This is a genomic window from Amycolatopsis marina, assembly GCF_900111885.1.
GTDB lineage: Bacteria > Actinomycetota > Actinomycetes > Mycobacteriales > Pseudonocardiaceae > Amycolatopsis > Amycolatopsis marina.
In genome coordinates, this window is record NZ_FOKG01000001.1 from 620,173 (window position 1) to 677,196 (window position 57,024).

A 57,024-nucleotide genomic window follows, 5' to 3' on the forward strand; every position below is an offset into this window, starting at 1 on the left:
TCAGGACACGACGGGTCAACATAGCGCCTCCGAACCATTACTGACTGTGTTGTTCCCAGAGTGCTCAGGATGCCTTAACCGCAACAACCGTCCTTCGTCGGGAAGGTTCGGCCTTACTTTCGTCGGGTCGGACTGGCGGCCGGCGTTGCCGTCGGTCTGGATACTGTGCGCGGTATGCGACGACTGGTTCTCATCACCGTGGTCACGGCAGGCCTGCTGGTCGCCTGTGGCCAGTCCGACGACGCGGCGCAGGACAACGCCGCGGCGTCCACAAAGGTCACTCCTTCGAGTGATATGCAGGCTCCTGCACTGCCTCCTTCGCCCGAGCCTGCCGTGGAGGAGCCCTGTCCGTACCTCACCGAGCAGTTCGTGGAGGAGGCGAACGGGCAGCGCGTCGCGAAGGTCAGCACTTCCACGGACAAGCCCCATCCGGCCTGCTTCTTCTACCGAGCCGACGGCTCGGAGCAACTGTCCGTGCACGTCTACGCCGGTGACCCCGAGGTGGCGACCGGGCTCGTGGACGAGGCGGCTCCGGTCGGCACGTCCAACCCGGCGAGCGACCCGACCGGCTGGAACGGTGGTTATCAGAAGCTGGAGGACGGTGCCGTGTACGCGGTCGCGAAGGAAGGAGCGGCGGTGATCGTCCGAACCAATCAGTTACAGAGCGTGAAGGCTCGAACCGTTGCCGAGGAGGTTATCTCCGAACTCCAGATCTGATCTGACAGGCTGAAGGAGTAGCTGCGTGAGGGGTAAGTTGATCTTGTACTACCCTGTCCCGCACGCGCAGGCGTCGAGGACCAGCGCGACGTTCGGTGGCCGCCCCAGTGGGCCACACGGATCAGCGCACGACCCCCTGCCGACACACCGCACCGTCGATCTCTACGTAAGAAGGATACGAATCCGTGGCTGAAACCCTCAAGGAAATCCTGCTCGACTCCAGCAGGCGTCCGGCCGTCGTGACCGACCTGCAGACCCTGGTCGACGAAGAGGTCTCGGACAAGAGCGGCGTCTCCGGCGCCGTCGTCAAGACCGGCTACGCCGGCGTCAAGAAGATCAAGCCCGGCATCATCGGCTCTGCCGTCGACAGCCTGCTGGACGACTTCACCGCCGCCCTCGAGCCGTTCTACGCCGACTTCAAGGCCTCCGGTGGCGCCGACTTCGGCGACTACCTGGCCGGCCGTTCGGACGAGGCCGCCGACGCCCTGCTGAACGTCACTGACTCCCGCTCGGAGCAGAGCAGCAGGGACAGCATCAAGAAGGTTTACAGCAAGCTGCGTCCGCAGGGTAAGAAGAACGTCGAGGAGGCGCTGCCCCGCCTCGGCAAGCTGATCGACAAGCACGCCGCGACCGCGTAACGCATCGCAACACGACTGAGGGCCGGGGCGAACGTTCGCCCCGGCCCTCAGTCGTCAACAGATCAGTTCTTCTTCTCGCTGGTCGTCGAGCTGGCAGCCTGCTGGCCGTTGCCCTTGTTCTGCGGGGGTGTCGGCTTGGCCACCGGCTTCGTCGGAGCCGGCTTCGCCGTCCCGGACTTGTCCGAGTTCGGGGCAGCGGCCGGCTTCGACTCCGCCTGCTTGTTCTGTGCCGGGGTCGCTGTGCGCGGGGGTGCGGGCGCGACCGGTGGCGCCGGCTTCGGCCGGGCGGCGTAGGCCACCGCGGCCGCGAGCGCGCCGAGACCGAGCAGCCACGGCCACTTGCGACGGCTCTTCTTCTCGCCCTTGGCCGCCACCTTGGCCTCGGACATGGCGGTCTTGAAGTCCTTCTTCGCGTGCTTGAAGTCCTTCTTCGCCCTGCGCTTGGAGTGCCCGGCGGACTTCGCGGCCTGAATGGCGGCCTTCTTCGCCTTCCGTCCCGGCTTGCGCAGTTCCTCGCGGCGCTCGGCAGCGACCTGCTGGGCCTGCTTCGCACTGCGAGCGAGTTCCTTGCGGGTCTGCTTGGACTTCTTCGCGAGCTTCTTCCGCGTGCGGCGACTGGACTTGCGCGCGACGTCGGCGCTCTCCGCGAACTTGTGCTCGGCGATCTGTGCGGCGTGCGCGGTCACCTCGGCTCCCGCCTTACCGACCTCGGCAGCGCGCTTACGCAGACCGAGCAGGCCGGACTTGGCAGGCTCGTTCACCTGCTCAGGGGCCCGAGTCATGGCCTTCACCTCGTCAATCGTTTCACTTCAGCTTGTCTGCTCGTTACCTATCCTGCCCCTTTCCGGAAGATTTCGCTGCGGATGGCACGATGAACCTCGTGACTGAAAGCAATGGATCCCTCGTTGGGGCGACAGTGACGGCGACCCTGCACACCAATCAGGGCGATATCCACGTCAACCTCTTCCCCGACCACGCCCCCAAGACGGTGGCGAACTTCGTCGGTCTCGCCGAAGGCACCAAGGACTACACCCAGCCGAACGCCAGGGGTGAGAAGGACGGTCCGTTCTACGACGGCTCGATCTTCCACCGTGTCATTGACGGCTTCATGGTCCAGGGCGGCGACCCGACCGGCACCGGTCGCGGCGGACCCGGCTACAAGTTCGACGACGAGTTCCATCCCGAACTGCAGTTCAACAAGCCGTACCTGCTGGCCATGGCGAACGCGGGTCCGGCGACCAACGGCTCGCAGTTCTTCATCACCCTCGGCCCGACTACACACCTGAACTTCAAGCACACGATTTTCGGTGAGGTCGCGGACCAGGACTCCCGCAACGTCGTCGACACGATCGGCCACACCGCGACCGGTCCCGCGGACAAGCCGCTGGACGACGTCGTCATCGAGCGCGTCACGGTCTCCCGCGAGGGTTGATCCACACCCCATGGGTCGCGGACGGGTAAGTTGGGGGACACCGTGAGGGTTATGCACAATCCTGCCGACGGGAGGTAGCTGGAGCTTGCGGAAGCTGCCTCGAGGCGGCCGGATGCAGGTGACACTCGCACGGAAGCAGTACCTGGGAGTGTGCATCACCCGAACATTGCATAGGACACCGTGAGCCAACCTCCGTACCCCCCGCATCAGGACCCACCTCAGCAGCAGGCGGCCTTGCCGACCTGCTGGTGGCATCCGAACAGGCAGACCGGCCTGCGCTGCACCAGGTGTGAGCGGCCGGCCTGCCCGGATTGCCTGCGCGAGGCGTCCGTCGGTTACCAGTGCATCGACTGCGTGCAGTCGGGCCAGCGGCAGCAACGCGCGCAGCAGGGGCAGTACCGCCGCGCCGGTTTCGGTGCGCGAACGGCCGCGGGCGCGCGCCCGATCGAGCGGCCGATCGTCACACCGGTGCTGATAGCGATCAACGTGCTGGTCTTCATCCTGACCGCCGCGCAGGCGCAGGACCCGATGAACAACGGCGCCGCCCAGCTGCATCAGGACGGCGTGCTCTGGCCGATCGCCATCGTCAGCGGCGACGAGTGGTGGCGGCTGATCACCTCTGGGTTCCTGCACTACGGGCTGCTGCACGTGGCGATGAACATGTTCGCTTTGTGGATTCTGGGCCGGGACCTGGAGATGCTCCTCGGCCGGCTCCGGTTCACCGGCCTGTATTTCGTCTCACTGCTCGGCGGCTCCGCGGCGGTGTTCCTGTTCGACGACATCGGCAAGGCCACCGCGGGCGCGTCCGGAGCGATCTACGGCCTGCTCGGCGGCATCCTCGTCGCGGTGCTGAAGCTTCGGCTCAAGGCGACCCCGGTGCTCCTCGTGATCGGGCTGAACGCCGTGCTCACGCTCTCGATCCCGAACATCTCCTGGCTGGGCCACCTCGGTGGCTTCGTCATCGGTGCGCTGATCATGCTGGCCATGCTCTACGCGCCGGAGAAGAAACGCGGTGCCTGGCAGGGCGGGGCGGTCGCGCTGCTCGCCGTCGCGCTGATCGGGCTGGTGTTGCTGCGCGATGTCCAACTCGCCAACGCGACCTGCACCGTGATCGGCAACCAGCTGGTCTGCACCAGCTGAACCGCGCGCGCTTCTGCAACACAGCCTCGGGTCAGTACGCAGGGCGCAACGCGTTGAGCTCGTCGAGCACGTCCCTGGGATCGGCTCCCAGTTCGAGGGCGCCAAGAATCAGCAGCTCGTCAGCCTCGATCTCGAGCACGCTGACATCGCGGCCGAGACGGCGGGTGGTGGTCGACCGCACCCGGACCTCCGGCCACGACCACTGCCGGGTACTGGTGAGGGTGCGAACCCGGATGCCGTCGTGGTCGGCGGCCAGGCGGGGCCGGACGAGGGCGCCGTGCGCGGCGGCTGCGGCGAGCGCCACCGCTGCGACGCCGAAGAGCAGGGCCCCCGTGCGATCGGCGACGAGAGCCAGGTAGGCGGATCCCGAGGCCGCCGCAGCCGCGCCGAGCCACCCGACCACGACGAGCGCCGGCTTCGGTGAATAACTAGATATGGGGTTATCCACAGGGCTTATCCACAATGGGGATGAGTCACAGTGATGTAATTAGCTGTCAAGCGGCCATTCGGCGCAATCATGGCTGTGAGTGACCTACCGCCAGCGCATGGTCATCAGCAGGCCGGAAATCATCAGGGCGAACCCGACGGCGAAGTTCCAGTTACCCAGTTCGAGCATGAACGGGATTTTGTCGCCTGCGATGTAGTTCACCACGAGCCAGAGCAGGCCGAGCAGCATGAGCCCGAACATCACGCCCTTGTAGAGCGGGTGCGACGGCCCGGCCGCGCGCACCTTGACAGGTGTGCGGCGATCGGTCGGCGGCGTGTAGGCCGTCTTCTTGCGGACCTTGGACTTGGGCATCGGAGTCCTCGCGTGCTGGTCGGTCTCTGTCAGGAACAATTCGTTGCAACCTCGTTGTCACGCATCCAGGCGCAACCACGACTATCTGAACACGTTAACGTAATCGAGGGCGCGCAAGTACCGGGGAGAGCCGTCCTCGCAGCCCGAATGTGACTTCGGGGCCCACCTGACGCTCGAAGGGAGCTTGCGTGGCATCGCGCGACCAGCCGAGACCGCGGAGGTATGTCGGACCCCACTCGGTCGATCCCGACACTGTCGTGACTCGCCCTGTGGATCCCAACGCCGACACGACCGTGATGCGCCCGGTACGCCAGGAGCGGCCCGAACGGCCCGAGCGGCCCGTGCGCCGGAAGGAGCCGGGCGGGGCGGACCGGCCGCCTCCCCGGCGCAATCGCACCGCCCCGCCCGCACAGGGCGGTGGTGGCGGTGGCAAGGGACGCATCATCGTCCGCAGCTTCGGCGAGCTGCTGATCACGGCAGGACTGGTGGTGTTGCTGTTCGTGGTCTACGAGCTCTACGTCACCAACCTCATGTCTGCGGAACTGCAGCGCGAGGCAAGTGCACAGCTCGACGACGACTGGTCCCAGCAGCGTCAGTTGCAGAGCGACCTTCTCGAAGGGGAGGCCTTCGCGCGGATCTACATCCCCTCGTTCGGTGCCGACTACCAGTTCACCGTCCAGGAGGGGGTCGGCTCCGACTCGCTGGAGATCGGACCTGGGCACTATCCCGACACCGCCATGCCGGGCGAACCGGGCAACGTCGGTATCGCGGGCCACCGCGTGGGCAAGGGTGCTCCGTTCAACGACCTCGACCTGCTCAAGTCCTGTGACGCCGTGGTCGTCGAGACCGTCCAGAGCTTCTACGTCTACCGGGTACTGCCGATGCAGGACGAGATCCAGGGCTGGGAGAGCGGTAAGGGCATCGAGCCCAAGTGCGCGGGCGTTCCCTCGTTGTTCGACGCCGCCGCGCCGGAGGGCGGGGATTACGGCGAGACCTACGGCCGCCGCATCGTGCTGCCGGGCCGGGGTGACGCCGTGGCTCCGGTGCCGTACAAGCCGGACAGCGACCGGGCGAAGGCCGATCAGGCCGCGTTGATGACGCTGACCACCTGTCACCCGCAGTTCTCGGACAAGGAACGGCTGATCATCCACTCGGTGCTGACCAACGAGTTCCAGAAGCAGCCGGGTGCCACCTACGCCGGTCTGCTCGAGAAGATCGGGGAGGCCTGATGTACGGCTGGATCTGGCGGCATCTTCCCGGACCGGTACCGGTCCGCATCGTGCAGGCGATGCTGCTCGTCGCCGGGGTGGCCGCGCTGCTGATGTTCGTGGTCTTCCCGTGGGTCGAGCCGATGCTGCCGTTCAACGACGTCGCGGTGGAGTGAGCGGCGCCGGGACGCGGTTCGGCGTCTTCCTGGTCAGCGGCCGGTTTCCCGGTCAGCAGGATGCGCAAGTGCTGCGCCGGTCCGTCCGGCTCGCGCTCGCCGCCGAACACGCGGGTTTCGACGACGTCTGGTTCGCCGAACACCACTTCATGTCCTATGGGGTGTGCCCCTCGGCGCTGACGCTGGCCGGGCACGTGCTCGGCCGAACCAGGACGATCGAGGTCGGCACAGCGGTCAGCGTGCTCTCGACGACGCATCCGGTCGCGCTGGCCGAACAGTGGTCGATGCTGGACGCGGTCTCCGACGGCCGGGTCCGGCTCGGTGTCGGCCGCGGCGGGCCATGGGTGGATCTCGAGGTGTTCGGCACCGGGCTCGACCGGTATGACACCGGGTTCGCGGAGTCACTCGACCTGTTGCTGGCCGCGACCCGCGGGCCCACGGTCAGCGCCGCGGGGAGTCAGTTCGCGTTCCGCCAGGTCGAACTCGTACCGCGCGCACAGCAGCCGGTCGCACCTGTGGTGGCGTGCGGGTCGCCAAACTCGGATTCGGTCCTGCTGGCCGCGCGGCGCGGGCTGCCGATGCTGCTGGGCATGCACGCCGACGCGGAGGAGAAGGCCTGCACCGTGCAGGCCTACCGGGATGCGGCAGGTGCGCACGCTGTCCCGCACATCTCCACCGTGCTCTGCCAGGTCGGCGACGATCGCCGGGACGCCGAGCGGGCGGTACTGAGATCGCTGCCCGGCTGGCTGGGTCCCGGCCTGGCGGCGCACCGGCCGGTGGACGGGCGGGCCCGCGCGAGGAAGGACCCCGCTGCCTACGCCGAGCGGCTGTGTGCGATCCATCCCGTCGGCGGCGCCGCCGAATGCGCGGACCGGCTGGCCGGGGACATCCGGCGTACCGGCGTCTCCCACGTGATCATGATGGTGGAAGCCACCGGTACGCCGGAACGCACCCTGGAGAACCTCGAGCGCATCGGCGCCGAGGTGCTGCCCGCGGTGCGGGCGAATACCGTCAGCAGTCCCGCAGTTCGGGGCTCTGGTTGAGCAGCTGACCACGCGGAGAGATGAAGGCCCGGTAGCGGTCGGTGTCGACGGTGCCGTCGGCAGCAGGCCGGAACGCGCCCACCCGATGGCAGTTCTGGAAGGCCAGTTTCACGCCGAAGTGCCGTTCGAGACCACCGCGGATCGCGTCCGAGGCCAGCGCGCGCAGCAGCTGGCCACGCTCGGCCTCGCTCGGCGGTGGCGTCTCGTGGTCGGCGAACCCGTCCTTGGTGACCTCCAGGTCGGCGATCACCGTGGTGATCACTTCCCAGGCGTACGGCAGCGATTCTCGCACGCAGGCGACGAACTCGGCGTCGTCGACTTCGCCGCGCTCGGCTTTCTCGAGCAGGGTTGGCGAAACATCGAGAGACATCGAACCTCCTGTAGTGGCCGGTGCGGCCGCGCTGGCGGCCGCCATCCCTGGCTACTGGACTCGAGAGGTCACCGACAAGTGGAAATGAAGATCTTTACCGATATGGATGCAGGTGATGTCGCTGCGTGATCAACGAAGTCACCCGGTGGGTCAGGCCTGGTGTTCCCTCGAGACCCGAACCATCTCCGTGCGCTCGACCACCTTGACCCGCTCACGGCCCTGCGGCTCGCCGAGTGCGCGCTCGTGGGCGTCCAGCCTGCCCCAGCCTTCCCAGGTGGTGAACGGCACGCCGCGCTCGTCGAGGAATTCGAGAATGGCGTCCGGGTCCGGCTGCTTGGCCTCGGCCAGCTCCTCGACGTCCGCGAGCAGGCTGTCGATCGTTTCGGCCGCGTCGCCCTTGGTGTGCCCGATCAGTCCGACGGGCCCGCGCTTGATCCAGCCGGTGACGTAGATGCCGGGCATCTGCTCCTCGTCCAGGTCGAGCACGCGGCCCGCCTGGTTCGGGACGGTGCCGGTGGTGTTGTCGAAGGGGATCTCGGCGAGATTCGAGGACAGGTAGCCGACCGCTCGGTAGACCGCCTGCACGTTCCAGTCGTGGAACTCGCCGGTGCCGCGCACGTTGCCGTCCCCGGTGAGCTCGGTCCGCTCGGTCCGCAGGCCGGTCACTCCGCTCTCGTGGTCGCCGAGGACCTCCGACGGGGAGTGGAAGAAGTGCAGGTGCAAGCGTTTGCGCCCGGCGTTGGCGCTGTCGGCGGGGTCGCTGTGGTCGCGAATCGCCCATTCCTGGAGCGTCTTGACGACCATGTCGACCTGCTTCGAACCGCGGATGGCGGTCATCGAGCCCTCGTCGAACTCGATGTCCTCCGGGTGGACGATCACCTCGACGTTCGGCGAGTGGTCCAGCTCCCGCAGTTCCATCGGCGTGAACTTGGCCTGCGCGGGTCCGCGCCTGCCGAAGACGTGCACGTCGGTGACCGGGCTGGCCTTCAGGCCCTCGTAGACGTTCGGCGGGATCTCGGTGGTGAGCAGTTCGTCGGCGGTCTTGGCCAGGATGCGCGCCACGTCCAAAGCGACGTTGCCGACGCCGAGTACGGCGACGCTTGTCGCGGTCAGCGGCCAGGTCCTCGACACGTCCGGGTGGCCGTCGTACCAGGAGACAAAGTCCGCGGCGCCGTGGCTGCCGGGCAGTTCGATACCCGGGATGTCCAGCGGCCGGTCGGCGCTGGCGCCGGTGGAGAAGATGATCGCGTCGTAGAACTCGCGCAGATCGTCGAGCTTGATGTCGCTGCCGTAGTCGACGTTGCCGAGCAGCCGGATGCCCGGGCGGTCGAGCACCTTGTGCAGGGCGTTCACGATGCCCTTGATACGTGGATGGTCGGGTGCGACGCCGTAGCGGATCAGGCCGAAGGGGGCAGGCATCCGCTCGAACAGGTCGATATTCACCTCGACCCCGGCCTTCTCGGCCTTGTCCAGGATGTCGGCGGCGTAGATGCCGGCCGGACCGGCCCCGACGATGGCCACACGCAGTCGACGGCTCATGCCCTACCTCTTCACAGTCACGGATCAGGTCCCAACTGTCCACGGTAAAGTAAGGTTGCCCTAAGTTTCACTGTGATCTGACGTACCGTCCAATATCTGGGCTTCCCATTGACCTCCACCTAGGTTGAGGTTGTATGGACGGGCTCCAGTGGTGGCACACGCTAAGGTGAGGGCATGCGCGTGCTCGTCGTCGACAACTACGACAGTTTTGTCTACAACCTGGTCCAGTACCTGGCCCAGCTCGGTGCCGACTGCACCGTCTGGCGCAACGACGTCGTCGACCTCGACCGCGTGCCGGAGTTCGACGGGGTGCTCGTGTCCCCAGGGCCTGGCACACCGGAACGCGCAGGTCAGAGCATGGACGTGATCCGCACGTGTGCCGAGTCCAGCACCCCGATGCTCGGTGTGTGCCTCGGCCACCAGGCGCTCGGTTCGGTCTTCGGGGCCACCGTCGACCGGGCGCACGAACTACTGCACGGCAAGACCAGTCAGGTGCACCACTCGGGAGCGGGAGTGCTCGCCGGACTGCCGGATCCGTTCACCGCGACCCGTTATCACTCGCTGACCGTGCTCCCCGACACGATCCCGGGGGAGTTCGAGATCACCGCGCACACCGAGTCCGGCGTCGTGATGGGTATCCGGCATCGCGAACTGGCGCTGGAAGGCGTGCAGTTCCACCCCGAGTCCGTCCTCACCCAGGGCGGGCACCGAATGCTGGCCAACTGGATGGCATCGGCGGGCCATGTCGTCGCGCCCACCACGGTGAACTCGCTGGAAGCCGCGACGAAGGCGCTGCAGGCCGCTGCCTGACCGTGCTGCGGCTGCGGGGAGTCAGCAAGCGCTACGGCCGTGGCGCGGTCGTGCTCGACAGGGTCGACCTCACACTGGCCGAGGGCCAGGTCGTGGGTCTGCTCGGAGGCAACGGTTCCGGGAAATCGACATTGCTGCGGATACTCGCCGGGCTGTCGGCACCCACCTCCGGCGCCATCACCGGACCGGTGCTGCGCGGTGCCGTCGGGTACCTTCCCGATCGCTTTCCCGCCGCGACGAGGATGACCGTGCGGTCCTATCTGCGGCACCTCGCGCGGATCAGCGGTGTGCCCGCTTCCGTCGCGGACCGACGCGGCGAGAAGTTGCTGGACCGGCTCGCCCTGGTCGGTGGACCCTCGACGCCGCTGCGCGAACTGTCCAAGGGCAACGCGCAGAAGGTCGGTCTCGTCCAGGCCGTGTTGCACGAGCCGAGACTGGTCCTGCTGGACGAGCCGTTCTCCGGCCTCGATGTCTCCGCTCATCACGTGGTCGGGGAGCTCATCGCCGCGACAGCGGGCCGAGGTGGTTGCGTCGTGTTCACCGAGCACCGGTCGGCTGTCGCCGCGGAGTACGCCGACGTCCTGTACCAGGTCAGCGGGAGGACACTGGCACCGTTCACGGCACCGGAGCCCGCCTGTCCACGGGTTCGGATCGTGCTGGCCACCGCCCTTGCCGACGAGTGGACCGCTGAGCCGGGGGTGCTCGATGTGACCGAGCGCGAAGGGCTCGTGGAACTCGTCGTCGACTCGGCACGCTGTGACGAGACTTTGCTGCTGGCGTTGCGCAGGGGGAACTCGGTGCGCGTGGTCGAGCCGCTGGAGGTGGGCGAGTCTTGCTCGCGCTGACCCGCTACCAGCTCGCCGTGCTCGGGCACTCCCAGCGCTACCTGCCACCGACTCTGGTCTACCTGGCGTCCGTCGGCATCGTGTTCAACCATGGGTCGGCCCCGGTCGTTCCGGAGTTCGCCGTCACCGCGGGTGCGCTCTGTGCCGTCGCCTGCTGGCTGACAGTCGCGCTGGTGGACGCGGAGGACCCGATTCAGCGACTGGTCACCAAGAGCCACACGCGCCGCCGCGGCGCGGTCCCGCTGGCCGTCGCCTGCTCCGTGCTGATCTGCTGTGCGGCACTCACGACAGCCGTGGTGCTCTGGGTGCTGTGGCGGCGTGAGTCGGTCGAGGCCGGGTCGCTGGGCTTCGGCGTGCTGGCCCAGTCGGCCTGCTCCTGTCTCGGAGTGGCGATCGGGCTGGCATGCTCGCGGCTGCTCGTTCCCCGGATCGGCTACAGCGTGCTGATCGCGGTGTTCGCCCTGCTGGCCGTGCTGTTCGTCCGACCGATACCGCTGGTCAACCCGATGCTCCGGGCGATGGGTTCGAACGAGAACCTCAGCACCGCCGTCCCGCTCGGCGCGGCCGCGAGTGCTCTGGCACTGGCCCTCACGATCCTGCTGGTCACCGCGGTCTCCGCCCGTCGCAGCTGAACACATCCCCCCGCCGAGAATTCGTCGATGAATTCCCGGCGGGAGCTGGTGCGATCAGTTGTTGCCGCCTCCGCCCGGGAGACCGGGCAGGCCGTTCTCCGAGGACTCCGTGGAGCCGTCCTGCTCGCCGATGACGAACGTGATGTCCTGATCCTTGGTGATCTTGCTGCCTGCCGACGGGTTGGTGCTCGTCACCCGGCCGACCTGGTCGGAGTCGGAGACTTCCTCGGTCTCGACGGTCTTGTTGCCGGACCAGCCCAGCTCCTGCAGCTCGGTCGTCGCCTGGTCCTCGGTCATCCCGGTCAGGTCCGGCATGTCGATCTGCTGCTGGGAGCCGTTGGAGACATCCAGGGTGATGGTGCTGCCCGGGGCGGCCTTGGCGCCGTTGGGCTGCTGGCGCACCACGATGCCCTCGGGCTGTTCGTCGTCGACGTCGTTGCGCTTCACGTCGAAGCCCGCGTTCTTCAGCGCGGCACTGGCTTCCTCGAAGGTCTTGCCCTCGTAGTTCGGGACGTCCACCAGGTCCTGGGACTTGCCAACGGTGATGGTGACGCTGCCGCCCTGCTCGATCTTGGAGTTCGCCTCCGGGGTCTGCCCGATCACCTTGCCGATCAGGTTCTCGTCCGTGACCTCTTCCTCGTTGACCGTGGGGTCCAGCAGCAGTCCCTGCTCGTTGAGCAGCGTCTCCGCCTCCTCGCGGGTCTTGCCGTCGAGGAGCGGCACGGCCACCTCCTTCGGCTCCGCGCCGATGGACAGGGTGATCTCCGTGGATGTCGGTACGGTCGTACCGACCTTGGGATCGACCGCGAACACCTTGCCGATGTCATCGGGATCGCAGGGTGGTGTCTCGCCCTCGGGCACCGCGTGGCACGGGACCATTTTCGGGTCTCCGAAGGCGGTGAAGCCCTCGTTGCGCAGCCGATCCTCGGCCTGCGTCTGCGGCTGGCCGAGAACATTGGGAATCGGGGCCTCTTCGGCCGGGCCCTTGAACAAGCCGCTGAGCCACATCACGAACGCGATCAGGGCGACCGCGAGGACCACCAGCGCCGCGATGAGCCAGTTGCGCTTCCTGCGCCTGCGCCGTTCCGCTTCCTCGTCGTACTCCGCCCCGTCGTAGTCGTCGTAGGCGTCCGGCTGCCTGCGGCCGGCGTTCATCACCTGGGTGCGCTCGTCGTCGCTCATCACCATCGGCGCGGAGGGCCGCTGGCCGGACAGGGTCCGCACCAGGTCGGACCGCATCTCGGCGGACGACTGATACCGGTTCGCCGGTCCCTTCGCCAGTGCCTTGAGCACCACGGCGTCCAACTCGGGGGACACGGCGGGGTTCGCGACGGAAGGAGCCTGCGGGTCCTCCCGCACATGCTGGTAAGCGACGGCGACGGGTGAGTCGCCGGTGAACGGCGGCTCACCGGTGACGAGTTCGTACAGCACACAGCCCGCGGCGTAGACGTCACTGCGGGCGTCCACCGACTCGCCCCTGGCCTGCTCGGGCGAGAGGTACTGCGCGGTGCCGATCACGGCCGCGGTCTGCGTCATCGCCGACTGGCCGTCATGGATGGCGCGGGCGATGCCGAAGTCCATCACCTTGACGGCGCCGTTCTTCGTGATCATCACGTTGGCCGGCTTGACATCCCGGTGCACGATGCCGTGCCGGTGGGAGAAGTCCAGCGCCGCGCAGACGTCCGCCATGACCTCCATGGCGCGCTTCTGCGTCATCGGACCCTCGGTCTTGACGATGTCGCGCAGGGTCCGGCCCTCGACGAACTCCATCACGATGTAGGGGAGCGGACCGTACTCGGTCTCCGTCTCGCCCGTGTCGTACACCGCGACGATCGCCGGGTGGTTCAGGGCCGCCGCGTTCTGCGCCTCGCGCCGGAACCGCTCCTGGAACTGGGGATCCCGCGCCAGGTCGGCGCGCAGGATCTTGATGGCCACCTCGCGGCCCAACCGGACGTCGTGTCCGTGGTGCACCTCGGACATGCCGCCGTAGCCGAGCGTGTCGCCCAGCTCGTAGCGATTTGAGAGCAATCGGGGTGCGCTCATCGATCCGTGCCGTCCTGTCCCGTCCACAGTGTGCCCATCATGCCTTGTGTGCCGTCGTTATCCGGTGAATGCCGCCCGTGTCCCGGCCGGTCGTTCCCATAGGAAGAGGTGCCCTTCGCGTCTCCGAGGGGCAGACGATCGGGTGAGTTCGCGGCTGGGCGCGCCGACGTCCGCAGTAACCCTGCGGGCACCTGCTGTTCCGTCGGATCACCCTGCTCCCGCGTTACGGAGTCACGGAGGTCGCGCCCGGTGCCCGGCCCGCTGTCGTCATCGGGTCGCATCAGGCGGGGCAGCAACAACGCGAGCCCCACGATCAGCACCACCATGACGAGCGCGAGCAGGACCCACAGCGCTGTGTGGTTGCGCTGGCGCGCCTGCGGTACCGGACCGACGCCGGTGACCAGGTGCGGATGCGGTGCGGCGCCTGCGGGCGGGGACACCGGGTGCATGGCCGGGTGGGAGCCCGGCCCGACCGGCGTCTGGCCGGTCATCGGTCCCTGCGCCCCGGTCTGCGCCGACCCCGCGTACCCGGCGTTCACGAGTCCTGCGGGCGCGGGCAACGGATGTCCGGCGCGAACCATGGCGACGGCGTGCGCGAACTCACCGCCGCTGGCGTAGCGCCTGCGCGGGTCTTTCACCATCGTCGCCTCGATAACCGCCCGTGCGTACGGCGGCACGTCCGGCGGTAGCGGCGGCGGAAGGTCGCGGATGTGCATCATCGCCACGGTCACCGCGTTCTCGGACAGAAAGGGGCGGTGACCCATCAGGCACTCGTACCCGCAGACGGCCAGCGAGTAGACATCGCTCGCGGGCTCGGCGTCGTGGCCGAGTGCCTGCTCCGGCGCGATGTAGTGCGCCGTGCCCATCACCATGCCGGAGCGTGTGACGGGGGCGGCGTCGGCGGCCTTGGCGATGCCGAAGTCGGTCAGCTTCACCTGACCGGCCGGGGTGACCAGGATGTTGCCCGGTTTCACGTCCCGGTGCACCAGCCCACGTTCGTGCGCCGCCTGCAGCGCGTGGCCTGCCTGTTCGAGGATGTCGAGTGTGCGCTCCGCCGAGATGCGCCGCTCCCGGGCCAGGATGCCGGCCAGCGGCTCGCCCTCGACCAGCTCCATCACCAGGTAGGCGATGTGCTGCGGCTCGGTCTTGCTCTCGGCGCTGTGGGTGCCCGGCTCCACGGTCTCGCCGTAGTCGTGCACCGCCGCGATCCCGTGATGGTTCAGCGAGGCGGTGGTCCGCGCCTCGGTACGGAAGCGGTGCAGGAACTCGGCGTCGCCGGACAGTTCGGCCTTGAGGATCTTGACGGCCACCGTGCGGTCGAGCCGGGTGTCGTTGGATTCCCAGACCTCGCCCATACCGCCGACGGCTATCCGGCTGGTCAACCGGTAGCGATCGGCGAGCAGCTGTCCGGACGCGAGCATCTGCCTACCCACCCCCGAGCGCGGCATTGATCGTGGACCGGCCGATCGAGGCCGCGACGGAGCCGCCGGTGGCGGCGAGACCGCGGTTGCCGCCGGATTCCACGATCACCGCGACGGCGACCTTCGGGTCCTTGGCCGGGGCGAAAGCCGTGTACCAGGCATGCGGCGGCGTCTCCTTCGGAGCGGTGCCGTGTTCGGCGGTACCGGTCTTGGACGCGATCTCCAGGCCCTCGCGTTTGCCGCCACCCTTGGTGTTGTTCTCCGAGGCGATCATCATGTCGCGGAGGATGGTGGCGTGCTCCTGCGACATCGCGGCTTCGCCGGTCAGCTCCTCCGGGTCGAAGGACTCGATGTCGGACAGATCCGCGGCGATGTAGGAGTCCACCAGATTGGGTTTCATCGGCACGCCGCCGTTGGCGACGGTCGAGGACAGCAGCGCGACCTGCATCGGCGTCAGCCGGACGTCGCGCTGGCCGATCCCGCTCTGGTAGAGCTCCGGATCGCCGGGCAGGTCACCGAGCGCGGAGGGGGCGACGCGCAGCGGTACCCGGAGATCGGTCATCCCGATGCCGAACTTGGCCGCGGCCGCACGCAGCTTCTCGGCGCCGAGGTCGGCCGCTATCTCGGCGAACGCCGTGTTGCAGGAGTAGGCGAGCGCGTCCGCGAGGGTGTCACCGGGGCACGGCTGGTGCCCGAAGTTCTCCAGGTCGCCCACCCCGCCGGGCAGGTCGACCTCGGCGGCTTTGGTGACCTTGCTGTCCGCGGTCATCCCGTTTTCCAGCGCGGCAGCGGTGACCACCAGCTTGAAGGTCGAACCGGGCGGGTAGGTCTCGGAGATTGACTGGTTGAGGATCGGATTCGCCTCGTCCTCGGTGTACTTGGTCCAGGCTTCTTCCTGCACCTCCGAATCGTGGGAGGCGAGCTCGCTCGGGTCGTAGGACGGGGTGGAGACCATGCCGAGGATGTCGCCGGTCTTCGGATCCAGCGCCACAACGGCACCCTGGTAGCCGTTGTCCACCATGGCCTTGTACGCCGCTTCCTGCACCTTGGGCAGCACGGTGACCCGCACGTTCCCGCCGCGCAGATCGCGCCCGGTGATCATGTCCGAGAGCCTGCGGACGAACAGCCGCGGGTCGGAACCGTTGAGAATCTCGTCGGAGACGCGTTCGAGCCCGTACGCGCCGTACCGGATCGAGTAGTACCCCGTCACCGGCGCGTACACCGGTCCGTTCGGGTAGGTCCTGATGAAGTTGTACTTGTCGTCCGAGGGCTTGACCCCCGCGAGGATCTGGCCGCTCTCCGCGGAGACGATCTGGCCCCGCTGGCGCGAGTACTCATCCAGCAGCACTCGCTGGTTGCGGCTGTCCGCGCGGTAGTCGTCCGCCTTCACCACCTGGATGTAGGTCGCGTTGACGAGCAACAGCGTGACCATGACCAGCATGGCGACGCCGACCTTGCGAAGTGGTGTGTTCACTGTGCCCCCTCGTACCCGCCACCAGCACCGCCCGCACCCTGCGGCCGTTGCACCATCACGGTGTGCGCCTCCGCCAGCGGCGCCTGCTGCTGCGGGCGTGGCTTGGGCGGGGCCTGCGGGCGTCTCGCGGCATCGGAGATACGCAGCAGGAGGGCGACCAGAATGTAGTTCGCCAGCAGCGAGGAGCCGCCGTAGGACAGGAAAGGCGTGGTGACACCGGTCATCGGGATCAGCTTCGTGACCCCGCCGACGATGACGAAAACCTGCATGATGATCGTGAACGAAAGGCCGCCGCCGAGCAGCTTGCCGAAGGTGTCGCGCACCGCGAGGGCACTGCGCATTCCCCGCATCGCCAGCAGCAGGTAGATCATCAGGATCGCGCTGAGCCCGACGAAGCCCAGTTCCTCACCGAGCGCCGAGGTGATGAAGTCCGTGTTGGCCGCGGGCACGATGTCCGGCCTGCCCGCGCCGAGGCCGGTGCCACCCAGTCCGCCGGTACCGAGTCCGAACAGGCCCTGCGCGATCTGGTAGCCGCCACCCGCGTCGTAGTAGGTCTCCAGCGGATCGAGCCAGTTCGCGACGCGCTGCTGCACGTGCGTGAACAGGTTGTAGGCGATGATGCAGCCCGCGAAGAACAGGCCCAGCCCGACGACCACCCAGATGATCCGCTCGGTCGCGACGTACAGCATCACCAGCACGACGCCGAAGAACAGCAGCGACGTGCCGAGGTCCTTCTCGAACACGAGGATGCCGAGGCAGGCAACCGCCGCGATCAGAATCGGGCCGAGGTCCCGCGCACGTGGAAGCTCGACGCCGAGCACCCGCTTGCCCGCCGCCATGAACAGATCCCGCTTCGAAACCAGGAACGAGGCGAAGAAGATCATCAGCAGGATCTTCGCGAACTCGGAGGGCTGAATGGAGAAGCCGGGCAGTTTCAGCCAGACCTTGGCGCCGTTCACCTCGGACAACGAGCTCGGCAGCAGCGCGGGCAGCGCGAGTGCGATGATCCCGATCAGGCCGAACGTGTAGGCGTACCGGGTCAGCGTCCGGTGGTCGGAGACCACGATCAGCACCCCGAGGAACAGGGCGAGCGCGACGACGGTGAACAGCACCTGCCGCGGTGCGCTTGCCGTGTAGTCCGGGTCGTTCACGGCCTCCGCGAGATCGATCCGATAGATCATCACCAGGCCGAGACCGTTGAGCAGCGCCACGCACGGCAGGATCAGCGGGTCGGCGTAGGGCGCCCACCGCCGGACGGCGAGGTGCGCGACCGCGAAGATCGTCAGGTACGCCATGCCATACCAGAGCAGCGACCACGAGAGTTCCTGCTCCTGGTTGGCCTGCACCAGGATGAACGCGCTGGTCACGATGAACGCGGCGAAGGCCAGCAGCAGTAGTTCGGTGCCCCGCCGGGTCGGCAGTTCTCGTGGGGGGTTGGTGGCGTACTGGCTGGACTGCGGTGTCGAAATGGGTTGGCCCATCAGCGATCACCTGGTGTGGGCCTGGGGCGGCAGTCCACCCCCGGTTGCCCACCCTGCTGCGGCGCCGAGGACGCGGTCGCCGAGGTCGATTCGTTCGGCTGCTCGGCACCACCGACGAGGCCGCCGGACTCGGACTGCGGCTCGCAGTAGTCCAGCACGTTGTTCCGGCGGAGCGTGTCGATGTACTGCCGGGCTTCGGCGAGCCCGTCCCGCTTGACGCCGTTCGCGACGGCGGCACGGGCGTCCTGCTGGAGGTCAGTCAGGTTCAGCTTCTCGCACAGGGTCGCCTCCGGCGGGCACGAACCCTCCGCCTGCCGGTGCAGGTCGAATCCGAGGATGCTGCCCTGCACTCCCTGGAAGATGACCACCTCGGAGTCGGGTGACGCGCCGACGTAGTACTGCCGGAGGACGAAGTATCTGGTGGCTATCGCCGCAGCGGCCAGCAGGATCAGCGCCAGTCCCAGCGCCACCAGCAGCCGGATCCGCTTACGGCGTTTGGCTTTTGGGTCTGTCTCCGGTTCTTCGGGTTCGACCCGCTGTGGTTGTGGTGGCGGCGCGGTGAGCGCACGGGCCCGCGCGGCGGGGGAATCACCCTGATGGTTGTGCTCGTCACTGCCGTCGCCTGCGGCACCGCCCACGATCGGGGCGTCCTCACCGAAGTCGACGTCGACCACGTCGGCGACGATCACGGTGACGTTGTCGGTGCCACCGCCCTTGAGTGCCAGTTCGATCATCCGGTCGGCGCAGTCCTGCGCGTCGGGAATCTGAATCGCGTCGGCCAGGGTCTCGTTGCTGACCATGCCCGAGAGGCCGTCGGAGCACAGCAGGTAGCGGTCACCCGCCCTGGCCTCGCGCACGGTGAGGCTCGGCTCCACCTCGTGCCCGGTGAGGGCCTTGAGCAGCAGGGACCGCTGCGGGTGGGTGGCGGCCTCCTCCTCGGTGATCCGGCCCTGCTCCAGCAACTCGTTGACGAAGCTGTCGTCGCGGGTGATCTGGGTCAGCTGGCCACCGCGATACAGGTACGCACGGGAGTCACCGACGTGCACCAGCCCGAGCCGGGTTCCGGAGAACAGCACGGCGGTGAGCGTGGTGCCCATTCCGTCGAGGTCGGGGTCACCGGCGACCAGTTCGGAGATGGCGGCGTTGCCGTGCGAGACGGCCTCGCGCAGCTGGGACAGGAGGTCGTCGCCCGGCTCGTCGTCGTCGAGCGGGGCGAGTGAGGCAATGACGACCTTGCTCGCCACCTCACCGGCGGCGTGGCCGCCCATGCCGTCGGCAAGGGCAAGCAGGCGGGGGCCGGCGTAGACGGAGTCCTGGTTGCTGGAACGAACCAGGCCACGGTCGCTGCGGGCCGCGTAGCGGAGGACGAGGGTCATGGGCGAAGCTCGATCACCGTCTTGCCGATCCGGATGGGGACGCCGAGCGGTACTCGGAGGGGTGCAGTGACCTTAGCCCGATCGAGGTATGTGCCATTCGTCGAGCCCAGGTCTTCGACATACCAGTCGTCACCACGTAGTGACAGTCTGGCGTGCCGGGTGGAAGCGTAGTCGTCGTCGAGCACGAGTGTGGAGTCATCTGCCCGACCGATCAGGATCGGCCTTCCGTCCAGCGCGATCCGGGTGCCGGACAGCGCGCCGTGCGTGACGACCAACTGGCGCGGAGTCTTTCCGCCACGGGGTCTCTTGGCGTCCTTGTTCCTGCGGAACCCGGGAACCTGGACACGCAGGCCGGAGGCCGCGTAGAGATCCGAGCGAACCACGCGTAGCGCGGTCAGCACGAACAGCCAGAGCAGGATGAGAAAACCTACTCTGGTGAGTTGAACGACCAGCTCTGGCACCTGTTGTGTCAGCTCCCGCCTCATCGCGCGCCCGACTCGCGGCGGGTGTTCGCCGCGAGTCCCCCTGTGAGGTCGCCATTATGCGCCGACGCCCGCACCCAAGCCCTGCGGGATCGCCGGGTCCGCCTTCCTCCAGTTCACCAACTCCGTGAAATCGACCGTTGTCCAGGCTCAGCCCTGCGTCCGGAACACCAGGGAGGAGTGCCCGACCCGGATGACGTCCCCGTCCGCGAGCTGCCACGTCTGCACGGGGGTGCCATTGACGGTGGTGCCGTTCGTCGAACCGATGTCGGCCAGCGTCGCGCTCTGGCCGTCCCAGGTGATCTCGAGGTGGCGACGGGAGACGCCGGTGTCCGGCAGCCGGAAGTCGGCGTCCTGGCCGCGGCCGACGACGTTGCCGCCCTGCTTGAGCGAGTACGTCCGGTTGGAGCCGTCGTCGAGCTGGAGGCTGGCCGCCAGCTGGCGGTTGCCACCCTGCACGGCGGGCGGCGCGTAGCCCTGCTGGGCGTACGGGTCCGGCGGAGCCTGCTGCGGGAAGCCACCGCTCTGCGGCGGAGGTCCGGGCGGCATCGGCTGGCCTGGCTGTCCGTAGCCCTGGTCGTATCCGGGCGGCTGTCCGTACCCCTGGTCGTATCCGCCTGGTTGGCCTGGTTGGCCATAGCCCTGGTCGTAACCCGGCTGGCCGTAACCCTGGTCATAGCCGGGCTGAACGCCCGGCTGGTCGTAACCAGGAGGGGGTGGCTGGCCTGGCTGTCCGTAGCCCTGGTCGTATCCGGGCGGCTGTCCGTACCCCTGGTCGTATCCGCCTGGTTGGCCTGGTTGGCCATAGCCCTGGTCGTAACCCGGCTGGCCGTAACCCTGGTCATAGCCGGGCTGAGCACCCGGCTGTGCGTACCCGGGGTCGTATCCCGGCTGGCCCGGCTGACCGGGCTGGCCCGGCTGGCCATAACCCTGGTCGTATCCGGGCTGACCCGGCTGTCCATAGCCGTACTGGCCTTGCTGTCCGTACGGGTCGCCCTGGTCGTACTGGCCGTAGCCGGGAGGCTGGCTCATTGGTGGGTCTCCTGCGTCGCTGGTTCGTGCTGACCGTGGTGCGCCACCGGCATTCTGTGCCGAGACGTCGGGATCCACGGTCGAGCGGGTCTTGAACTGTCCAGTATGCAGCGCCTCGTTGCGCTCGAGCGAGACTACGACGTCACCATAGGTGTCCCAACCGTGCTCGGCGAGGTGCTCCGCCACCGCATCGGCGAGCACTTTGGTGACCCGTTGTTCATCGCCTGCCATCCGATCGTGGTCGGCAGCCCCCAGTGACACGATGTAGTGATTCGGGGCGAGTTGCCGGCCGCCCGCCAGCTCCCGAACATTGCCCTCACTCTCACGCTCCAGCGCCTGCGCCACTTCCTGTGTGACGACGTTGCCGCCGAACATCCGCGCAAAGGTATTGCCCACGATGTCCTCAAGGCGCCGATCAAAGCGCTGAACGCGGCCCACCGGGACGTCTCCTTCTCTGCGTATGTGCTTACCAGGCGATCGTATCTGGATTGAGGCCGTTAGACACTGGGGCCGGTGAAACCCGATCCGGGCGCCTGATACGCTTCTCTGGCTGTCGCAGTTGCTCGGGCGAGTGGCGGAATGGCAGACGCGCACGGTTCAGGTCCGTGTGTCCGAAAGGACGTGAGGGTTCAACTCCCTCCTCGCCCACCATGTTCGGAGACCTTGGTCTCCTTCCCTTCGGGGAGGTCGTTCGTATCTTCTGGGGGCCGAGCCCCCAGACCCCCACGGCGCGTTGTCTCGTCCTGGCGCGCATCGAGGGGTCGTCGCCGTACTCACCAGGCCCTGTCGGGTCGCTGATCTTCGCTGTTTTGTGGGGTGTTTCACCCTTGGCGCCCATCCGGCGGGAACTCGTGACGAATTCCCGCCGGGGGCGAGGCCTTAGCTGACGTTGACCAGGTCTACTACGAAGACCAGGGTTTCGCCGGGTTTGATAACGCCGCCGGCGCCGCGGTCTCCGTAGGCCAGGTCGGGCGGGATGACCAGCTTGCGCCTACCGCCGACCTTCATCCCCTGCACGCCGCGGTCCCAGCCAGGAATGACATGTCCCGCGCCGAGGGTGAACTGCAGCGGCTGGCCACGGTTGTAGGACGCGTCGAACTCCTCGCCGGTGGAGAAGGACACACCGACGTAGTCGACACTCACCGTCTGGCCGGACTGAGCTTCGGCGCCGTCGCCGACTGTGAGGTCGACGGTCTGCAGCTCGGTGGGCGGCGTGCCTTCCGGGCGGTCGACCTCGGGCTTCTGCGCCATGCGTTGCTCCTTCTTCGTCAGTTTTTGGGGCACCGTCCGCCAGAGTCGCGGACGATGCCCAACGGTAACCGGGCGCTCGGTCACCTTCCCCGAAGCTAGTGCGCGTGTTCCCGCCTGATCGGCTCGCCGACGCTGTGCAGATGCCCGAGGGCCTCCCGCCAGGAATCGGCGAGTCCGGTTTCGTGGTAGGGCAGGCCCAGTTCCGTGCAGTAGTTGCGGACGACGTGCTGCGCCTTCGGCAGATTCACCGTCGGCAGGTGCGGGAACAGGTGATGCTCGATCTGGTAGTTCAGTCCGCCCATCGCGTGATCGACGAACGGTCCGCCCCGCACGTTTCGGGAGGTGAGGACCTGCCTGCGAAGAAAGTCGAGCTTCTGCCCCGGCTTCAGCATCGGCATGCCCTTGTGTCCGGGAGCGAAGACCGATCCCATGTAGACACCCCAAAGTCCTTGGTGGATAACGAAGAACACCAGCGCCTTGCCCGGTGAGAGTACGAGCAGAAGTGCGGAGAGATAGGCCACCGCGTGGGTGAGCAGCAGGGCGGCTTCCAGGCCTCTGCGCTTGAGGCCGGGCCGCAGCACCGCCCGTGCGCTCGCGTAGTGCAGGTTCAGCCCTTCCAGGGTCAGCAGCGGGAAGAAGAGGAAAGCCTGCCAGCGACCGAAGAACCTGGGTATTCCCTTTGCGACCCGTGCCTGGTCCTCGGACCACACCAGAATGTCCGGCACCACGTCGGGATCGAGTTCCTCGTGGTTGGGGTTGGCGTGGTGACGGGTGTGCTTGTCCATCCACCAGCCGTAACTCATCCCGACACAGAGATTGCCCGCCAGCCGTCCGGCGATCTCACTGGGTTTGCGGGTGCGGAACACCTGGCGGTGTGCGAGGTCGTGCGAGACGAGGGCGATCTGGGCGAACATGATGGCGAAGAACCCCGCGAGCAGCAGTTGCAGCCAGGAGTCGCCGAGGGCGAAGAACGCCACCCAGCCGCCGACGAACAAGGTCGCGATCACGCCGATCCGCGCCGTGTAGTAGCCGGGGCGCCGGTCGAACAGGCCTGCTCGCTGTACCCGGCGGGACAGTTCGGCGAAGTCGCTGCCGGTGCGTACCGCGTTGTCGATCGTCATGTCACCGACTCTCGTCTCCCGCGCGGCCGGTGGTAAGCCCGCTGCCACCCCGATCGGGGGTAGGGCCAACCCCCGGATCGACGTAGTCCAGAAGAGGGGTAGAACGCGAAAAGTCTTCACAAAGTGAAGTACCCGTGGGTAACGTGCGGCTCGTCACGGTGGACACAGCGCGAAGGGTGCGGTCATGCGGGCACTGGCAGCGATCATCTCGACAGCCGCACTCGCCGCGGGGCTGGTGACGGTTCCGGCGCACGCGGCGCCGAGGCCTCAGGCCCTACCGGAGGTCGCGCAGGCCGACGACTTCTGTGTCGGCCAGTGCTCCGACATCCTGCCGCCAGGACAGAACGGCAACGCCACACTCGCGGAGATCCTCGCCCACCAGACGCTGGGTACGAGGCCCGCGCACTCTGCCGACCAACTCGACGAGTACGCGGCGCTGGCGAATTCCTACGGCGGCCTGACCACCGACACCATCAACGACTTCTTCAACGACGCCTCGTTCGGTGTGCCCGCCGATCAGGTGGCCAGCACGATCAAGCCTCGCGAGGACGTCACGATCATCCGGGACAAGGCCACCGGCGTGCCGCACATCTACGGCACCACCCGGTCCGGCACCGAGTTCGGCGCCGGGTACGCGGCGGCGCAGGACCGGCTCTGGCTGATGGACGTGATGCGCCATGTCGGTCGCGGTCAGCTGACGCCGTTCGCCGGTGGCGCCGAGGGCAACCGATCGCTGGAACAACAGTTCTTCAGCGCCGCGCCCTATACGGAAGCGGAACTGCAGCAGCAGATCGAGGACGTGGCGGCGTCGGGCCCGAGGGGGGCGCAAGGGCTCGCCGACGCACAGGCCTATGTGGACGGTATCAACGCCTACATCGAAAAGGCGCACAGCGGCAGGACCTTCCCGGGCGAGTATGTCCTGACCGGACACGTCGACGCCATCACCAACGCAGGCGAGATCAGGCCGTTCAAGCTGACCGACCTGGTGGTGCTCGCCTCGGTGGTCGGCGCCCAGTTCGGCGCGGGTGGTGGCGGCGAGGTGCAGGCGGCCATCGCCAAGCTCGCGATCCAGGAACGCTACGGCTTCGAGGAGGGCGAGCGGATCTGGCAGAGCCTGCGCGAGGAGGACGACCCGGAGACCGTGCGCACCCTGCACGACGGGCAGAGCTTCCCCTATGGCAAGGCTCCCGCCGATCCACAGGGAGCCGCGATGCCGGAACCGGGCTCGGTGAGTGAGCAGCAGCTGGTGTTCGATCGGAGCGGATCGGCGAGTGCGGGAACCACCGCGAAGGCCGATGTGCCCGCGCCCGCCGATCTCGAACCCGCACGCGGCATGTTCGCCGACGGTGTGCTGCCCGAGGACCTGCTTTCGGACAAGCACGGCATGTCCAACGCGCTCGTCGTCTCCGGCCGGCACACCGAGAGCGGCAACCCCGTCGCCGTCTTCGGTCCGCAGACCGGCTACTTCGCCCCGCAGTTGCTGATGTTGCAGGAACTGCAGGGGCCGGGGATCAGCGCGCGCGGCGCGTCCTTCGCGGGGGTGAGCTTCTACGTCCTGCTCGGCAGGGGCCAGGACTACTCCTGGAGCGCCACCACTTCGGCCCAGGACATCATCGACACCTACGCACTCGAACTGTGCGAGCCGGGCGGGGACGCAGCCACGAAGGAGTCGAACCACTACCGCTACCAGGGGCAGTGCCTCCCGATGGACGTGGTGGAGCGAACGAACTCCTGGAAGCCCACCATCGCCGATCCCACGCCCGCGGGCTCGTACACCCTGCGCAGCTATCGCACGAAGTACGGCCCGGTGACCCACCGTGGAATCGTCGAGGGAAAGCCGGTGGCCTACGCGTCACTGCGGTCCACCTACTTCCATGAGGTGGACTCGCTGCTCGGCTTCCAGGAGTTCAACGACCCGGACGCAATCCGTTCCGCAGCGGATTTCCAGCGAGCGGCGGAGAAGGTGAACTACACCTTCAACTGGTTCTACGTCGACTCCGACGACATCGCGTACTACAACTCCGGAGCTAACCCGGTCCGTAACTCCACTGTGGACCCGAGTATGCCGGTGCTCGCGGACGCCGGATTCGACTGGCAGGGCTGGAACCCGGAGGGCAACCAGGTGCGGGTCACACCGGCTGCCGAGCATCCCAACTCGATCAACCAGGACTACTACATCAGCTGGAACAACGCGCAGGCCAAGGACTACGCGGCGGCCGGGTACGAGAAGTCCTCCGTGCATCGGGGTGACCTGCTCGACACCAGGGTGCGGGACCTCATCGCGGGCGGCGGCAAGGTCACCAGGGCCAACCTGACCAGGGCGATGGCCGAGGCCGCGCTCGCGGACCTGCGTGCGGAGCAGGTGCTGCCGCAACTACTGCGCGTCGTCGACACCGCCGAGGTGACTGACCCAGCGGCAGCGGCGGCGCTCGGCAAGCTGCGGGCGTGGCTCGAGGCTGGCGGGCTGCGCACGGAGACCACGCCGGGCAGCGAGGTCTACCACCACGCTGAGGCGATCAAGATCATGGACGCGTGGTGGCCGATCCTGGTGCGAGCCCAGTTCGAGCCCGGCCTCGGCGCGGACGGCTTTGCCGCCATGACGCGAGTGCTGAAGGTGGACGAGGCACCCTCCGACGTGGCCCACCGTGGTTCGGCCTACCAGGCCGGCTGGTGGGGATATGTCGACAAGGACATCCGTTCGGTCCTCGGTGACCCGGTGCAGGAACCGCTCGGCGACCGGTTCTGCGGAGGCGGTGACCTGGCCCAGTGCCGACAGGTCCTGCTGGACACCGTGGCTCAGGCCGCGGCCAGGCCGAGCACCGAGGTGTATCCGGGTGACTCCGACTGCGCTGCGGGGGAGCAGTGGTGCGCCGACTCCATCATCCACAGTGCACTCGGCGGGATCAACCAGGACAAGATCAGCACGCAGAACCGGCCGACCTTCCAACAGGTGGTCGAGTTCCCGGCACGGCGCGGTGACGACGTTGCCAACCTCGCCGCGGGCAAGCAGGTGAGCGCGACCAGCTTCGAGCGCGGCTGGTACCGCCTGCCGCCCGAACGCGCCGTGGATGGTGACTACCGCACCAGGTGGGCCAGCGACTGGAACGACGACGAGTCGATCACGGTGGACCTCGGAAGTGTGCAGGCGGTGGCGAGGGTCGTGCTGCACTGGGAATCTGCTTTCGGCAGGTCCTACCGGATCGGGCTTTCCACCGACGGGACGCGGTGGCGGGACGCGGCCGTCGTGACGGACGGCAACGGAGGTGTCGACAACCTCGCCTTCGCCGCGGGTGACGCCCGGTTCGTCCGGATGGCCGGCGTCGAGCGCGGAACCAGGTACGGCTACTCACTGCACGAGTTCGAGATCCACGCCCACTGAGAGAGCATCTGTTCGCCAGCAGGAGGTATCCGTGCACAGAACCAGGCTCGCGCTGTTCGGTACGGCGGCGCTGCTGACCACGGCGCTGACGACTGCCGCGGGGCAGGCGGCGGCCTCGGGCACGCAGCAGGAGGCCGTCGACTACGTGGCACTCGGTGACTCGTACACCGCGGGGCCGCTGATCCCGTTGCCGCGGCTCGACCCGCTCGGCTGCGTACGCTCCACCAGCAACTACCCGGCCTGGCTTGCCGACCACCTCGACGTGCGCAGTTACACCGACGTCAGTTGCAGCGGTGCCGACACCACCGACATGACCGGGCGGCAGCCGCTGCCCGTGTTCGGCTCGCACCGACCGCAGTTCAGCGCGCTCAACCTGGACACCGACCTGGTGACCGTCGGGATCGGGGGAAACGACTTCGGCGTCTTCGGCGAACTGACCGGCACCTGCCCGGAACTGGCCGAGAGCGACCCCACCGGGTCACCGTGCCAGGACAAGTACACAGTGGACGGTGTCGACACCATGAAGGAACGCATCGCCGGGACCCAGGACAGGGTGGTGGAGGTCCTGCGCGGGGTGCACGAGCGATCTCCCGAGGCCACCGTCGTCCTGGTCGGCTACCCCCGGATCGCCCCGGAAACCGGCTACTGCCCGGACATCCTGCCCTTTGCCGACGGTGACCTGCGCTGGCTGGACAGCGTCGAGCGGACGTTGAACGCCGCCCTCGCCACAGCGGCGGACATCGACGGGGGCACCGTCTTCGTCGACACGTACACACCGTCGGCGGGCCATGACGCCTGTGCGACCGGTGGGGCTGCCTGGATCCAGGGCAAGGACACCGACCTGTTCCGCGCCGCCTCGTACCATCCGCGCAGGTCGGGCATGGTGGGCGTAGCGAGCATCATCGCGCGCACGCTGGCCGGACAACCCGTGGACGTGGCGGCCGCCGAGCAGGCCGTGCACTCGGCGGCGGGCACCGCCCGGCCCAGCAGCACCCGGGACGAACCGGTCGCCACACCACACCGCGCCGGGGAATTCGTCGACGAGTTCCCTTCGCGTCGCTAACGACCTACCGGTAATTCGTCGACGAATTACCGGTAGCGTGGCGGTGTGAGCGAACACGACTGGTCACCGCGAACCAAGGCCATCGCGCTGGGGCGCCCGACGGGTGCGGGCGAGCCGCTGAACGTGCCGATCTATCCCGCGAGCAACTTCGGCGCCGGGACGGACCGGGCGTACTCCCGCGAGGACGGCACGCCGACCTGGGAGGCCCTCGAGGAGACCGTCGGTGCGTTGGAGGGTGGCCACGCCACGGCATTCGCCTCCGGCATCGCCACGCTTGCCGCCGTGCTGGACGTGCTGCCGGTCGGGTCGCGGATCGCGGTGCCCACCTTCAGCTACGCCGGAACCAGGGGCACGCTCGCGCACGCGGAGCGGACCGGGCGGCTGCGGGTCACCCAGCTCGCCCCGACGGACACGGCGGGCTGGATCGACGCGGCGAGCGAACACGATCTGCTGTGGCTGGAGTCGCCGACCAACCCGACGCTGGAACTCATCGACATCGAGGCGATCGCCGCCGCGGCGCGGAAGCAACCGCACCGGCCACGTGTCTGTGTGGACAACACCTTCGCGACGCCGCTGGGCAGGCAGCCGATCGCGCTCGGCGCGGACCTCGTGGTGCACAGCGCCACCAAACTGATCGGCGGGCACAGCGACCTGCTGCTCGGCCTCACCGTCGCGGCTGACGAGGAGTTGGCACGCGAGTTGCGGGACGCGCGTACCCGCGGCGGGGCCACCCCTGGCGCTCTCGAGGCATGGCTCGCGCTGCGCGGCCTGCGCACGCTGCCGGTGCGTCTTGCCGAGGCCACCCGCACGGCCGCGGAGCTGGCCGAACGACTGACGACGCATCCGCGGATCACCGCTGTCCGCTACCCCGATGAGGGCGCGATGATCGCGTTCGAACTGGAAGGGGCGGAAGCAGCCGACGCCGTCTGCCGGTCACTCACGCTGATCCGGCATGCGACCAGCCTCGGCGGAGTCGAGAGTTGCGTCGAGCGGCGCGCGTCCCTTGCGGGTGACGCACATGTGCCCGCGGGACTCGTGCGGTTCAGCGTCGGGCTCGAACACCCCGACGATCTCTGGAGCGATCTCGCCGGGGCGCTCGACCGCTTGACGTGATCCGCCCCCTGTGACCCGGCTGGTCACGCGCAGCGACCGCACCGAGTTGCAGTTTCCAGGGACGGCGACGGCACTGATTCCCGGTCTGTTGCCGGAAATCCCGGCGTTCACCCCGCGCTGCGGGAAATCGGCGGGCTGGTCGTCGCGGGAGGCACTCCTGGACCTTCGGCCTGTCCGATCTGGACAGCACAGTTGCTGGCGGCGTCCACTGTGGTCGTCGCTGGTCCCGGGCCGGGCGCGACCGCCGACCGCGGGGGGAGATCTACCGCGGCGAGCGTCCCGGCCGGACAACGCCGACGAGCTGACGGGTGTACGCGCCTGTCGACCTGCTCTCCTGAAGAGCGACGAGTACGAGGTAACGGTGGGGACACGATCCGGCGAACAATTCAATTCGAATGTCGCTGAGAGCAATGCGCGAATAAACGCAACGCTACTTGAACATTAGATCATTAGACCGATCGGCGTAACGAAATAAACAAAGGGGGGAGGTCGTTCGGGCAATTCCGCTTCTGTGTAGGCTCCAGATCGCTCGACTGGGTGGAATTTACTCAAACGGTGCCCTCCTCTCTGCGACCGGCAGCGGCACCGCACGGCTCTTGATGGACGCAGTCCGGAAATCGCTAAGGAGACACATGCGCGGCAAGAAAATTCTCGCGCGCACCGGCGCCGCCGTTCTCGGCGCGTCGATGGCGCTGATGTCCGGGGCACTGCCCGCCGGGGCGGATCAGGCACAGGGCAAGCTGGACACCGACGCAGGTGTCAGTGGCTTCAAGGTCAACGTCGAAGGCATGAAGAACCTGTCGACCACGCTGTTCGGTCTCCGGCTCGAGGGTGGCGACCTGCTCAAGACGTACTGCGTCCAGATCGAGGTCGACATCCGCGACGAGGACAAGGACCTGGTGCGCGGCGAGGTTCCGTGGGACGAGTTCCCCTACGAGCACTCGCCCTTCCACAAGAACCGCGAGAAGATCAACTGGGTGCTGCACCACGGTTACCCGGTCGTCGAGGCAGATGCGCTCGAAGCACTGCTGGTCAAGGACGGCGCCACGTTCAACGACGGCCTCACCGTCAAGGAGGCCATCACCGCGACCCAGGCCGCCGTGTGGCGCTTCAGTGACGACAAGCCGCTGAAGAAGGACGACCCGCTCAGCGGTAAGGACGACGCCGAGACCGAGGCCGACGTGCTCGCCGTCTACGACTACCTGACCGGCGAGAAGAACGTCGGCATCGGCAAGGAGCCGACCGCGACCCTGGAGGTCAGCCCGGAGGAGGCGACAGGGGAGGCCGGTAGCCGCATCGGACCGTTCACCGTCAGCACCACCGGTGAGATCACCGAGATCGTGTCCGAGTTGCCGGAGGGCGTCACGCTCACCGACGCCGAGGGCGCCGAGCTCAACCCCGAGGACGTCACCGACGGCACCGAGGTCTTCTTCGACGTGCCCGACGACGCCGAGGAAGGTAGCGGCAGTTTCGAACTGACCGTCGAGGCCGCCGTGGACACCGGCAGGCTGTTCGTCGCGGAGGACTACAAGAAGCGTCCCTCGCAGTCGCTGATCGTGGCCTCCTCGGAGAAGACCTCGCTGTCCGCGGGTGCGCAGGCCAACTGGAAGGTGGCGCCGCCGGTCGAGACCACGCCGCCGCCGGTCGAGACCACCGCTCCGCCGACCTCCAGCGAGGTTGCCGCGCCGCCGACCACGGAAGCTCCGGTCAACCCGCAGGCCAACGAGGACGACCTGGCGCAGACCGGTTTCTCCGCGATGACACCGCTGCTGCTCGGTGGTGGCCTGCTGCTCGCCGGTGGTGCCACGCTGCTCCTGCTGCGTCGCCGCAACGCCGCCTGAGTACAGGCACAACCAACCAACTGAACGACACGGGCCTGGGGCCGGCTTCCGCGGAGGCCGGCCCCAGGCCCGTTCCATGTGCCGTCCGCACTTTCCCGGGAAAGTGCGGTAGTTGCGCACGCACGTATCGCACTTTTGTGGGAAAGTGCGCCCGGCTCAGCCGACTCCGGCGGCGGGGTAGGGGTACGCCGTCGGCGGGGGAGCCGATGGCGCGACCCAGCGCCGCATGCCCGCGTCGCAGATCGCGTACCCCCAGTTGATCAGTCGCTCCTGCAGCACCGCCGGTGTCGTGTGCAGCCGGGTGGGCACCTTCGCCAGTTCCAGCGTGCGCTCCACGGGCGCGGCAAGGGTGTCGGGCAGGCCGTAGTTGGCGATGTCGCTGTAGCTGCCCCAGTAGGCTCCGCCGAGTGTTCCGTCCGTGTAGGACTCCAGTAGTGCTCGTTTACGCAGGCTGCGTACCTGGTTGTCCACCACGTCGAGCGTGCGGATCAGCTGCCGCAGCCAGTCCTGCGGTACCCGCCTGATCACCTGCATCCGCAGACCGCCGTCACTGACCAGCACGTTGGGGCAGAAGTCGAGCGCCGGGTCAAGGGCGAGGTTGTCGAAAATCCCGCCGTCGGAGAGTACGACGGCGCCCCGCTTGCTGCGCACGATCACTGGGGAGAGCAGCGGCGGGAAAGCCGAGGACGCGGCGACGGCCGTCGCCAGGAGCAGGGCGGGATCGGCGGGCCGCTGTCCGACGGTCCCGGTTCTGGAGAACCGCCACAGGTCGCCGGTCTGCATGTTCGTCGCGGTGAACACGAACCGAGGGCGCGCTGGCAGATCGCACAACCTGCGGCCACCGAACAGGTGCCGGCGAAAAGACGTCGCCAGTTCCTCACCGACACTGCGCCACGGCTTGACCAACCCGCGCAGGATGGCCCAGACGTCGATGCTCGCGCCGGCCAGTTCCCGTACCGGCCCGACCACCTGCTCGCCGAAGTTCGCCGCGACACCATTGGAGAATTCGAGCTCCGGCCAGGCGTGGGCGAGCACACCCGCCGTGATCGCGCCGCTGGAGACGCTGGAGATCATCGACAGGGTCGGCAGCGTCCCCAGTTCGTTGAGCCGCCAGAGCACGCCGGTGTGAAAGAGCATGGCGCGGTATCCACCGCCGGACAGGCACAGGCCGACGTCACCCGGTCGCATACCGTCACCTTATCGATGCCTACTCCGGGAATTCGTCGACGAACTCCCGGACGAGCGGCTCGAGCATCGCCCGTTGTCCGGGCGGGACGTACTCGGCGTAGTAGTCGTAGAGCGCGCGACGGGCGAGCCTGCAGGCCAGCGGCCCGTCCTGCTCCCGTACCGCGGCGAGTACTTCGGTGTGGTGCGCCAGCGAAGCCCGCATGAGCGCGCGGCGATCGTCGGCCTGTGCCAGCTTGTCCTCGATCAGTTCCAGCACGACCCCCCTGACCACCTCGCCGCACACCACGAGCAACGGGTTCTGCGTCGCCCGCGCGACGATCTCGTGGAACGTGATGTCCGCCTGGCTGAACTCGGTGTAGCCGTGCTCGACGTGCCGTTCCATCTCGGCGAGGGCAGCTGTCAGTTCCGTTAGTTGCTCGTCCGTCCGCAGTTGCGCGGCGAGGAGGAATGCCGAGCCCTCCAGCACCATCCGGAACTGCAGCAGCTCGGCGAGGCCGAGGTGTCGGGCGCGGGTCAGCCGGTGCATCGACTTGTGCAGTGTCGCAGGGGAGGCCGCGAGCACCTCCGGGCCGCGGGGGTCGCCGGGCCGGGAGCGGATCACCGCCCCCGCCTGCAGCACACGCAGGGCCTCGCGCACGGTCGAGCGGCTCACGCCGAACTGGGTCATCAGCTCGCGCTCGCTCGGCAGGCGCGCGCCGGGAGCCAGCCGGCCGTTCAGCACGGCCTGCTCGATCTGCTCGACCACGTGCTCATAGGCGCGAGCGGTCTCGATCGGTTCGAATCGCACAGGGCTTCCTCTGTGTCTTTTTTCTTGACCTTCGCGAAGGCGGGTGCAAGCCTAGGCTACTGGTCCGACCAGCATACTGAGTACACAGGCAATTACCTTGGGGTAATTATGCGAGTTCGAATCGTCGCGGCGGCCTTCGCGCTGCTTCTGCTGGTCCCGTCCTGCTCGGCGGGTTCGACGGCATCGGTCGGCGACGGCGAGTCGACGCTCGCGGTCGGCTTCACGGCGGAGCCGAAGAATTTCGACTTCACCACCACCGACGGTGCCGCCATCCCGCAGGCGTTGCTCTACAACGTCTACGAGGGTCTGGTGAAGCTGGACGCGGAGGGCGAGATCGTTCCGCTCCTCGCGGAGTCGTGGACGATCAGCGAAGACCGCAAGGTCTACGACTTCCAGCTGCGCGAGGGGGTGACCTTCGCCAACGGCGACGAGTTCACCGCCGACGATGTGAAGTTCTCCCTCGAACGGGTCAGCAGCGACTGGACCGTCTCGTTGAAGTCCAAGATGGACGTCGTCGAGCGGGTCGAGGCCGTCAGCCCGACGCACGCGCGGGTTGTGCTGAACAGGCCGAGCAATGCCTGGCTGTTCGACCTGACCGGCAGGGTCGGCGCGATGTTCAGCCCGACCGCCGTCGACGATCTCGCCAACACCCCCGTCGGCACCGGTCCCTACGAGGTCGCACAGCGGCGCAGGGGCGATTCCATCTGGCTGCAACGCCGCTCCGACTACTGGGGCACGGCGCCCGCCTACGAGACGGTTGTCCTGAAGTACTTCCAGGATCCGACGGCGATGAACAACGCCCTGCTGAGCAACGGGATCGACGCCATCTCCTCCATCACCGCGCCGGACTCCATCCCGCAGTTCGAGGCGGACACCCGGTTCAACGTCCTGCAGGGCACCACGAACGGCGAAGTCGTGCTCTCCTACAACAACGCCAGCGCGCCACTGGACGATCCGCGGGTGCGGCGGGCGCTGACACTCGCCATCGACAGGAAAGCGCTGCTCGCGACCGCATGGGCGGGCAGGGGAACGCTGATCGGCAGCATGGTCCCGCCCACCGATCCCTGGTACGAGGACCTGTCCGGCTTCTACCCGCACGATCCCGCGCAGGCGCGGCAACTGCTCGCCGATGCGGGGCAGGAGAATCTGACCCTGCGACTGCGCGTGCCGAACCTGCCCTACGCGTTGTCCTCGGCGCAGGTCGTCGCGTCCGAACTGGACAAGGTCGGGGTCACCGTCGCGATCGAGCCGCTGGACTTCCCCGCGGTCTGGTTGCAGCAGGTGTTCACCGGCCACGACTACGACATGTCGATCGTGCAGCACGTGGAGGCCCGCGACATCACCACGTTCGGTGATCCCGGCTACTACTGGGGCTACGACAATCCCCGAGTGGCGGAGCTGCTCGAGGAGGCTGATGTCGGCACGAAGGAGCAGCAGGTCGAGCGCATGCGCGAGGTTGCCCGCACGATCACCGAGGACGCGGCGGCGAACTGGCTGTTCCTGTTCCCCAACGTGGTGGCGGCCAAGAAGTCGGTGACCGGCCTGCACCGCAACCAGGTCAGCGAGTCCTTCGACCTGACCGGGCTCGGGAAGGTGGAGTCATGATCGTGCCCATCCTTCGCCGCACCGCGATCTTCGTGATCAGCGTGCTGGTGGCCTCGGTGGTGGTCTTCCTCTTCATGGTCGTGCTGCCCGGCGACCCCGCGCAGGTGGCGCTCGGCGTCAACGCGACACCCGAACTGGTCGAACAGACCCGGCAGGAGTTCGGCCTCGACCGGCCGCTGATCTCGCAGTACCTGGACTGGATGGGCGGCATCCTCAGCGGCGACTTCGGCCGCTCGTACGTCACGCGCGAGGCCATCGGCCCGCAGCTGCTCGACCGGCTCGGCGTCACCCTGTGGCTCGTCGGCGGCGGGGTGCTCGTCGCGCTGCTGATCTCCGTGCCGCTCGGCACGATCGCCGCGGTGCGCCATCGCAGGCCCAGCGGCGCGGTGGTGTCCGGTGTGTCCCAGCTCGGCATGGCCGTTCCCGCGTTCCTCGCCGGCATCCTGCTGGTGCAGATCTTCGCGGTCCGGCTGGGCTGGCTGCCCTCCGGCGGCTGGACCCCGCCGGTGCGCGATCCCGCCGAGTGGCTGCGCGGCATGATCCTGCCGGTGCTCTCGCTCGGACTGGTGCAGGGCGCCGTGGTCACCCGCTACGTCCGCTCGTCCGTCCTCGACGTCCTCGGTGAGGACTACCTCCGCACCGCGCGATCCAAGGGGCTGCGCCCGGGGCAGGCGCTGGTCCGGCACGGGCTGCGCAACGCCGCCGTTCCCGTGGTCACGGTGCTGGGGCTGCAACTGGCGACCTTGCTGGTCGGCGCCGTCGTGGTGGAGCGGGTGTTCGTGCTGCCTGGGCTGGGCAGCATGTTGCTCGACTCCGTCTCCTCCCGAGATCTGCTTGCCGTGCAGGGGATCGTGCTCGTGTTGGTGGTCGGCGTGCTGCTGGTGAACTTCCTGGTGGATGTGCTGTACGCGGTCCTCGACCCGCGGCTGTCGGCTCCTAGGAGGTCCTGATGACCATGATCGGTACCCGGCCGCGCAGCGCGAGCCTGATGGTGGGTGCGGCGCTCGTCGGCATCGTGGTGCTGGCGGCGCTGGTGTCCTTCCTCTGGACGCCGCACGACCCGCTCCTGGTCGAGGCCAGTGCCCGGCTGCTCGGGCCGACCGCCGACTACGTCCTCGGCACCGACCGGTTCGGCCGCGACGTCGCCAGCCAGCTGATGGTGGGCGCCCGTACCACGCTCTACGTCGGCATCGTCGCCGTCGGGATCGCGGCGGTGATCGGCACCCCGCTGGGCATCCTCGCCGGCATGTCCCGCAACTGGCTCGGTGAGCTGGTGATGCGGGCGAACGACCTCATGCTGGCCTTTCCCGCACTGCTGCTGGCAATCATGCTGGGCGCGGTCTACGGTGCGAGCACGCTCACCGCGATGATCGCGATCGGCATCGCCACGGTGCCGTCGTTCGCGCGCATCGCCCGGTCCGGGACGTTGCGGGTGATGAGCACCGAGTACGTCCTCGCCGCCCGCGCGGCTGGTCGATCCCGACTGTGGATCGCCTGGCGGCACGTGTTGCCGAACATCTCCGGGCTGGTGCTGGTGCAGTCCTCCGTGTCGTTCGCGATCGCCGTGCTCGCCGAGGCGGCGCTGTCGTTCCTCGGCTTCGGCACCCGGCCGCCGACGCCGTCCTGGGGACGGATGTTGCAGGAGTCCCAGGAACTGCTCGCCGTGGAGCCCCGGCTCGCCCTCGTGCCCGGTATCGCCATCGCGATCGCCGTGCTCGGCTTCAATCTGCTCGGCGACGGCCTGCGCGACCGGTTCGATCCGAAATTGGAGGCGCGGCGATGAGCGCGTTGCTGGAAGTCCGGGGGCTCGAGGTCCGTGCCGGTAGCCAACCACTGGTCGAGGACGTGGGGTTCGCGATCGGGCGCGGCGAGCGGCTCGGGCTGATCGGCGAGTCCGGGTCGGGCAAGTCGCTGACCGCCTCCGCGATCATGGGTCTGTTGCCGGAGGGACTCACCGCGGCCGGTTCCGCCACCCTCGCCGGCACCGAGCTGATCGGCGCGGGCGAGGGCACGCTGTCCGGGCTGCGCGGGCGCGAACTCGCCATGGTGTTCCAGGAGCCGATGACCGCGCTCAACCCGGCCATGCGTGTCGGCAGGCAGGTGGCCGAGGTGATGCTGCTGCACAACACCAGGCCGAATCGCCGTGCCGCACACGCCGCCGCCGTCGAACTGCTCGACCGGGTCCGCCTGCCCGATCCGGAACGCACCGCACGGGCCTACCCGCACCAGCTTTCCGGGGGCCAGCGGCAGCGGGTGGTGCTGGCCATCGCGCTGGCCAACGATCCGGCGCTGCTGATCTGCGACGAACCGACCACCGCGCTCGACGTCACCGTGCAGGCGCAGATCCTCGAGTTGATCCTCGACAGCACCCGCGACCGGGACACCTCGCTGCTGTTCATCACCCACGACCTCGCCGTCGTCGCCTCGGTCTGCGACCGCGTACTGGTGATGTACGAGGGCAGGATCGTCGAGGAGGGCAGCACCCGGCAGGTCCTCTCCGCCCCGGAACACGGCTACACCCGGCGCCTGCTCGCGGCCTCGACCCTGGAGGTGTCGAAGTGACCGAACCGGCACTGCTCGAGGTGCGCGACCTCACCCGCTCCTACCGCCGTCCCCGCACCACCCTGTTCGGCCCGAAATCCGAGGTCTCCGCGTTACGCGGGGTCTCGTTCGACGTCCGGGAAGGGCAGCGCTTCGGCATCGTCGGCGAGTCCGGCTGTGGCAAGTCCACCCTGGTCCGACTGCTGGCCGCGCTGGACAGGCCCACCTCGGGCTCGGTTTCCTTCGAGGGAAGGCGCATCGACAACCTCGCCGAGCGGGACCTCGGTTTTCTGCGTTCCCGGATGCAGATCGTGTTCCAGGACCCGATGGGCTCACTGGACCCGCGGATGCGCGTGCGCGACATCATCAGCGAACCGCTGGGGCGAGCGCGGGACCGGTACGACCGGGTCGCCGAACTGCTGGAGGCCGTGGACCTGCCCGCCGACTCCGGGCGGCGGTACCCCCACCAGTTCTCCGGCGGCCAGCGACAGCGCATCTCCATCGCCCGCGCACTCGCGCCGAGGCCGGACGTGCTCATCGCCGACGAGGCCGTCAGCGCGCTCGACGTGCTGGTCCGGGCGCAGATTCTCGAACTGCTGGCCGATCTGGTCCAGCGGTTCGACCTGACCCTGATCTTCGTCTCGCACGATCTCGCCGTGGTGCGGAACGTCTGCGACACCGTGGCGGTGATGCGCGGTGGCGAGATCGTCGAGCACGGCGCGATCGACCAGGTCTACGACGAGCCCGAGCATCCCTACACCCGCGAACTGATCGCGGCCGCACCGAGCCTGCGCGCTGCGCTGGCGAATCTGGAGGACAGAGCGTGATGTTCGACCCGCCCTACCCGGCAGGGCTGCCGGTCGGCGCAGGCTGGGAACCGGCACCCGCGACAGCACCGGTGGTGTTCCCGTTCGACGGGCAGGTCGTGGCCGGCGCACCCGTTGGCTCCCCCGCGCAGGCCCGGCAGGCGCTGGACGCGGCCGTCGCGGCGCGCCGCGAGGTCGCCGCCCTGCCCTCGCACGTGCGCAGGGCCGTGCTCGCCGACGTGCGCGACGCGATCGAGCAGCGGCGGGCGGAGTTCGAGAACCTGCTCGTGCTGGAGACGGGCAAGCCACTGGTCGACTGCAAGGTCGAGGTCACCCGCACCCTGCTCACCTGGGCCGCGTCGGCGGAGGAAGTGTCCCGGCTGCACGGGGAGACGGTTCCGCTGGACCTGCTGCCGTCCGGGGAAGGGCTGCTCGGGTTCTGGACCCGCAAGCCGATCGGCGTGGTCGTCGGCATCGCCGGGTTCAACTACCCGCTACTGCTCGCCTCGCACAAGATCGCCCCGGCCATCGCCGCGGGCTGCCCGGTGATCGCCAAGCCCGCGCCCGCTACACCGCTGGCGACGCTCTGGCTGCTGCACCTCGTCCGCGAGGCCGCGGCCAGGGCGGGTGCGCCCGCCGAACTCGCACAGCTGGTCACCGGTGACGTCGAGGTGGGCTCCACGCTGGTCACCGACGCTCGAGTGGGTGCGGTGTCGTTCACCGGGTCCGCCGCGGTCGGGCACCGTATCGCCCGCGATGCCGCGCCCCGCAAGGCCCTGCTGGAGCTGGGCTCGAATGCCGCGCTGGTGGTGGCGGCCGACGCCGACCTCGACGCGGCGGTGGACGCGGTGCTGCGCGGCGGGTTCTACGCCTCCGGTCAGGCCTGCATCTCGGTGCAACGGGTGCTGCTGGTCGAACAGATCGCCGCCGAGTTCACCGCGAGGCTGCTCGATCGGATCGGGGAGGTGGTCACCGGCGATCCACGTGACCCGGCGACCCGGGTGTCGGCACTCATCGACGAACGGTCCACCGAGCGCGTACTCGGCTGGCTCAAGTCGGCCGAGGCCGTGGGCTCGCGGTTACTGGCGGGCGGGGTGACCGAGAACGGCGTGCTGTCCCCGACGGTGCTGGCGGACGTGCCCGACGGCACCGACTGCTGGGACGAGGAGGTGTTCGCCCCGGTGGTGTGCCTGCGCACGGTGGGCGACGTCGAGGCGGCGTTCGACGCGGTCAACGACTCTCGATACGGACTGCACGCGAGCGTCTTCACCGCCTCGCTCGCGACGGCGATGCGCGCGGTGGAACAGTTGGAGGTCGGTGGAGTCGTGGTGAACGAGGTACCGGGCTTCCGCTCGGACACGATGCCCTACGGCGGGGTGAAGGACTCCGGAATCGGCCGGGAGGGCCCCCGGTTCGCGGTGGAGGAGCTGACCGTGACCAGGATGGCGGTGATCCGGCCGTGAGCGGCTACTCGAACCTTTTCCGGCTCGACGGGCGCAGGGCGATCGTGCTCGGTGCGGGCAGCGGGATCGGCAGGGAGTCCGCGCTGGCACTCGCCGCGCACGGCGCCGAGGTGATCTGTGCCGACCGGGACCTGGCCACGGCGTCCGCGACGTGCGAGCTGATCGGCGAGCGCTCGCGGCCCTACGAGATCGACCTGCTCGACCCCGCCGCGGTGCATGGGGCAGCGCGGGATCTCGGTGAGCTCGACGTCGTCGTCCTGACCGCGGCGACCAACGTCCGCAAACGTTTGCTCGACTACTCCCGCGAGGAGTTCGACCGGGTTGTGGCGCTGAACCTCGGCGCCAGTTTCGAGGTCGTCCGGGCGTTCGGGGCCGGGATGGTCGAACGTGGTTCGGGCAGCATCATCGGCTTCTCCTCGATCCGCGGCACGACTGTCGAACCGGGCCAGGGCGCCTATGCCGCCACGAAGGCGGGACTCGTGCAGTTGTTCCGGACCGCGGCCGCCGAGTTCGGCCCGGCGGGTGTCCGGGTCAACGCGATCGCACCGGGAGTGGTGGAGACGCCACTGACCGCCCAGATCAAGGCCGATCCCGGCTGGTACCAGGCGTACGCGAGCAAGAGCGCGCTCGGGCGCTGGGCGCGTGCGGACGAGCTAGCCGGAGCCGTCGTGTTCCTCGCCTCGGACGCGGCCTCGTTCATCACCGGCGCGGTACTTCCCGTCGACGGAGGCTGGACCGCGATCGACGGCCGCTACGAACCACCCGCATCCTGAGGAGGGCTAGATGACCGACGCCGTTGACCTGGGCGCAACCGAGCTGGCACGTGAGTTCCGCGGGGGCGCACTGTCACCGGTGGAGCTGACCGAGGCGGTGCTGGCCAGGATCGAGGCCCGCGAGCCCGAGTTGCACGCGCTCTACGCCTTCGACGCCGAGGCGGCGCTCGCCGCCGCGCGGGCCGCCGAGCAGCGCTGGCGGGACGGCGCTCCGCTCGGCCCGATCGACGGAATCCCGCTGACGCTGAAGGAGAACATCGCCACCAAGGGCACGCCGGTGCCGATGGGAACGGCGGCAACCGAACTCGTACCCGCGGCCGACGACGCCCCGGTTGCTGCGCGGACCCGGGAGGCTGGCGCGGTACTGCTGGCCAAGACGACGATGCCGGACTACGGGATGCTCACGTCCGGACTGTCCAGTTTCCACACTTCGGCGCGCAATCCGTGGGACCTGGCCCGCACTCCGGGCGGATCCAGCGCGGGCGCCGGGACGGCGGCGGCGGCCGGGTACGGACCGCTGCACGTCGGCACCGACATCGGCGGCTCCATCCGCCTTCCCGCGGCCTGGTGCGGACTCGTCGGTTTCAAGCCCAGCTTCGGCAGGGTGCCGGTCGACCCGCCGTTCGCGGGCCGCGTCGCGGGTCCGATGACCAGAACGGCCGCCGACGCCGCGCTGCTGATGGACGTCATCGCCCGGCCCGACGAGCGCGACCACCTCAGCCTGCCGCCTGCCGAGCTCCCGTGGGGCGAGCTCGACGGTCACGTGGCCGGTCTGCGCATCGGCCTGCAGCTCGATCCGGGTGTCGGCCTGCCCGTGGAGCCGGAGATTCGCGCGGCGGTCGCCGGGGCGGCGCGGCTGCTGGAGGAGGCGGGCGCCGTGATCGAGGAGGTGCCGCCGTTGCTGACCAGGGAGATGCTCGACGGCCTCGACCGATTCTGGCGCACCCGTTTCCAGGCCGAACTCGAAGACCTCGATCCTCGCCGCAAGGAGCGGATCCTGCCGTACATCACCGAGTGGATCTGGGGTGGCGAACCGGTGTCGGGACTGGACGTCTACCGCGGCTTCGCGCAGATCGACGCGATCAGCGTGGCGGCACTGCGCGCCTGCGGCCCGTTCGATGCCGTGCTGTCGCCGACCTGCCCGGTCTCCGCGCCTGCCGCCGACGCGCCGTCCCCGACGAACGACCCCGCACTTCCGTTCGAGCACATCGCGTTCACCGTGCCGTACAACATGTCCGGTCAGCCCGCGGTGTCGGTGAACTGCGGCTACACGGGGGACGGGCAGCCGATCGGCCTGCAGATAGCGGGCTGCCGGTTCGACGACGTCGGCGTGCTCCGCCTGGCCGCGGCCTTCGAACGCCTCCGCCCCGCTCAGCACCCCTGGCCCAGCTGAACCTCGCACTTTCCCGGGAAAGTGCGGTAGTTGCACGCGCCGGGTATCGCACTTTCCCGGGAAAGTGCGAGATCTCCGACGCGCTCAGCTCTCCTGGGTGGCGTTGATCGCCTCGGCCATGGCGAGGATGCGGCGGGCGTTGTCGACGTGCAGGTTCTCGATCATCCTGCCGTCCACCGTGACCACGCCCCGCCCCTCGGCCCTGGCCTGGTCGAACGCCTCGATGATCCTGCGCGAGCGCTCGATCTCCTCCTCCGACGGCGCGAACACGCGGTTGCACGGTTCGAGTTGCCCAGGGTGGATCAGCGTCTTGCCGTCGAAGCCGAACTGGCGGCCCTGCAGGCACTCCGCCTCGAACCCCTCGAGGTCCTTCACGTCGTTGTAGACACCGTCGAGGATCACCTTGCCGGTGGCGCGCGCGGCCAGCAGGCAGAGTGAAAGGCCGCCGAGCAGCGGTGCCCTGCCGGGGACGAACTCCGCGTGCAGTTCCTTGGCCAGGTCGTTGGTGCCCATCACCAGCACGCTCAATCGGTCGCTCGCCGCGGCGATCTCCTCGGCGTGCAGCATCGCGACCGGTGTCTCGACCATGGCCCAGATCTTGGTGTGCTCCGGAGCCCCGCCGAGTTCGAGCGCGCGCTCGATGTCCCGTACCTCGCGCGCCGAGTTCACCTTCGGCACCACAACGGCCGCCGGTCCCGCCTCCGCCGCCGCGCGCAGATCCGCCTCGTGCCACTCGGTGTCCAGGCCGTTGACCCGGATCGTCACCTCACGCTGCCCGTAGTCACCGGAGGCGGCCGCGGCGCAGACCCGTTCGCGGGCCTCGGCCTTGGCGTCCGGGGCGACGGCGTCCTCGAGGTCGAGGATCAGCGCGTCCGCGGGCAGGGTCTTGGCCTTCTCCAGCGCGCGCTCGTTCGCGCCCGGCATGTAGAGCACCGACCGGCGGGGGCGTAGCTGTGTGTCACTCACCGGCAAGTGCCTCCTTGGTCGCCTTGTCGTACGCCTCGGCCAGTTCGGGGTCGCGGGCGCTGAGCGCGTCGGCGAGTTCGGCCACCACCTGACACTGCTTGAAGGAGGCGTCGTCCTGCATCTTGCCGTCGATCATCACCGCACCCGTGCCGTCGCCCATCGCGGCGATGACCCTGCGCGCCCACGCCACCTCCGACGGCTCGGGGGAGAACACCTTCTTCGCGATGTCGATCTGTGCCGGGTGCAGGCTCCACGCGCCGACGCAGCCGAGCAGGAAGGCATTCCGGAACTGGTCCTCGCAGGCGACCACGTCGCGGATGTCCCCGAAGGGGCCGTAGTAGGGCAGGATTCCGTTCGCGGCGCAGGCGTCGACCATGCGGGCGACGGTGTAGTGCCACAGGTCCTGCTGGTAGGTCGTGCGGCCCGCATTGAGGTCCTCGCCGGTCGGATCGGTGCGGACCAGATAGCCGGGGTGCCCGCCGCCGACCCGGGTGGTCTTCATCCGCCTGCTCGCGGCGAGGTCGGCCGGGCCGAGCGAGATGCCCTGCATCCGGGGGCTCGCGCCGGCGATCTCCTCGACGTTGGCCACGCCGCTGGCGGTCTCCAGGATGGCGTGCACCAGCAACGGCCTGGTCAGCCCCGCGCGCGCCTCGAGTTGTGCCAGCAGCCGATCGACGTAGTGGACGTCCTGCGCGCCCTCCACCTTCGGCACCATGATCACGTCGAGCTTGTCGCCGATCTCGGTGACCAGGTTGGTCAGGTCGTCCAGCACCCACGGCGAGTCGAGGCTGTTGACCCGCGTCCACAGTTGCGTCTGGCCGAAGTCGTTGGCCTTGGCGATCTCGACCAGACCGTTCCGCGCGGCCTCCTTGCGGTCCGCCCGGACGGCGTCCTCCAGGTTGCCGAGCAGCACGTCGACCTTCTTCGCGATGTCCGGCGCCTTCGCCGCCATCTTCTCGTTGCTCGGGTCGAAGAAGTGGATCATGCGCGACGGCAGGGCGGGAATCTGCCGGACCGGTTCGGGCGCCCCCACGGCCAGGGGTGCGAAGAAGTCCTTCGGCGAGCGCAATTGTGCCTCCATCGCTGCGGGCAAGTTACTCAGAGCTTGTCTGAGAACTCGGATCACCATGACCTCGCAATCCGCCGTCTCAGATGTTACTCACCGGTCACCTTAACGCCGAGGACGCGGGTGCGCTGCGGTCCAGCTCACCCTTTTCCGGCGCGGACGTGGAGCGTTTGACGAGTTCCGGAACGAGCGTGGCGATTCCCAGCACCGCCATCACGGCCCCGACCCACAGCGGAGCCCGCAGGCCGAAGCCGCTGATGGCCAGACCGCCGAGCGAGGAACCGAGGATGACGCCGAGGGTGATGAATGAGGAGTGCACCGTGTTCACCAGCGGCCTGGCATTGGCGGTGCGCTGCACGCGGGTGATCATCGCCGGATTCATCGTCACCCCGACCAGGCCGATGCCCAACATGAACGCCACCGCGGGGACGGTGAGGTCGGTCAGCAGCGCGAACCCGACCAGGAACAGCAGGTTGAGGACCAGTCCACAGATCAGCACGTCGATCGCGTACCGGTCGGCGAGGCGGCCGACCACGGTGTTGCCGACCACGGTCGCCGCGCCGTAGGCGACGAGCAGCAGCGGCACTGTTCCCGTGCTGATCCCGGTGACCTCGGTGAGGATGGGGGTGAAGTAGCTGAACGCGGAGAACGTGGCACCGATGATGAGCGTGCTGGTGGCGAACACCAGCCACAGTTTGGGATTGCGGAACACGACCAACTCCTGCCGGAAGCTCCCGCCATCGGTGGCGCGCTGGATGGGAGGCACCACGGCGATCGTGCAGACGGCCGCGAGCACGGTGAGGACCGCGATCGCCCAGAACGCGGCGCGCCAGCCGAACCGAGCGCCGATGAAGGTGGCCAGCGGCAGCCCCAGCAATGTGCCGAGCATGAGGCCGTTCATGACGGCCGCGATGGCCCTTCCGCGCACTTCCGGGCGCGTGAGCTGCGCGCTCAGTGAGATGGAGACGCCGAAAAACGCCGCCGCCGCGGTGCCGGTGATGATCCGGGCGACCAGCATGACGGCGTAGTCGGACGCGGTGGCGGCCAGCAGGTTGCCCGCCAGAAAGATCACGAACAGGGCCAGTAGCGCCTGCTTCGGGCGCAGCTTCAGCACCGCGACCGTCAGCAGTGGCCCGCCGACGGACATGGCCACCGCGAATGCGGTAATCAGGTAACCGATCTGCGGAATGGTGGCGCCCAGCCCCTCGGCCATCTGCGGCATCAACCCCGCGACGACGAACTCGCTGGTGACCATGGCGAAGATGCCCATCGCCAGCACATAGACAGCACGAGGCACGACGGTTGCTCCTTGAGTAGTTTTGGATCGATCAGTTCAGAATTCGGGTACGACGAAAGGGGTGGGAGAGGAGAGTGTGTTCAGCGGGTGAGCGCGTCCATGGCGGTCGCGGCGATGGCTGTCAGCGCGGGACGGTCGGCGCCGCCCTGGCCGGCGACCCGGATGCCGGCGATCACGCTGTTGACGAAACGGGCGAGCGACTCGGCATCCCGCGTCGAGGTGATGTCGCCGTCGCGCTGGCCGATCTCGATCGTGGCGCGCAACGCGCTCAACCTCTTGTCGAGGTCGATCTCCAGCATCCTGGCCGCCTCCGGATCGCGTCCGGCGAGTTCCACGGTGGTGTTGACGGTCAGGCAGCCGATGCTGCCGCCGTCACGCCTGTTCCTGAACTCGCCGTCGATCACCAGGTCGAACACTGCCTGGATGCGCTCGGCCGCCTGTCGTCGCTCGTCCTCGAGTACGGCGAACTGGGCGGCGTTCATGGCGTCGATGTAGCGGGCCAGAACCCGGGTGAACAGCTCGTGCTTGCTGTTGAAGGTGTTGTAGATGCTGCTGCGGCCAAGGCCGGTGGCGGCGCACAGGTCCTGGGTCGAGGTGGCCTCGTAGCCGTTCGCCCAGAAGGTGCGCATCGCCGCGTCCAGTGCCCGCTCCTCGTCGAACCCTTTCGGTCGCGCCATGAGGGCACCGTAGCACGTTCTGGAACGATCGATGCAAAACGGGTCAGCCGCCGAGTCGCTCCGCCAGCTTCGGCTGTCCCGGCCCGGAGAGTTCGTCCACGACGCCACGTCGTCCCGCGATGACCATCAGGAGAGCCTCGGCCGTGCCGTGGACCTCGGGGCCTCGCCCGGTAGACCAGTCGAGGTCGGTCGCGACCAGCCGCAAGCCCCGGACTCGCCAGAAGCCGCGGATGACCGGAGCGAACAGGGCGCAGCGCAGGGCGGGCAGCAGCCGTTCCGCCGGGATGCCGCGTGGCAGTCCCAGTGGGCGCCGGATGTCCTGCTGATGGATCAGCGCGTCGACCAGAGCGATCATGCCGCCGAAGGCCGCGGGAAGCCCGTGTGGGTCCACATGCTCTTTCAGTAACGCCAGCAGCTCCTCCGGGGTCCGGGTGCCGTACTCCGCCAGCCCGACGGCATTGGCGTTGTCCGGATGGAACCGCCCCTTGGCAAGGCGGCCGACCAGGCTGCGCATGTCCAGTTCGTCGTAGCTGACCACGTGCGCCACGACGTCACGCACACGCCAGCCCTCGCAGAGGGTCGGCGCATCCCACTGTTGCGGTGACAGTGTCGCGAGAAACGCCGCGAAGTCCGCCCGTTCGTCCCGCGCCAGACGCTTCAGGTTCATCGGGCGAGGGTAGCTTTTTCGCCCCGCAAGGGGCTGAACGGCGGCTTGCGTTTTCGGGCTTGTTACTGACCGTCCGACCGTTCAGCCCGACATCACCCGTCCGGCCGCACCGTCGGGCTGAAGTCCGATGACCGCCCACCGACCGGTCACCGACCGTTCAGCGCCGTCGATCGCAGGTCCCTCCATGACCCGCAGACCTGGCACTTTCTGGCTGGTAGTCAAGTCATGTGCCGCTTTTCGAGTGGCACAACGTTGATGGCGGCTCGACAGAAGGAGGCGGACCTCGTGGCGACAACACCCGGGCAGACCGCGGTAAACGGCGGCACCAAGGGAACGCACTCGCTGGCGAGTCGGGTCCTGCCTCCCGTCGAACTTCCCGCGGGCGTTGACGAACTCGCGGTGGAAGCCGCCGCGCAGCTCGGCTGGGACGGCTCCGTACTGCCGATGACCGTTCTCGGCAGGCGTGTGTTCGTGGTCGCGAGGTTGCGCATGGAAGCCCACGCCGAGCGCATCGCGATGGGCGTCGAGCCGGTCACCGACCGCGCCACCGTCTCCACCTGGACCTGGCCGGAGCTCGCCAACTCCGCGCCGCCCGCCGCCGCCGAGATCGTCGGCGTGCTCGCGGTGGCCCGGCACTGGCGCACCGGCATGGCGGCCACCGTGCCGTTCGCCCGCTACGGCGAGGCCGCCATGGTGCTGCCCTCCTCGGCCGTGCTGACCCAGGACTACGTCAACAACTGCCTTCCCCGCGCCCGTACCTACGGGATGGCCGTGGTCACCGCCGACGAGGACGCCGTCGTCGACCTCGACCTGAGTGGTCGCACCGAGCGGCTGCTGCTGGACGAGGACGCCGTCTCCCGTTGGGTGAACGAGCTGGTGTACGACCAGCTCGTCGTCGCCACCGAGGGCTGAGGGGCTGCCCCTGCCTCCGTCGGCCACCCGGTGCGGTGTCGGCTGCTGATCTAGGCTGGCCGACATGCGAGTCGTTATTGCGGGAGGCCACGGAAAGATCGCGCTGCAGCTGGAAAAGCTGCTTGCCGCGAACGGAGACGACGCCGTCGGGATCATCCGGAATCCCGAGCAGGCAGCGGACCTGCGCGATGTGAGCGCCGAACCCGCCGTGCTCGATCTGGAGAGCGCGGACGTGGCTGCCGTCGCCGAGGTCTTGTCCGGCGCGGACGTGGCCGTCTTCGCCGCGGGCGCGGGGCCCGGAAGTGGCACCGCCCGCAAGGAGACCGTCGACCGCGCCGCGGCCGCGTTGTTCGCCGAGGCGGCCGAGCGTGCCGGTGTCCGCAGACATCTTCAGGTGAGTGCGATGGGACTGGATCGGGCGGACGAGGAAGGGATGGACGAAACCTTCGCCGTCTACCTCAGGGCCAAGGCCGCGGCCGAGGAGGATCTGCGCGCACGCGACCTCGACTGGACCATCCTGCGACCGGGACGGCTCACCGACGAACCCGGAAGCGGTGCGGTACACCTCGCCGAAGACGTTCCCGCCGGAGCGGTCAGCCGCCAGGACGTCGCCGCGGTACTGGCCGAGCTGGTGGCGGACGAGTCGATCACCGTGCGCCGCACCCTGGAACTGACCAGCGGCAACACCCCGATCGAGGAAGCGCTGAGCCGGCTCTGACTACACCGCGCCGAGCACCCGGTCCAAATAGTCGTTGGTGAAGATTCCGTGCGGGTCGACCTCGGCGCGCATCCGCCGGAAGTCGTCGAACCTCGGGTAGCGCTCGCGGAGCTGTTCGGCGTCCAGCCGGTGCATCTTGCCCCAGTGCGGTCGCCCGCCGACCTCGCCCGCGATGTCGGCGAAGGCGGCGAAGTACTCGCGGTACGGCATTCCGGTGAACTGGTGCACGGCGATATAGGCGGAGTCGCGACCGTAGGCGGTCGACAGCCAGATGTCGTCCGCGGCGGCCACGCGCACCTCGACGGGAAAGGCCACGGGACTCTCCAGTTTGGGCACGGCGCGGCGTAGTTCGCCGAGCACGTGGTGCAACGACTCCCGGGGGACGGCGAACTCCGACTCGACGAACCGGACCGCGCGGTGGGTGACGAACACTCGGTGGGACACGTCGCTGTACTCCCTGGCCGACAGCAGCGACGAGGTCAGTCCACCCAGCGGGCGAACCAGTCTCGGGACCGTACGGCCGATCCGGCACAGCGCGCCGAACGCCCGGTTCTCCACGATCTCGTAGTCGAAGTAGCGGCGAGCGGCGGAAAGCGGGCGGGGCACGGTCCCCGCGGGCTTCCGGTTGTTTCGCTTCACCAGCGCGTTGCGGCCGTACGGGAACCAGTAGAACTCGACGTGGTCGTTGGCATCCGCGGCGGCGTCGAACCCGGCGAGCACCTCGTCCAGCGGTTCCGGGCGCTCCTGGGCGGCGAGCACGAACGAAGGTTCACAGCGCAGTGTCACCGTGCTGATCACGCCCAGCGCGCCGAGCCCGACCCTCGCTGCCGCGAACAGTTCTGGACGACGATCGGCGGAGCACGACACAACGGTGCCGTCGGCGAGCACAAGTTCCAGTGCGGCGATCTGGGTGGCGAGCCCGCCGAGTCTGGCGCCGGTGCCGTGGGTGCCGGTGGAGATCGCCCCCGACACCGTCTGTGCGTCGATGTCGCCGAGATTGCTCATCGCGAGACCCAGCGCGTCGAGTTCGCGATTCAGCGCGCGCAGCGTCGTGCCGGAGCGGACGGTGACGAGGCCGGACTCGACGTCGGCGGAGACGACGCCGCTCCATTGGGTGAGGTCGATGGCGTCGTCCTCGGCAACGGCGATCGGCGAGAACGAGTGGCCGCTGCCGAGTGCCCGGATGCGCCTGCCCTCCACAGCCGCATCGGTGACCGCCCTGGCGATCTCCGCGACGTTGCGCGGTTTGTGCACTCGCGTCGGTGACGCTTGGGCGGTTCCTGCCCAGTTGGTCCAGCCTGCCATCAGCCCACCCGTTCTATTCGACAGCCGCCGCCCCCGAGTCCTCGAACCATAAGTGAATCAGATTCGCGTTTCAAGGCCGATTGTCGTACCGTGATCGTGTGTCCACTCTGAACACCAATGTCTACGGCATCGCGACCGAGGATCTCGATCCTCCGTTTGCCGTGGTCGACCTTGCCGCGTTCGACGCCAACACGGCCGATCTGCTGCACCGCGCGAACGGCAAGCCCATCCGGGTCGTCAGCAAGTCCGTCCGGTGCAGATTTCTACTGGAGCGGGTACTGGAGCGGCCCGGCTTCACCGGGCTGATGTGCTACTCGCTGCGCGAAGCGCTGTGGTTGTCCGGACTCGGGACCAGCGACGACATCGTGGTCGCGTACCCCACGGCGGACCACGCCGCACTGCGCGAACTGGTGTCGGATGAGCGCGCCCGGCAGGCGATCACGATCATGGTGGACTCCGTCGAGCATCTCGAACTCGTGGAGGCCGCGGTCGGCAGTGGGCGGCCGGAGATTCGCGTGTGTCTCGAACTCGACGCGTCCTGGCGGCCACTGCCCGGGCTGCACGTCGGTACTCGGCGTTCGCCGGTCTTCACCCCGCGGCAGGCGGTCCGGTTGGCGCGAGAGGTGCAGGCCAGGAAGGGATTCCGGCTGGTGGGCGTGATGGCGTACGAGGGGCAGATCGCCGGTGTCCCCGACGCCGGGGAACGCGGTGCGGTCGTGCGCTGGATGCAGCGCCGATCCGCCGCCGAACTCGCGCGGCGCAGGGGTGCCGTGGTGCGCGCCGTGCGGGCGGTGGCCGACCTGGAGTTCGTCAACGGTGGTGGCACCGGCAGCATCGAGACCACGGGAGCGGATTCCTCGGTCACCGAGATCGCCGCGGGCTCTGGCCTGATGGGACCGACGTTGTTCGACGGCTACTCGCGATTTCATCCGAGGGCCGCGACGCTGTTCGCCCTGCCGGTCGTGCGCAGGCCCGGCAAGGGAATCGCGACGCTGTACGCGGGCGGATACGTCGCCTCCGGTCCGGCGAGCACCTCCAGGCTGCCACGTCCGTACCTGCCGGACGGTCTCGCGCTCCTGGGAATGGAAGGCGCGGGGGAGGTACAGACCCCCGTGACCGGTGCGGCCGCGGACTCGCTGCGCGTGGGCGATCGAGTGTGGCTGCGTCACGCCAAGGCCGGCGAGCTGGCCGAACGGTTCGACGAGTACCACCTCGTGCTGGACGATCACGTCGAGCGGACGGTACCGACCTACCGGGGCGAGGGCCGCAACTTCGGCTGACTCTCCTCCGGCCGCCACTCGGTCGATCTTCGAGAAGTTGGCACATGATCTTTGGAAGCACGTCCTCGAGCCCGGCCTAGCGCGCGCTTCATGAACACGGCCTAGGACGTCACTCGCCAAGCCTGCTGGCCAGGTATCCCTTGATCAGGTACTTCGTCTCGGCGACCACGTCCTCGTCGCCGTCGGGTGAGCGGCGGAACGCGAGATTGAGCAGTCCGTCCGCCGTTTCCACGGCCACGGCGATCGGCAGGGCGAGCTGCTCCTCCGGCAGGTTCAGATTCGCCGTGAGCAGGCCGGTCAGCGAGTCCGACACCACCTTGTTGTTGTCCCGACGGTCGTCGAGCAGGCGCACGTCGACGGCGTCACCGAAATGCACCTTCGAGAAGCCCGGGACCTCGCGGTGCATCTGCAGGTAGATGTCGAGCAGCGAGTCCACGAGGTCCCACCAGTGCTGGTGGTCCACCCCGCCAAGCCGCTCGCGCACCGCGGCCATGAACTTCTCCAGATTGCGCTGTGTCAGTGCCTGCACGACAGCGCGCTTGTCCGGAAAGAACTGATAGAGCGACCCGACGGCGACCCCTGCCCGTCTCGCGATCAGGGTGGTCGTCAGCGCGTCATACCCGATTTCCTCGATCAGTTCGGCGCTCGCGTCGAGCATGCGTTCGACGCGTTGCGCGCTGCGCTGCTGGACGGGTTGCCGACGAAGCGGGGTTCCCTCTGCGGGCCCCGCGGACTTCGCGGCCTGATTGTCGGACAAGTCGTACTCTACTTTCGCTGTTGCGGTCGCGTGATCAGCGACTTTAGCGCGTCTGTCCACTTCCCTCCGGTCGAGGGAACGGCTAGCATATGAATACTTTTCATATTGCTGGAAACTGTCGGCGACGGAAGGTGCGCAGCCCGTGGACAGATCGACATTTCCCCACGAGTTTCTGTGGGGCGTCTCCACGTCCGCCTTCCAGATCGAGGGCGCCACGCGGGAAGGGGGCCGGGGTACCTCCGTTTGGGACACTTTTGCCGCCACCCCGGGCAAGGTCGCCCGCGGCGAGCACGCGGACGTCGCCGCCGATCACTATCACCGGTACCAGGAGGACGTCGCGCTGCTGGCCGAGTTGGGCGTGGATGCCTACCGGATGTCCTTCGCTTGGCCCAGGATCCAGCCGGACGGCAAGGGCGCCCCGAACGCCGAGGGGCTCGATTTCTACGACCGGCTGATCGACGCGATCTGCGAGGCGGAGATCGCTCCCGTCGGGACCCTCTATCACTGGGACACTCCGCAGCCGCTCGAAGACGCAGGAGGCTGGCTGGTCCGAGACACCGCCGAACGGTTCGCGGAGTACGCGTCGATCGTCGGCGAGCGGTTCGCAGACCGTGTGCACATGTGGATTCCGCTCAACGAACCGATGGTGACGTCGATCTACGGCTACGCCATCGGGGAGTACGCACCGGGCAAAACCCTGTTGCTTGACGCGATCCCCACGGCGCACCACCAGAACGTCGCACACGGTCTTGCCGTGCGCGCGTTGCGCGCGGCCGGAGCAGGCAGCATCGGTACCGCGAACAACCACAGTCCGGTGTGGACAACAGGTGACAGTGCGGACGACCGTGGTGCCGCCAGCTGGTTGGACGCCCTGATCAACCGGCTCTACGCGGATCCGGTGCTGCTCGGGACCTATCCGCCCGAAATGGAACCGCATCTGCCGGAACGGTATGCGGACGATCTACCGGTCATCAGTGAAGAACTCGACTTCTACGGCGTGAACTACTACGAGCCACAGGGCGTTTCCGCCCCTGGGCCGGGAAACCCGCTGCCGTTCGAACTCCGCCCGGTCGAGGGTTACCCGATGACGACGAACGACTCGCCTGTGGTGCCGCACGCCCTGCGCGAACTGCTGGTGTCGATGCACGAGCGCTACGCCGCGGCCCTGCCGCCGATCTACATCACCGAGAACGGATGCAGCACCGCCGACGAGGTGGCTGACGACGGTCACGTGCACGACCCCGATCGTGTCGAGTTCCTGGCTGGCCACCTGCGCGCGTTACGCTTCGCCATGGACGACGGCGTGGACGTGCGGGGCTACTTCGTCTGGTCTCTGATGGACAACTTCGAATGGTCGAAGGGGTACGCCCCACGCTTCGGCCTGGTCCACATCGATTACGCGACCCAGCGGCGCACGCCGAAGGACTCCTTCGACTGGTACCGCCGACTGGTACGCGACGGTGGCTGAACCTACGGCTGCGGTTCCGGTCGCCGATCCGGACGCCGAACCTGTTTCGCCGGTGCGACCCAATTGGATATGCCTGCTGTTCGTGGCCAACGTCGGACTCTGGTTCGCGCTGATCACCCCCATCCAGGTGCTGCTGCCCAAACAGGCCGCGCTGCTCGACGCCGCCGACAAGGAACTGGTCTTCGGCGTCGTCACCGGAATCGGCGCACTCGTGTCCGCCGCCGTCACCCCGATCGCCGGGATGGCCTCCGACCGCACCACCTCGCGTTTCGGTCGTCGTCATCCCTGGACGATCGGCGGAGCGCTGGCCAGTTCCGTCGGGTTCTTCGTGCTGGCGAACGCGGGCGACGTCGTGGTCATGACGCTGGGCTGGTGCATGGTGCAGGCGGGGCTGAACGCGACACTCGCGGCACTCACCGCGGCTCTGCCAGACCGGGTTCCGGTGTTGCAGCGTGCCCGGGTGGCGGGAATCGTCGGCATCACCCAGATCATCGGCACACTCGCGGGCACGGTGGTCGTCACCATGCTGATCGCCGGGCTCGGCGGCGGGTACCTCGCCTGCGGCGTGGCGGTGATCGTCGGCGCGCTGTTGTTCGTCGTCCGCACCCCGGACACGGTGCTGCCGCGCGCGATCGCCCCCAGCGAGTCTCTCGGTGCCGCGCTCCGCGGGATCTGGGTGTCGCCCCGCCGCCATCCCGACTTCGCCTGGGCCTGGGCCGGTCACTTCTGCGTCCAGGTCGGCAACGCGCTCGGCGTGATGTACCTGCTGTTCTTTCTGACGGATGTGGTGCGCCTGCCCGACCCGGACGCGGGGCTGTTGATCGCGATGAGCCTGTACGCCTCGGCCGTGCTGGTAGGAGCGGTGGTCACGGGGGCGTTGTCGGATCGCTCCGGCCGCCGCAAGCCGTATGTGGTCGTCGCGGTCCTGCTGATGGGCGGTGCGTCCGTCCTGCTGGTGATCTGGCAGACCTGGGCCGTGACGATGGTCGCCGCGCTGACGCTCGGACTCGGCTTCGGCGTCTACGCCTCGGTCGGGCTGGCGCTGCTCACCCAGGTGCTGCCGGCCGCGTCAGCCAGGGCCAAGGATCTGGGAATCGTCAACATCTCGAACTCGCTGCCGCAGGTCATCGCGCCGTTGGTCGCCACGGTGGTCCTGGCCAACCTCGGCGGCTACCGCAGCCTCTACGCCGTTTCGGCAGTGGTCACCCTCGCCGCGGGCGTCCTGATCACCCGGGTGCGCACCGTTCGTTGAACGTCCCCAATGCCACATTGGGGAACTTCGCGACGCGGCTGCGCCTGACAACGGGGGACCGCGGGCTGTGTGGGATCGGCCTCGCTCCGCTCGGCGTGCAGGGCCCGCGGTGACTTCGCGACGCGGCTGCGCCTGACAACGGGGGACCGCGGGCCGGTGCCGGTCGGGGGAGGGGGAGTGCAACGGCACCGGCCCGCGGAGTTCCGGGGCCGCCTTGTGGCGGAAAACCACAAGTTGCGTTTTGCAGTTGTCCGCCCAGCGGTCGTGATCATCAAGATAGCCGCGGATTGATGCCCCCGCTAGCGTTTGATGGAGGTTTTCTCGATTAATCGAGTCTTACTGCGGTGGGGGATCTGGCGGTTGGCTCATCGCGCTCGGGGGTACGGATGAGCCAACCGCCAGCTGGTGGCGAGAGCTCGACGTCGGCCTGGGTCGGGGGAAGTCGGCCTGCCGAGCTCGCCGTCCGGGGAGTTACTGCACAGGGGCGACAGTGATGGCGTGGCGGGGTGCCGTCATCGCGTGCCGTCCCTGGGGTTGTGGTTCTGGCGTGCGCGAATGAACCGCAGTCGGGGCGGGGGTACGCCTGCGGCTCTGCTTTCGCGCGTCCTGCTGTGGTGCCAGACCACCCGCTACGAGGTGTTCGTGGGCGACCTGCCACACCGAGCACGGCGCCTTGCACCGGTGCCAGCGTGTGGAACAGGTCGGACAGTCGCCGCGCTCGTCCGGCTCGTGTGCCCGCAGCATCGCCCGCCACCCCTCGGTCAGCCGAGGCAACTCGGAGCGGGCGACGGACACCAGTGACGGTGCGTCAGCACGTTGAGCTAGTTCGGAGAGCATGTCGAGGCGTTCCCACACCGCATTGCGGAGAACCTGCCCGAGGATCTCGTCCACCTGGAACTCACCGTTACCTTTCCGCCAGTTTGGCGGCTTCGTTGAGCGCGGCCCTGAGTTCGCCGAGCTGGCCTGAGGTCAATCGCGCTGTCTCGCCGGGCGGCCCAACCAGGACCACCTCGTTCTGGTCGACGAACACCGTCACACAGCGCTCCCTGCTGATCAGGTCGCCGCACTGGATCCGCCACACCGGCTGTCCCTTCTCGTGCCGGCGCACATGCGACGCACGCGGGTCGGAGATGGCGGTGGACTGTCCCCCCAGCGCGGGGCGTGCGGTGTGTCCGTTCGTTCCGTTCACCCGAGAGCCCTCCGTTGCAAGTACGGATCTCGCGACGGTCGCGGTACGTCCGACTGTGATCGAGTCCACGAACTTCACGGCTCCTTCCGCTCTCGGGTCATGCGCCCTTACCTTCGTCGCTCTCCGTGATCGCGGTCCGTATTGAGTCGCTCACGGAGAACTAGGAACTACATTGCGACGAAACCAACGCCGAAAGAAGGTCCGGCGCGCGTCATAGCGGCGACCGGACCTGGTTCCACGTTAAGCGGTCGGTGAAGTTCTGCCGGGCCGATCAGACTCAACAAAACGGGTTTCGCGCGGTTGAATAGGCATGCCTACTCTGCTGAAGACGCCCAAGGGACTGTGAGGGTGCGCACATGGATCACCACGCCGCGAGTGCTGACCGCCAGGTCAGCCCTGTGAAACGGGACGCATGGGACGACCGGGAGATGCGGGACGCCCTTGCTGCCCGGGACATCAGTTCGGTCTACCGACTGTTGCGCAAGCACGGGATCTCGCAGCGCCAGATCGCCGCGATGACCGGTCAGTCACAGTCCGAGGTGTCGGAGATCCTCAAGGGTCGTCAGGTCATGGCGTACGACGTGCTCGCCAGGATCGCCGACGGCCTTGGCGTGCCCAGAGGATTCATGGGCCTCGCCTACGACGAGGCCACGGCGGTTCAGGTCGTCGGTGCTGCCGACGATCAGCAGGCTGAGGAGGACGAGTCGGTGAAACGGCGGAAGTTCCTCGCGCACGCCGCCCAGGTGACGATGGGAGCAGCGGTCTTCGGGCCGAGCTCCGAGGCCTGGGCGGCGAGTCCGGCGAGGACGCCCGCGCCGGGACGTATCGGGATGACCGACGTCCGGCAGGTGGAAGCAGCGACCCGGGCGCTGCGCGCTCTCGACTACCAGTACGGCGGGGGGTTCTGCCGCGACGCGGTGGTGGCCCAGTTGTCCTGGGGGCAGCAGATGCTGCAAGCCAACGGTGCTGAACTCGTGAAGTCCCGGTTGTACGTGGCACTGGCCGACCTGCACAGCCTGGCCGGCTGGACCTCGTTCGACACCGGACTCTTCGACTCCGCACGTGGCCACTTCGCCAATGCCCTCGACCTCGCCAAGCAGGGCGACAACCACCCGCTCGTCGCGAACGTGCTCTACCGGATGGGCCGGGTGTACCTGCACCAGGAGGCCCCGAACGACGCCCTCAAGTTGTTCCAGCTGGGGCAGATCGCCGCGCAGGAGTCCGGGTCCGAACTGGCGGTGGCGGTGCTCTGCGCCAACGAGGCCTGGGCCTACGCGATGATGGAGAACGACGAGCAGGCCGTGAAACTCCTCGGCCGGGCCAAGGACGAGTTCGCCCGCGCGGACCTGGCCAACGCCGAGTCCTGGGTGCGGTTCTTCAACGAGACCGACGTGCATGCCATGGTCGGCACGGTGCACACCGTGCTCGCCCAGAAGGTGGACGTCCGGCACACGAAGTACGCGATTCCGGCGCTGACCAGGGCTGTTGACGCCTATGGCGACGACATGGCGCGCAGCAAGACGTTCAACCTCAGCGCACTGGCCACCAACCACCTGCTCGAGGGCGACATCGACCACGGCGCGAAGGTCGGTGGCAAGGCGCTGGACAGTGCGGAAGGACTCAAGTCGGTCCGGGTCAAGGACCGGATGGAGCCGATGCGGGAAGAGGCGGATCGCAGGCGCAACAACCCTGACGCGCGCGATCTCGTCGACCGGATCAACGCGATCTTCGCCGCATAGCGCGCGGACTTCGCCGGGGGGCAGTAATCGCCGAATCGGTCCCAGATGGCCGCTTCACCAGGGAGAAACTGGACTACGCGCTGGAGCAGGCCTGTGCGATGGTCGGATTGGACGCGCGCGGCGCCACCCTGCTGAGGTTCACCAACAACGCCGTTTACGCACTGGCCGCCGAGCCCGTGGTGGTGCGCATCGTCGGCTCCAGGAAGCTGCGCTACCGGGCGCACAAGACGGTGACCGTTGCCAGGTACTTCGCCGAACACGGCGTCCCTGCCATCGAACTCCTGCCGGATCTGCAGCAGCCGCTCCAGGTCGGCGAGCACCTGGTCACCTTCTGGCGGAGGGTGCGCCACACCGATCGCGCGCCCACCGCTGCCGATCTGGCCCGTTTGCTGCGCAAGGTGCACGCACTGCCGCCTCCGGCCGGCATCGTCTCCTGGTCGCCACTGGACGACGTGCGGGACCGGGTGGCCGACGCCGAGGAACTCGATCCGGGGGACCGCCGCTTCCTGCTCGACCGCTGCGTGGAGGTGGAGGCGGCGATCTCCCGCCTCGAGTTCGCACTGCCGGCCGCGCTCGTGCATGGCGACGCACATCCCGGCAACGTCATCGTCGGCCCGGACGGGCCCGTGCTCTGCGATTTCGACTCCTCCTGCGCCGGCCCTCCCGAATGGGACCTGACCCCGCTGGCGGTAGGCCAGGAGCGCTTCGGTGATCCGGCTGGCCGCTACCGCATGCTGGTCGACGCCTAC

Annotated in this window: 55 protein-coding genes and 1 tRNA gene (2 of these 56 cut by a window edge); 30 read left to right on the forward strand and 26 right to left on the reverse strand. The window is 68.2% G+C overall.

Annotation, left to right across the window (positions count from 1 at the left end):
* Nucleotides 1-22, reverse strand: partial view of a M14 family metallopeptidase gene (locus tag BM199_RS03060; protein WP_245788099.1) — the start only. It extends 1,247 nt beyond the left edge of the window; 22 of the gene's 1,269 nt are visible here — the first part of the coding sequence; it begins with the start codon at nt 20-22; its stop codon lies beyond the left edge, outside the window.
* 152 nt (nt 23-174) lie between these two features.
* Between BM199_RS03060 and BM199_RS03065 the strand changes: the two genes are divergently transcribed.
* Nucleotides 175-717, forward strand: a complete 543-nt coding sequence (locus BM199_RS03065; RefSeq protein ID WP_091668982.1) for a DUF2020 domain-containing protein — start codon at nt 175-177, stop codon at nt 715-717.
* 185 nt (nt 718-902) lie between these two features.
* Complete coding sequence (locus BM199_RS03070) at nt 903-1,355, forward strand: DUF6918 family protein (protein ID WP_091668985.1); 453 nt, start codon at nt 903-905, stop codon at nt 1,353-1,355.
* A gap of 62 nt (nt 1,356-1,417) precedes the next feature.
* Here the strand turns inward: BM199_RS03070 and BM199_RS03075 are convergent, their stop codons facing one another.
* Nucleotides 1,418-2,137, reverse strand: a complete 720-nt coding sequence (locus BM199_RS03075) for a hypothetical protein (protein WP_091669757.1) — start codon at nt 2,135-2,137, stop codon at nt 1,418-1,420.
* Nucleotides 2,138-2,226: 89 nt separating this feature from the next.
* Between BM199_RS03075 and BM199_RS03080 the strand changes: the two genes are divergently transcribed.
* Complete coding sequence (locus BM199_RS03080) at nt 2,227-2,787, forward strand: peptidylprolyl isomerase (protein ID WP_091668988.1); 561 nt, start codon at nt 2,227-2,229, stop codon at nt 2,785-2,787.
* A gap of 180 nt (nt 2,788-2,967) precedes the next feature.
* Complete coding sequence (locus BM199_RS03085; protein WP_091668991.1) at nt 2,968-3,927, forward strand: rhomboid family intramembrane serine protease; 960 nt, start codon at nt 2,968-2,970, stop codon at nt 3,925-3,927.
* A gap of 31 nt (nt 3,928-3,958) precedes the next feature.
* Here BM199_RS03085 and BM199_RS03090 read toward each other — a convergent pair whose 3' ends face one another.
* Both BM199_RS03090 and crgA read right to left on the reverse strand, forming a co-directional pair.
* Nucleotides 3,959-4,375 (reverse strand): PH domain-containing protein, encoded by a 417-nt coding sequence (locus BM199_RS03090; RefSeq protein WP_091668994.1) that lies wholly within the window; start codon nt 4,373-4,375, stop codon nt 3,959-3,961.
* Nucleotides 4,376-4,459: 84 nt separating this feature from the next.
* Entirely contained in the window at nt 4,460-4,726 is a 267-nt protein-coding gene (crgA, locus tag BM199_RS03095; RefSeq protein WP_091669760.1) for a cell division protein CrgA, read from the reverse strand.
* 296 nt (nt 4,727-5,022) lie between these two features.
* On the opposite strand from crgA, the gene BM199_RS03100 reads away from it, so the two are divergent.
* Genes BM199_RS03100 through BM199_RS03110 form a run of 3 tightly spaced genes read left to right on the forward strand, consistent with a single transcriptional unit; the run spans nt 5,023 to nt 7,153 of the window.
* Entirely contained in the window at nt 5,023-5,955 is a 933-nt protein-coding gene (locus BM199_RS03100; RefSeq protein WP_091669763.1) for a class E sortase, read from the forward strand.
* Nucleotides 5,955-6,110: a hypothetical protein gene (locus tag BM199_RS33705; protein ID WP_091668997.1), complete on the forward strand. Its 156-nt coding sequence runs from the start codon at nt 5,955-5,957 to the stop codon at nt 6,108-6,110. The genes BM199_RS03100 and BM199_RS33705 overlap by 1 nt, the downstream gene beginning before the upstream one ends.
* Nucleotides 6,107-7,153: an LLM class flavin-dependent oxidoreductase gene (locus BM199_RS03110; protein ID WP_091669000.1), complete on the forward strand. Its 1,047-nt coding sequence runs from the start codon at nt 6,107-6,109 to the stop codon at nt 7,151-7,153. The genes BM199_RS33705 and BM199_RS03110 overlap by 4 nt, the downstream gene beginning before the upstream one ends.
* Here BM199_RS03110 and BM199_RS03115 read toward each other — a convergent pair.
* Together BM199_RS03115 and BM199_RS03120 are read right to left on the reverse strand one after the other, a co-directional pair.
* The gene (locus BM199_RS03115) at nt 7,122-7,523 is read right to left on the reverse strand and encodes an SCO5389 family protein (RefSeq protein ID WP_091669003.1); all 402 of its coding nucleotides are present in this window, start codon (nt 7,521-7,523) and stop codon (nt 7,122-7,124) included. The genes BM199_RS03110 and BM199_RS03115 overlap by 32 nt on opposite strands.
* Nucleotides 7,524-7,673: 150 nt before the next feature.
* A complete protein-coding gene (locus BM199_RS03120) occupies nt 7,674-9,062 on the reverse strand; it encodes an FAD-dependent oxidoreductase (RefSeq protein WP_091669005.1) in 1,389 nt (462 codons plus the stop codon).
* Nucleotides 9,063-9,236: 174 nt separating this feature from the next.
* On the opposite strand from BM199_RS03120, the gene BM199_RS03125 reads away from it, so the two are divergent.
* The 3 genes from BM199_RS03125 to BM199_RS03135 are packed head-to-tail and all read left to right on the forward strand — an operon-like array spanning nt 9,237 to nt 11,349.
* Complete coding sequence (locus BM199_RS03125) at nt 9,237-9,872, forward strand: aminodeoxychorismate/anthranilate synthase component II (protein WP_091669008.1); 636 nt, start codon at nt 9,237-9,239, stop codon at nt 9,870-9,872.
* A 2-nt stretch (nt 9,873-9,874) separates the two neighbouring features.
* Nucleotides 9,875-10,717 carry an ABC transporter ATP-binding protein gene (locus tag BM199_RS03130; RefSeq protein WP_091669010.1) on the forward strand — a complete coding sequence of 281 codons (843 nt, stop codon included), beginning with the start codon at nt 9,875-9,877 and terminating at the stop codon, nt 10,715-10,717.
* Nucleotides 10,705-11,349, forward strand: coding sequence for a hypothetical protein (locus BM199_RS03135; protein ID WP_091669015.1), 645 nt, complete (start codon nt 10,705-10,707; stop codon nt 11,347-11,349). The genes BM199_RS03130 and BM199_RS03135 overlap by 13 nt, the downstream gene beginning before the upstream one ends.
* A 54-nt stretch (nt 11,350-11,403) precedes the next feature.
* On the opposite strand, the gene pknB is transcribed toward BM199_RS03135, so the two are convergent.
* The 7 genes from pknB to BM199_RS03170 all read right to left on the reverse strand — a co-directional run bounded on the left by pknB (nt 11,404) and on the right by BM199_RS03170 (nt 21,096).
* Nucleotides 11,404-13,392, reverse strand: coding sequence for a Stk1 family PASTA domain-containing Ser/Thr kinase (gene pknB / locus BM199_RS03140; protein WP_091669017.1), 1,989 nt, complete (start codon nt 13,390-13,392; stop codon nt 11,404-11,406).
* Nucleotides 13,389-14,813: a serine/threonine-protein kinase gene (locus tag BM199_RS03145; RefSeq protein ID WP_091669767.1), complete on the reverse strand. Its 1,425-nt coding sequence runs from the start codon at nt 14,811-14,813 to the stop codon at nt 13,389-13,391. The genes pknB and BM199_RS03145 overlap by 4 nt, the downstream gene beginning before the upstream one ends.
* A gap of 4 nt (nt 14,814-14,817) precedes the next feature.
* Nucleotides 14,818-16,287: a peptidoglycan D,D-transpeptidase FtsI family protein gene (locus tag BM199_RS03150; RefSeq protein ID WP_091669020.1), complete on the reverse strand. Its 1,470-nt coding sequence runs from the start codon at nt 16,285-16,287 to the stop codon at nt 14,818-14,820.
* Nucleotides 16,284-17,768, reverse strand: a complete 1,485-nt coding sequence (locus tag BM199_RS03155; protein WP_091669022.1) for an FtsW/RodA/SpoVE family cell cycle protein — start codon at nt 17,766-17,768, stop codon at nt 16,284-16,286. The genes BM199_RS03150 and BM199_RS03155 overlap by 4 nt, the downstream gene beginning before the upstream one ends.
* Nucleotides 17,768-19,144, reverse strand: a complete 1,377-nt coding sequence (locus BM199_RS03160; RefSeq protein ID WP_091669025.1) for a PP2C family protein-serine/threonine phosphatase — start codon at nt 19,142-19,144, stop codon at nt 17,768-17,770. The genes BM199_RS03155 and BM199_RS03160 overlap by 1 nt, the downstream gene beginning before the upstream one ends.
* Nucleotides 19,141-19,605, reverse strand: a complete 465-nt coding sequence (locus tag BM199_RS03165; RefSeq protein WP_091669770.1) for an FHA domain-containing protein FhaB/FipA — start codon at nt 19,603-19,605, stop codon at nt 19,141-19,143. The genes BM199_RS03160 and BM199_RS03165 overlap by 4 nt, the downstream gene beginning before the upstream one ends.
* 171 nt (nt 19,606-19,776) lie before the next feature.
* Complete coding sequence (locus BM199_RS03170; protein ID WP_091669028.1) at nt 19,777-21,096, reverse strand: FHA domain-containing protein; 1,320 nt, start codon at nt 21,094-21,096, stop codon at nt 19,777-19,779.
* Between the two features lie 127 nt (nt 21,097-21,223).
* Here BM199_RS03170 and BM199_RS03175 point away from each other — a divergent pair.
* Nucleotides 21,224-21,309 (forward strand) — tRNA-Leu (locus BM199_RS03175).
* A gap of 228 nt (nt 21,310-21,537) precedes the next feature.
* Here the strand turns inward: BM199_RS03175 and BM199_RS03180 are convergent.
* Nucleotides 21,538-21,909, reverse strand: a complete 372-nt coding sequence (locus BM199_RS03180; protein ID WP_091669031.1) for an FKBP-type peptidyl-prolyl cis-trans isomerase — start codon at nt 21,907-21,909, stop codon at nt 21,538-21,540.
* 95 nt (nt 21,910-22,004) lie between these two features.
* Entirely contained in the window at nt 22,005-23,030 is a 1,026-nt protein-coding gene (locus tag BM199_RS03185; protein WP_091669032.1) for a fatty acid desaturase family protein, read from the reverse strand.
* 184 nt (nt 23,031-23,214) lie between these two features.
* On the opposite strand from BM199_RS03185, the gene BM199_RS03190 reads away from it, so the two are divergent.
* The 4 genes from BM199_RS03190 to BM199_RS03205 all read left to right on the forward strand — a co-directional run bounded on the left by BM199_RS03190 (nt 23,215) and on the right by BM199_RS03205 (nt 30,426).
* A complete protein-coding gene (locus BM199_RS03190; RefSeq protein WP_091669035.1) occupies nt 23,215-26,409 on the forward strand; it encodes a penicillin acylase family protein in 3,195 nt (1,064 codons plus the stop codon).
* Nucleotides 26,410-26,440: 31 nt separating this feature from the next.
* Nucleotides 26,441-27,472: an SGNH/GDSL hydrolase family protein gene (locus BM199_RS03195; RefSeq protein WP_091669037.1), complete on the forward strand. Its 1,032-nt coding sequence runs from the start codon at nt 26,441-26,443 to the stop codon at nt 27,470-27,472.
* Between the two features lie 45 nt (nt 27,473-27,517).
* Entirely contained in the window at nt 27,518-28,585 is a 1,068-nt protein-coding gene (locus tag BM199_RS03200; RefSeq protein ID WP_091669040.1) for a trans-sulfuration enzyme family protein, read from the forward strand.
* 632 nt (nt 28,586-29,217) lie between these two features.
* The gene (locus BM199_RS03205) at nt 29,218-30,426 is read left to right on the forward strand and encodes a thioester domain-containing protein (RefSeq protein ID WP_091669043.1); all 1,209 of its coding nucleotides are present in this window, start codon (nt 29,218-29,220) and stop codon (nt 30,424-30,426) included.
* A gap of 156 nt (nt 30,427-30,582) precedes the next feature.
* On the opposite strand, the gene BM199_RS03210 is transcribed toward BM199_RS03205, so the two are convergent.
* Nucleotides 30,583-31,614 (reverse strand): patatin-like phospholipase family protein, encoded by a 1,032-nt coding sequence (locus tag BM199_RS03210; RefSeq protein ID WP_091669046.1) that lies wholly within the window; start codon nt 31,612-31,614, stop codon nt 30,583-30,585.
* Nucleotides 31,615-31,633: 19 nt separating this feature from the next.
* Nucleotides 31,634-32,401, reverse strand: coding sequence for a FadR/GntR family transcriptional regulator (locus BM199_RS03215; protein ID WP_091669048.1), 768 nt, complete (start codon nt 32,399-32,401; stop codon nt 31,634-31,636).
* 108 nt (nt 32,402-32,509) lie between these two features.
* Here BM199_RS03215 and BM199_RS03220 point away from each other — a divergent pair, with 108 nt between their 5' ends.
* Genes BM199_RS03220 through BM199_RS03255 form a run of 8 tightly spaced genes read left to right on the forward strand, consistent with a single transcriptional unit; the run spans nt 32,510 to nt 40,982 of the window.
* A complete protein-coding gene (locus BM199_RS03220) occupies nt 32,510-34,006 on the forward strand; it encodes an ABC transporter substrate-binding protein (protein WP_091669051.1) in 1,497 nt (498 codons plus the stop codon).
* Complete coding sequence (locus BM199_RS03225; RefSeq protein ID WP_091669054.1) at nt 34,003-34,956, forward strand: ABC transporter permease; 954 nt, start codon at nt 34,003-34,005, stop codon at nt 34,954-34,956. The genes BM199_RS03220 and BM199_RS03225 overlap by 4 nt, the downstream gene beginning before the upstream one ends.
* On the forward strand, nt 34,956-35,789 hold the full coding sequence (locus BM199_RS03230) for an ABC transporter permease (protein ID WP_245788100.1): 834 nt from the start codon (nt 34,956-34,958) through the stop codon (nt 35,787-35,789). Before BM199_RS03225 ends, BM199_RS03230 begins: the two co-directional genes overlap by 1 nt.
* Entirely contained in the window at nt 35,786-36,568 is a 783-nt protein-coding gene (locus tag BM199_RS03235) for an ATP-binding cassette domain-containing protein (protein ID WP_091669056.1), read from the forward strand. Before BM199_RS03230 ends, BM199_RS03235 begins: the two co-directional genes overlap by 4 nt.
* A gap of 11 nt (nt 36,569-36,579) precedes the next feature.
* Nucleotides 36,580-37,374, forward strand: coding sequence for an ABC transporter ATP-binding protein (locus BM199_RS03240; protein WP_091669774.1), 795 nt, complete (start codon nt 36,580-36,582; stop codon nt 37,372-37,374).
* A complete protein-coding gene (locus tag BM199_RS03245; RefSeq protein ID WP_091669059.1) occupies nt 37,374-38,816 on the forward strand; it encodes an aldehyde dehydrogenase family protein in 1,443 nt (480 codons plus the stop codon). Before BM199_RS03240 ends, BM199_RS03245 begins: the two co-directional genes overlap by 1 nt.
* On the forward strand, nt 38,813-39,589 hold the full coding sequence (locus BM199_RS03250) for an SDR family NAD(P)-dependent oxidoreductase (RefSeq protein ID WP_091669060.1): 777 nt from the start codon (nt 38,813-38,815) through the stop codon (nt 39,587-39,589). Before BM199_RS03245 ends, BM199_RS03250 begins: the two co-directional genes overlap by 4 nt.
* Nucleotides 39,590-39,599: 10 nt before the next feature.
* Entirely contained in the window at nt 39,600-40,982 is a 1,383-nt protein-coding gene (locus BM199_RS03255; protein ID WP_091669063.1) for an amidase, read from the forward strand.
* An 84-nt stretch (nt 40,983-41,066) separates the two neighbouring features.
* Here the strand turns inward: BM199_RS03255 and BM199_RS03260 are convergent, their stop codons facing one another.
* The 5 genes from BM199_RS03260 to BM199_RS03280 form a co-directional block, all read right to left on the reverse strand.
* Nucleotides 41,067-41,948 carry an HpcH/HpaI aldolase/citrate lyase family protein gene (locus BM199_RS03260; RefSeq protein ID WP_281245654.1) on the reverse strand — a complete coding sequence of 294 codons (882 nt, stop codon included), beginning with the start codon at nt 41,946-41,948 and terminating at the stop codon, nt 41,067-41,069.
* A complete protein-coding gene (locus tag BM199_RS03265; protein ID WP_091669066.1) occupies nt 41,941-43,017 on the reverse strand; it encodes an HpcH/HpaI aldolase/citrate lyase family protein in 1,077 nt (358 codons plus the stop codon). The genes BM199_RS03260 and BM199_RS03265 overlap by 8 nt, the downstream gene beginning before the upstream one ends.
* 97 nt (nt 43,018-43,114) lie before the next feature.
* Nucleotides 43,115-44,311 (reverse strand): MFS transporter, encoded by a 1,197-nt coding sequence (locus BM199_RS03270; RefSeq protein WP_091669069.1) that lies wholly within the window; start codon nt 44,309-44,311, stop codon nt 43,115-43,117.
* Nucleotides 44,312-44,391: 80 nt separating this feature from the next.
* Nucleotides 44,392-44,988, reverse strand: coding sequence for a TetR/AcrR family transcriptional regulator (locus BM199_RS03275; protein WP_091669072.1), 597 nt, complete (start codon nt 44,986-44,988; stop codon nt 44,392-44,394).
* Between the two features lie 43 nt (nt 44,989-45,031).
* Nucleotides 45,032-45,655, reverse strand: a complete 624-nt coding sequence (locus BM199_RS03280; protein ID WP_091669074.1) for a maleylpyruvate isomerase family mycothiol-dependent enzyme — start codon at nt 45,653-45,655, stop codon at nt 45,032-45,034.
* Nucleotides 45,656-45,940: 285 nt separating this feature from the next.
* Between BM199_RS03280 and BM199_RS03285 the strand changes: the two genes are divergently transcribed.
* The gene (locus BM199_RS03285; protein WP_425425486.1) at nt 45,941-46,567 is read left to right on the forward strand and encodes a hypothetical protein; all 627 of its coding nucleotides are present in this window, start codon (nt 45,941-45,943) and stop codon (nt 46,565-46,567) included.
* A gap of 64 nt (nt 46,568-46,631) precedes the next feature.
* On the forward strand, nt 46,632-47,285 hold the full coding sequence (locus BM199_RS03290) for an NAD(P)H-binding protein (protein ID WP_091669080.1): 654 nt from the start codon (nt 46,632-46,634) through the stop codon (nt 47,283-47,285).
* Here the strand turns inward: BM199_RS03290 and BM199_RS03295 are convergent, their stop codons facing one another.
* Complete coding sequence (locus BM199_RS03295; RefSeq protein WP_091669082.1) at nt 47,286-48,590, reverse strand: D-arabinono-1,4-lactone oxidase; 1,305 nt, start codon at nt 48,588-48,590, stop codon at nt 47,286-47,288.
* Nucleotides 48,591-48,697: 107 nt separating this feature from the next.
* Here BM199_RS03295 and BM199_RS03300 point away from each other — a divergent pair, with 107 nt between their 5' ends.
* On the forward strand, nt 48,698-49,870 hold the full coding sequence (locus tag BM199_RS03300) for an amino acid deaminase/aldolase (protein WP_425425490.1): 1,173 nt from the start codon (nt 48,698-48,700) through the stop codon (nt 49,868-49,870).
* A gap of 109 nt (nt 49,871-49,979) precedes the next feature.
* Here BM199_RS03300 and BM199_RS03305 read toward each other — a convergent pair whose 3' ends face one another.
* Nucleotides 49,980-50,627 (reverse strand): TetR/AcrR family transcriptional regulator, encoded by a 648-nt coding sequence (locus BM199_RS03305; protein WP_177242446.1) that lies wholly within the window; start codon nt 50,625-50,627, stop codon nt 49,980-49,982.
* 142 nt (nt 50,628-50,769) lie between these two features.
* Between BM199_RS03305 and BM199_RS03310 the strand changes: the two genes are divergently transcribed.
* Together BM199_RS03310 and BM199_RS03315 are read left to right on the forward strand one after the other, a co-directional pair.
* The gene (locus BM199_RS03310; protein WP_091669090.1) at nt 50,770-52,095 is read left to right on the forward strand and encodes a GH1 family beta-glucosidase; all 1,326 of its coding nucleotides are present in this window, start codon (nt 50,770-50,772) and stop codon (nt 52,093-52,095) included.
* On the forward strand, nt 52,088-53,347 hold the full coding sequence (locus BM199_RS03315; RefSeq protein WP_091669093.1) for an MFS transporter: 1,260 nt from the start codon (nt 52,088-52,090) through the stop codon (nt 53,345-53,347). The genes BM199_RS03310 and BM199_RS03315 overlap by 8 nt, the downstream gene beginning before the upstream one ends.
* A 471-nt stretch (nt 53,348-53,818) precedes the next feature.
* Here the strand turns inward: BM199_RS03315 and BM199_RS03320 are convergent, their stop codons facing one another.
* Both BM199_RS03320 and BM199_RS03325 read right to left on the reverse strand, forming a co-directional pair.
* Nucleotides 53,819-54,238: a hypothetical protein gene (locus BM199_RS03320; RefSeq protein WP_091669095.1), complete on the reverse strand. Its 420-nt coding sequence runs from the start codon at nt 54,236-54,238 to the stop codon at nt 53,819-53,821.
* Between the two features lie 13 nt (nt 54,239-54,251).
* Entirely contained in the window at nt 54,252-54,614 is a 363-nt protein-coding gene (locus BM199_RS03325) for a hypothetical protein (protein WP_091669098.1), read from the reverse strand.
* Between the two features lie 278 nt (nt 54,615-54,892).
* Here BM199_RS03325 and BM199_RS03330 point away from each other — a divergent pair, with 278 nt between their 5' ends.
* Entirely contained in the window at nt 54,893-56,275 is a 1,383-nt protein-coding gene (locus tag BM199_RS03330; protein WP_091669101.1) for a helix-turn-helix transcriptional regulator, read from the forward strand.
* 98 nt (nt 56,276-56,373) lie between these two features.
* Nucleotides 56,374-57,024: the 5' portion of a phosphotransferase family protein gene (locus tag BM199_RS03335; RefSeq protein WP_091669103.1), read on the forward strand. Its footprint extends 180 nt past the window's final position; only the first 651 of its 831 coding nucleotides appear in the window; its start codon is at nt 56,374-56,376; its stop codon lies beyond the right edge, outside the window.

Excerpts from the sequence above, each read along its gene's own strand:
- BM199_RS03065 (WP_091668982.1), top strand. The coding sequence starts at position 175 with ATGCGACGACTGGTTCTCATCACCGTGGTCACGGCAGGCCTGCTGGTC.
- BM199_RS03280 (WP_091669074.1), bottom strand. The coding sequence starts at position 45,655 with ATGAACCTGAAGCGTCTGGCGCGGGACGAACGGGCGGACTTCGCGGCG.
- BM199_RS03190 (WP_091669035.1), top strand. The coding sequence starts at position 23,215 with ATGCGGGCACTGGCAGCGATCATCTCGACAGCCGCACTCGCCGCGGGG.
- BM199_RS03255 (WP_091669063.1), top strand. The coding sequence starts at position 39,600 with ATGACCGACGCCGTTGACCTGGGCGCAACCGAGCTGGCACGTGAGTTC.
- BM199_RS03120 (WP_091669005.1), bottom strand. The coding sequence starts at position 9,062 with ATGAGCCGTCGACTGCGTGTGGCCATCGTCGGGGCCGGTCCGGCCGGC.
- BM199_RS03125 (WP_091669008.1), top strand. The coding sequence starts at position 9,237 with ATGCGCGTGCTCGTCGTCGACAACTACGACAGTTTTGTCTACAACCTG.
- BM199_RS03160 (WP_091669025.1), bottom strand. The coding sequence starts at position 19,144 with ATGACCCTCGTCCTCCGCTACGCGGCCCGCAGCGACCGTGGCCTGGTT.
- crgA (WP_091669760.1), bottom strand. The coding sequence starts at position 4,726 with ATGCCCAAGTCCAAGGTCCGCAAGAAGACGGCCTACACGCCGCCGACC.
- BM199_RS03155 (WP_091669022.1), bottom strand. The coding sequence starts at position 17,768 with ATGGGCCAACCCATTTCGACACCGCAGTCCAGCCAGTACGCCACCAAC.
- BM199_RS03075 (WP_091669757.1), bottom strand. The coding sequence starts at position 2,137 with ATGACTCGGGCCCCTGAGCAGGTGAACGAGCCTGCCAAGTCCGGCCTG.
- BM199_RS03275 (WP_091669072.1), bottom strand. The coding sequence starts at position 44,988 with ATGGCGCGACCGAAAGGGTTCGACGAGGAGCGGGCACTGGACGCGGCG.
- BM199_RS03220 (WP_091669051.1), top strand. The coding sequence starts at position 32,510 with ATGCGAGTTCGAATCGTCGCGGCGGCCTTCGCGCTGCTTCTGCTGGTC.
- BM199_RS33705 (WP_091668997.1), top strand. The coding sequence starts at position 5,955 with ATGTACGGCTGGATCTGGCGGCATCTTCCCGGACCGGTACCGGTCCGC.
- BM199_RS03290 (WP_091669080.1), top strand. The coding sequence starts at position 46,632 with ATGCGAGTCGTTATTGCGGGAGGCCACGGAAAGATCGCGCTGCAGCTG.
- BM199_RS03230 (WP_245788100.1), top strand. The coding sequence starts at position 34,956 with ATGACCATGATCGGTACCCGGCCGCGCAGCGCGAGCCTGATGGTGGGT.
- BM199_RS03185 (WP_091669032.1), bottom strand. The coding sequence starts at position 23,030 with ATGACGATCGACAACGCGGTACGCACCGGCAGCGACTTCGCCGAACTG.
- BM199_RS03225 (WP_091669054.1), top strand. The coding sequence starts at position 34,003 with ATGATCGTGCCCATCCTTCGCCGCACCGCGATCTTCGTGATCAGCGTG.
- BM199_RS03115 (WP_091669003.1), bottom strand. The coding sequence starts at position 7,523 with ATGTCTCTCGATGTTTCGCCAACCCTGCTCGAGAAAGCCGAGCGCGGC.
- BM199_RS03180 (WP_091669031.1), bottom strand. The coding sequence starts at position 21,909 with ATGGCGCAGAAGCCCGAGGTCGACCGCCCGGAAGGCACGCCGCCCACC.
- BM199_RS03145 (WP_091669767.1), bottom strand. The coding sequence starts at position 14,813 with ATGCTCGCGTCCGGACAGCTGCTCGCCGATCGCTACCGGTTGACCAGC.
- BM199_RS03235 (WP_091669056.1), top strand. The coding sequence starts at position 35,786 with ATGAGCGCGTTGCTGGAAGTCCGGGGGCTCGAGGTCCGTGCCGGTAGC.
- BM199_RS03100 (WP_091669763.1), top strand. The coding sequence starts at position 5,023 with ATGCGCCCGGTACGCCAGGAGCGGCCCGAACGGCCCGAGCGGCCCGTG.
- BM199_RS03210 (WP_091669046.1), bottom strand. The coding sequence starts at position 31,614 with ATGCGACCGGGTGACGTCGGCCTGTGCCTGTCCGGCGGTGGATACCGC.
- BM199_RS03080 (WP_091668988.1), top strand. The coding sequence starts at position 2,227 with ATGAACCTCGTGACTGAAAGCAATGGATCCCTCGTTGGGGCGACAGTG.
- pknB (WP_091669017.1), bottom strand. The coding sequence starts at position 13,392 with ATGAGCGCACCCCGATTGCTCTCAAATCGCTACGAGCTGGGCGACACG.
- BM199_RS03295 (WP_091669082.1), bottom strand. The coding sequence starts at position 48,590 with ATGGCAGGCTGGACCAACTGGGCAGGAACCGCCCAAGCGTCACCGACG.
- BM199_RS03245 (WP_091669059.1), top strand. The coding sequence starts at position 37,374 with ATGTTCGACCCGCCCTACCCGGCAGGGCTGCCGGTCGGCGCAGGCTGG.
- BM199_RS03205 (WP_091669043.1), top strand. The coding sequence starts at position 29,218 with ATGCGCGGCAAGAAAATTCTCGCGCGCACCGGCGCCGCCGTTCTCGGC.
- BM199_RS03330 (WP_091669101.1), top strand. The coding sequence starts at position 54,893 with ATGGATCACCACGCCGCGAGTGCTGACCGCCAGGTCAGCCCTGTGAAA.